We start from the raw sequence: 56,715 nt of genomic DNA on the forward strand, positions 1-56,715 counted from the left end.
TCGGACTTGCCACGCTTGAGATACCGGATGCTCATGCGCTCTCTCCCTTCGCTGCTGCGGGTTCGGGACGGGGCGGCGTCTTCTCGCCGCGGTCGAAGGCCTCCCAGCCTTCGCCGCCGAAGACGTCGTGGCCGAGCTGGGCCAGCACGTGCGGAAAGTCGACCATCACCCAGTTGTCGGTGACGCGCCCGTCCTCGACCTTCCAGAAATCCATGTAGCGGATCTCGACCCGCTTGCCGGTGGGGGCGAGCCCCATGAACGGGCCGGAATGGGTGGCCTCCTGCCGGCCGAAGGCGGCGGCCCATTCGCCCATGAAAAGCCGCGCCTCGTCGATGCAGACCTTGTCCGAGAACGCCGCCTGGAACGGCCGCTGCCAGTTCTCCTGGAACTCGGCCAGGCCGTGCTTGGTGCCGCAACCCTGGTTGCCCAGCCAGCGGAACCCCGGCGCGAAATACTCGCCGATGTCGTCGATGCGGTGGTCGTTCAGGCCGTCGACCATGCCCTCGATCACCCGGCGGGTGTCCTCGGTCCGGGTCATGTCGGTGTCGCGGGTGAGAACGGCCTGTTCGGGACGGGCTCCAGGCATGTCAGCCTCCTTGATCCAGAGTGAGCTTCGGCAGGCCGGGCGCCAGGCCCGGCGGGACGACGCCCGCGGGGGTGCGACGCATCGTGATGTCGGGCACGGCTCTCATCCCTTCACCGCCCCCGCGGTCAGGCCGCTGACGATCTGGCGCTGGAACACCATGACGAGGATGAAGAGCGGCGCGGTGATCGAGACCGCGGCGGCGATCGCCTCGACCTGGTCGGTCGTCGTGGTCTCGCGGTTGAAGTAGCTCGCGATGGCCGGGACCATGGTCTGGTTCTGGGCGTCGAGCAGCAGCGAGGTGACGAGGAAGTCGTTGTAGGCCAGCAGGAAGCTGAACAGGCCCGTGGTGATGACCCCCGGCCACATCACCGGCATGATCACCTGCCGGAAGGCCTGGAAATGGGTGCAGCCGTCGACGCGCGCGGCCTCGTCGAGTTCGGTCGGGATGTTCTGGAAGAACGACCGCAGCATCCAGATGGTGAAGGGCTGGTTGATCGCGACCAGCACGGCGATCACCGCATAGGGCTTGCCGTAGAGCGTGGGCGCCGCCTCGCCGAAGATCGGCGCCAGCCAGTCCGACGAGTTGATGAAGACCGGCAGGTACCCCGCGACCAGGACCGAATGCGGCAGCGCCCGGAAGATCAGCGCCGCGATCAGCAGCCAGAAGGCGAGGTTCGAGGGTGAGCGCGCGAGCGCGTAGCCCGCGAGCGTGCCGACGAAGAGCGACACGGTGACGACGCCTGCCGTCACGATCAGCGAGTTGACGAAGTTGCGCCAGAACGCGTTCTCGACCCAGACGGCGTAGTAATGTTCGAAGGTGGCGCCGATCACCGGCACGCCGAGCGGCCCGGCCACCGCGTCGAGCGCGTCGAGGAGCTGCGGCAGCACCCCCAGCACCACGAGGCCGAAGAGCGCGAGGTAGAGCAGCGCCGCCACGATCCAGCCGAGCGCGATCCAGCCCGCGGGCGTGGCGCGCCGCACGATGCCCGGAAGGCCGGTGAAGGCCCAGCGTGTCAGCGCGATCACCACCGCGCCGCCGAGCACGAGGTCGAGGACCGACAGCCCCTGCCCGCCCGCGCGGGTCGCCGGCCCCGTCAGCACCGCCACGAAGCTGCCGGCGAAGGCGTCGACCGGCGTCTTGATGGACATGACCGCGATCCAGGCGATGGGGAAGATCGCCAGCAGGCACCAGACCGCGAGGAACGTGCCCGAGGCGAGGCGCAGCGACAGCGGCTGGCGCAGGGTGTTCGTGGCCATCAGCGCACTCCCTTGTGTTCGCGCCATGCCCGGCGCACCGGCGCGATCAGCAGGATCACGATCCCGATCATGGTCAGCATCGCCGACGCGGATGCCCGCGAGATCGCACGGTTGCCGGCGTCGTCGGGCTGCAGGAAGTCGTAGGTCAGCCATTGCAGCGAGATGACGTGGCTCTGCGAGGAAAAGCCCACGATCTCCTCGAACACCCGGTAGGCGTCCATCAGGTGGATGAGGGCGACGAAGGTGATGAGCGGCCCGAGATGCGGGATCACCACGAATTTCAGCCGCTGCCAGCGGTTCGCGCCGTCCACGATCGCCGATTCGAGGGTGTCCTGGTTCACCGTCTGCAGACCCGCGTAGAAGATGACGAAGGCGAAGGGCGCGACGTGCCAGACGCGGTAGAAGTACATCATCAGCTCGATCGTCCAGCCTTGGGCGAACATGGCGATGTCGCGGTCGAGCAGCTGCTCGAGCGCCACGGTCAGGATGCCGTCCCCGATGAAGAGCCAGCGGATCGACAGCGCGCCGATCACGGGCGTGATGATGAACGGCAGGAGCGACATGAAGATCACCGGGCCGCGGATCGCCTTGACCGCGTTGTTGACGGCAAGCGCGATGGTCAGGCCGAGGACAAGCACGATGGGCAGCGTGATCAGCGTGAACATCAGGGTGAAGCGCAGGGCGGCCCAGAAGTCGACGTTCAGGATCGCGCCCCAGTCGCCGGAGGCGAGGTAGCCGCCCACCCGGTCGAGCTGCAGCAGGTTGCGATAGCTGTCGAGCCCGACGAAGATGGTCCGCGTCTCGATGCGGCCCTCCGCGTCGAAGACCGGCTGGCTCTTCGTCTCGGTCACGCAGTTCGCGGTGGGAAAGCCCGGCGTGCAGGTTTCGACCTCCACCTGCTCGTAGACCGGCTGCGTGACGTAGAAGCTCTGTCCGAAGACCGAAACGAGCGGCGCGGCGATGAAGATCAGCATCATCAGGAGGGACGGCGCCACGAAGGCGGCGAAGACACGGGGCTTCATGCGTGCGGTCTCCTGTGCGCTGCGGACGGGGAACGGGCGGCGCGTGGCGCCGCCCCGGGAGCTACGGTCGCTCAGCCGTCGACGAGGCCGGCCTCTCGGGCGGCGGTCAGGTACTCGGCCTCGATGTCCTCGAGCGTCTGCTCGGCGGTCTTGTCGCCGGTCAGGAACGCCGCGACGCCGTTGCCGAGCGCGGTGTGCATGAGCCCCATCGCGGTCGTCGAGGGATAGGCGCGTGCGTTCGGCTGGGCCTGCAGGGTGGCGATGGCACCCTGGGCGAGCCGCGTCGGCTCGTAGCCCGGGATCAGCCAGACCGCGGCATCGTTGTTGTTCTCGACCATCTCCTGGTCGAGACCCTCCATCGCGACGCGGAACGCGGCCTCGGCGGTCTCGTCCGGGATGTTCTGAGCCACGACGACGCCGTCCCACCAGATCGTGGTGGCGGGCGGACCGTCTTCCGTGGCCTTCGGCGCCGCGGCGCTCTCGACAAGGCCCACCACGTCCGATTCCGCCTCGTTGTCCATGGCGCCGGCGCGGCTGCCCCAGAGGTTGGCCATGGCGATCCGGCCCTGCTGGAACTGCTGCTGCACGTAGGTCGAGTCGGACACCAGGTATTCGGGATCCATGAACTCGGTCATCGCCTTCATCATCTGGAGCGCGTTGACCCCGGCCTCGCTGTTCAGCGTCGGCATGTTCTGCGCGTCGACGAATTCTCCGCCGAAGCCGTAGAACATGTTCACGAAGTCCTGGCCCAGGTTCCAACCGGTCTGCATCGTGGCGCCGAGCGGGTAGTCGACGACGCCCGCCTCCCGGATCGCCGCAGCGGCCTCGAGCACCTCGTCCCAAGTCTCGGGAACCTCGAGGCCCAGGTCCTCGAAGATGTCGGCCCGGTACATCAGGTGCTGCGTGTTCACCATCATGCCGATGGCCATGACCTGGCCGTCGATGCGGATCAGCTGGTTCTCGTTCAGGTGCTGGCCGTGTTCGGCCACGAGATCGTCGAGCGGCCGGATCGTGCCCTCGTTGACGAGCGGCGTGATCGTGCCGTTCGCGACGCCGCCGAGCGCGTAGAGCGACGGATTGGCGGCGAAGGCCGCAGGCTGCTTGGTGCGGAACTCCTGGTCGAGCTCGGCCTGGAAGTTGCCGCACTCGGCCATGGCGTCCGACACCGCCTTCCACGCCTCGAACCCGGCGGACAGGAGGCTGACGGGGGTGTCGTTCTCGAAACTGCATTCGGCATGGGCCGCGCTTCCCAGAAGCGAGACCGCGCCGGCGGCGGCAAGGGCCGTGATCCTGATCATGGAGGGTTTCCCTGTCTCTGTGTCGGGCCGACTGTCCCGGCGACCCGGTCTGAAGCTTGCGTCGGAGCGGTGGGCCGGGACTTCTGCGGCCCCGGTCGTCATCACGTCAGCGTCCATCGAGGCGTGCCTCGGTGGTCGCGTCGAAAAGGTGGCAGATCGCCGGCGGTACCACGAAGGACACCCGGTCGCCGATCTCGGCGCGGACATCCTTCGGCGCCTTGACCGACACGAGCCCGCCGCCGGCCCGGACCGTCAGCATGGTCGCGTCGCCCAGCAGCTCGATCGTGTAGAGCGGCGCCGTGATCTGCCCGGTCTCGCCAGGCTGCGCGAGCCGCGCGTCCTCGGCCCGGAAGCCCAGCGTCACCCGGCCGGACGGCGCCTCGACACCGTCGATGTGCACGTTGTCGCAGGTGAAGCTGCTGCCGGAGACCTGCCCCTCGAGCAGGTTCATGCCCGGCGAGCCGATGAAGCCCGCGACGAACACATTGGCAGGCCGGTCGTAGATCTCCGTGGGCGTGCCGACCTGCTGCACGACGCCCTGCTTCATCACGACGACGCGGTCGGCGAGCGTCATCGCCTCGATCTGGTCGTGCGTGACGTAGACCGTCGTGACCTGCAGCTCGTGGGACAGGTTCTTGATCTGCGCCCGCGTGGAGACGCGCAGCTTGGCGTCGAGGTTCGACAGCGGCTCGTCCATCAGGAAGACGTTGGGCTGCCGCACGATGGCGCGCGCGAGCGCCACGCGCTGGCGCTGCCCGCCCGACAGTTCGGCGGGCTTGCGGTGCAGGAACGGCTCGAGCTCGACCATGCGCGCGGCGCGCATCACCCGTTCCTCGTGCACCGCCTCGTCGATCTTGCGGACCTTGAGCGGAAAACGGATGTTCTCGTAGACGTTCAGGTGCGGATAGAGCCCGTAGGACTGGAACACCATCGCCACGTCGCGGTCCTTGGGATCGAGGTCGTTCACGACCTTGCCGCCGATGCGGATCTCGCCTTCCGACGCGTCCTCGAGCCCGGCGATCATGCGCATCGTCGTGGTCTTGCCGCAGCCCGAAGGGCCGAGCAGGACCAGGAACTCGCGGTCGGCGATCGTCAGGTCGAACCTGTCGACGCCGACGAAGCTTCCCCATCGCTTCGAGACGTTGCGCAGCTCGATTTCGGCCATCAGCCTCTCCCTGTGGCGGCACGGGCGGTGGCCCTGTTGCACACGATTGCAAAGAGGCTAGACAGACCGCTCCCCGCGTGGCAAGAGTTTTTTGCAATCGTGTGCAAAAAAGCCGAGACCGCCTTTCATGACCCTGTCCCCTGCCCGCGACGTCCTCCATTCCAGCCTTTGCGGCCTCTTCCGTGCCCCCGAGGACGCGCTCGAGGCGCAGGCCCGGGCATTGCTTTCCGAGGGGTGCCGCTTCCACCTTTCCGCGCCGTTCGAGACGCTTGAGGGCCGCGACGCGGTGCTCGACGGGTTCGTGCGACCGCTGCGCGCAGCGCTGTCGCACGTGCACCGGCGCGACGAGATCTTCATCGGCGGCGCCAACCGGCGCGACACCGGCGGCGACTGGGTGGCGAGCGTCACGCACTATGTCGGCAACTTCCACGGACCGCTCGCCGGGCTGCGGCCGTCGGGCCACCTGGCATTCCTGAGAGCGGGCGAGTTCTACCGGGTCGAGGACGGACGAATCGTCGAGGCGCGCATCATCCTCGACCTGCCGGACCTGATGCGGCAGGCGGGCCGCATGCCCCTGCCGCGCGAGCTCGGCACCGAGATGCTGTTCCCCGGCCCCGCCACGCATGACGGCGTGTGCCCGACGCAGGGCGACGGCGCCGCGAGCCTCGACGTGGTGGAACGGATGCTGTCGGCGCTGCACGCCTTCGATCCCGGCACCTTCGCCAGCGCCGACCAGACCGGGGCGACCGGCACCTGGGCCGAGGACATGCTGTGGTACGGCCCCGGCGGGATCGGATCGAACTACCGCTGGTCCGGCTTCGTGCAGGACCACCGCGCGGCGTTCCTCACCGCGTTTCCCGACCGCAAGGGCGGCAACCACTATTGCCGCATCGGCGACGGGAACTACGCGGCGGTGTCCGGCTGGCCCTCCATGACCATGACCCATCGCGGCCCCTATCTGGGCGTCGCTCCGACCGCCCGCGCGCTGACGCTGCGGGTGATGGATTTCTACCGCTGCGCCGAGGGGCGGATCGCCGAGAACTGGGTGCTGCTCGACTACATGGACCTCTTCGCCCAGATGGGAGTGGACCTGATCGCGGAAGCGAACGCCCTGCCCTGACGCGGCATCGCTCGGCTCGCGGTCCGGGCACCTTGCCAAGCGCGGGACCGCGATCCATATATGTCACCCAGCCGGACCGGGCGTCGGGCGCGTGCCCTTGAGGCCGCGCGCCGCCCGGCAGCCATTCCATCCGAGGTGTCGATCCGGAGCGCTGCGCGTGCGCTATCGCCATGATTTCGAAGGTGTGACCGAGAAGATCCGCAGCATCGGGCCGGTGCGGTGGCACCAGTTCGACACCGTCCTGCCCGCCTACTGGGAGGCTGCAGGGGCGACCGGCGGACGCGGCTCCTACGTTTCGGCCAATCCCCGGATCAGCGTGTTCTTCGACGACGTGAGCTCGATCCGGGTGCTCGAGGGGACGGCGTCGCGCCCGCTGCCGCGGGCGATCTTCGTGCCGGCCGGAATGGCATTGCAGACCATGTTCACCCGGCCGCTCGTCTTCTCGCATCTCGACGTTCACATGGATGCCGGCTGGGCGGTGGATGTCCTGTCGGGCGCGATGTCCCGCGCCGCGGCGCTCCGGCTTCTCGCGCAGCCTGCGGAGCGGCACGACACCGGGCCCCTCGAGGTGATCGCGCGGCTGCTGGTGGACGAGCTTGACGCGGCCTCCTGTCCCGACCTCTACGCGCAGAGCCTCGCGGGCAGCCTTGTCGCCGCGATCCTCGACATCGGCGCGGAAGGGCAGGAGGCGCGGCGCGCGCGGCTGACGGCGGCGCAGATGCGCAAGGTGTGCCAGCGGTTCGACGCGGGCGGAGGGCGCGGGTTGCCCGTGGCGCACCTCGCCGCGGCGGTGAACCTCTCGGAAAGCTGGTTCTCGCAGGTCTTCAAGAACACCACGGGCATGACCCCGCACCAGTGGCAGCGGGCCCGCAGGATCGAGCACGCCCGGGCGCTCCTCTCGGACACCTCGCTCGGCGTCGCGGACGTGGCCGACAGGCTCGGCTTCTCGGATCAGGCCCATCTCACCCGGACGTTCCGGCAGGTGGTGGGCGAAACCCCGGCGGCGTGGCGCCGCCGCCGGGGCTGAGCCCCGCCCGTCACCAGGTGCGCCGCAGCGCCACGCTCACCGTGCGGCCGGTGTTGTAGTAGTCGGCGGTTCCGCGGCCCACGACGTATTGCCGGTCGAGCAGGTTGCTCACGTTGACCTGCAGCTGCGTGTCCTCGGCGATTTCGTAGGTCATCGCGGCGTCGAGATAGGTCTGCTCGGGGCTGCGACCGGTGTCGTTGTAGGCCCCGTATTCATAGGATCCCACATAGCGGGCGCCCAGGGCGAGATCGAGGTCGCCGCGCGCGCCGGCGCCCGGAACGCCGTAGGTGAGCCACAACGAGGCCAGGTGGTTCGGCACCGTCGCGAACTCGTTGCCGTCGACCGTCATGCCGCGGACGCTGCCGCGCACGAACTCCGAATCCTGGTAGGCATAGGACCCGATGAGCGTGAGGTTCTCGGTGAGCTCCGCCTTGGCCTCGAACTCGAGCCCGCGCACGCGCGACTCGCCGATGGTCTGCCGCTCGATCACGCCGCTCGGCAGGACCACCGGCACCACGATGTTCTTCTTGGTCAGGTCGTAGATCGATGCGGTGAAGAGCGCGTTGCGGCCCGCGGGCTGATATTTCAGGCCGACCTCGTACTGCTCGCCGCGCTCGGGTTCGGTGCCGATCGAGGGCGGCGCCACCGATTGCACGAAGCTCGCATAGGCCGAGGCCTCGTCGGTGATCTTGTAGGTCAGCGCGGCGCGGTAGGACGTCTCGGCAAAGTCGCCGTCGCTGGTGACCGCGGTGCCGGTGGACCGGTCCACGTTCTCGATCTCGAGCCAGTCGCGGCGGATGCCCGCGGTCGCCACGATCCGGTCCGAGAACGACAGGTTCTGCTGCGCGAAGAGCGACCGCGTCGTGTAGTCGGTCTCCTGCACGCTGTAGGGCGCGTAGCCGGTGGGCGGTCCGCTATAGGTCGGATCCTCCACGTCGATCGGCGTGTAGGCGCCGTAGAAGCTGGAACTGGTGGTCGAGGCGGTGCGGAACTCGATCCCGGCCAGCGTGCTGCTGTCGATCTCGCCGAAGCTCGTGTCGTATTGCAGGATGGCGTTGCCGATCCATTCCTCGGCCGTGCTGTCGCCGCCGAAATAGAAGCGGTCGACCAGAGATCCGGTGCGCGCCGCGTTGTCGGACAGGTAGACGTAGCCGAAATCGTCGGTGAGGTCGCTGTAGCGCAGGTTCGCGCGCAGCTTCAGGCCGTTCTCGAACTCGTGGCGGAACTCGGTCGAGAGGGTGAGCCGTTCCACGTCCTGATAGTTGAAGCTCGGCTCGCCGAAGAACTCGTCACGGTCGTAGGTCCGGTCCAGCGGATAGCCCCCGCTGTTGGGCGTGCCGTCGCGCTTGAGGTAGTCGGCGCTGAAGGTCAGCTCGGTATAGGCAGTGGGAGCCCAGGTGACCGCGCCGAGGAAGAACTGCGAATCGTCGCGGGAATGCGGATACTCCAGCTCTCCGTCCTGCACCTTGCCCACCACGCGGTAAGCGAGCGTCTCGCTCTCGTTCAGGATGTCGCCGAAATCGAAGCCGATCTCGGCCTGCTCGTTCGTGCCATAGCTGCCGTAGAGCTCGCCGAACCTCTCGAAGCGCGGGGACTTGCTGACGAAGTTCACGGTCCCGCCCGGATCGGACGTGCCGAACAGCGTCGAGTTGCCGCCCTTGATGACCTCGAGCCGCTCGTAGGCGTAGGGCTCCTCCCGCACGCCGCGCATGGTGCCGAGCGTCAGCCCGTCGCGGTAGGTCGACGCCTGGAAGCCGCGCACGAGGTAGTAGTCGTTCCGGTCGTCTGTGCCGTAATAGTCGGTGATGATGCCCGACGTGTATTCGAGCACGTCCTCGACCTTGTCCGCGTTGCGCTGCTCGATCTCCTTCTGCGTCACCACCGACACCGAGGCGGGCGTGTCGAGGATGCTGGTCGCGACCTTTCCGCCAGTCCAGAGTTCGCTCGCGACCACCGAGTTCGCGTCGTCGTCCGCCTCGGCGCCCGCGTCGATGATGATCGGCGACAGCCGGTAGGCGCCGGTCTCGTCCAGCGTGCCCTCCTGCGCGACGACGGCCGCGGGCAGGAAGACGAGCGCGCTGCAGCCGAGGAGCCGGGTGCGGAGACCGCGCGGCACTGAGGGCCGATCGTGGTGCGACATGGCGTGATATTTCATCCTTCGTTCCCCAGGGTCTCTTCTTGCTTCTTGTGCTGGCTGGTGCCGGCACGGTCCGTGCGGTCGGGCACGCGGACCGTGCGCGGCGCGTCCCTGCCGGGCCGCCGCTGCCCGCGCTCTGGCACAGGTCGGGCGCGGCCGTATTGAAGGATCCGCCGGTTTTTGTCGGATTCTCTGGAAACCTGACAAAAACACATGGAAATGCGGCGCCGTTGTCTTGACCGGCGCCGGGAGAGGTGGAAAGCCAAGCCGCACCACGTCTTCGGAGCCGGATATCAGGAGCCGCCACCATGTCGCGCGTCGCATTCCTCGGGGCCGTCGCGGCCCTTCTCGCCCTGGTTTCGCCGACCCGCCCGGCGGCCGAAGGTTTTCCGGTCACTGTCGAGCATTCCTTCGGGACGACCACGATCGAGCGGCAGCCCGACCGCGTCGCGACGGTGGCCTGGGCGAACCACGAGGTGCCGCTCGCGCTCGGCATCGTCCCGGTCGGCTTCGCGCGGGCCAATTTCGGCGACGATGACGGCGACGGAGTACTGCCGTGGGTGGCGGAGCGGCTCGCGGAGCTCGGCGCGCCCGCGCCGCAGCTCTTCGACGAGGGGGACGGGATCGATTTCGAGGCGGTCGCCGCCAGCCGCCCGGACGTCATTCTCGCGGCCTATTCCGGTCTCAGCCGGCAGGACTACGACATCCTGAGCCGGATCGCGCCGGTCATTCCGCACGCGGACGGCGCCTGGGCGACCGGCTGGCGCGAGATGATCCGGCTCAACGCCGCGGGGCTCGGCCGGGCCGAGGACGGCGCAGCGCTGATCGACCGGATCGAGGCGCGCATCGCCGAGGTCACCGCCGCGCACCCGGCGCTCGCGGACAAGACGGCCATGTTCGTGACCCACCTCGACGCGCGCGACCTGAGCGTGATCCGCTTCTACTCCGCCAACGACACCCGCACCCGGTTTCTCGCGGATCTCGGGCTCGACCTGCCCCGGAGCGTCCGGGACGCCAGCGAACCGGGACGGTTCTCGGGCGAGATCAGCGCCGAGCGGATCGACGATTTCGCGGATGTCGACATCCTCGTGACCTACGGCGGCCCCGACCTTCTCGCGCGGATCCGGGAGAATCCGCTGACGTCGCGGATGCAGGCGGTCGCGGGTGGCGGCGTCGTGCTGCTCGGCAACGATCCCGCGGGCACCGCCGCGACACCCACGCCGCTGTCGATCGAATGGGTGCTCGAGGAATACGTGGCCCGGCTGGCGGACGCGGCGCGCACGGCGGAATGAGCGGGGCACTCGCACCCGGATCCCCGCAGGCGGGGCTTCGCGGCGTGCGGCACGCCCGCATGGCCTGGCTCTTCGTGGTGATCTGCGCGCTCGCGGCGGCATGTCTCCTGTCGGTCGGCATCGGCACGCGCTCCGTCGGATGGGCCGAGATCGCGGGCGGTCTGCGGGGTCATACCGACACGCTCGGGCACTCCGTGGTGGCGGTCCGCGTGCCGCGAACGGTCATGGCCGTGCTGGCGGGCGCCGCTCTGGGCCTGGCCGGCGCGGTGATGCAGGGCGTCACGCGCAACCCGCTCGCCGATCCGGGCATCCTCGGCGTGAACGCCGGCGCGGCGATGGCCGTGGTGCTCGGCATGGCGTGGTTCGGCATGGCGCGGCTCGAGGCGTTCCTCTGGACCGCGATCCTCGGCGCCGGTCTCGCCGCGTGTTTCGTCTACGCCGTGGGATCGCTGGGCCGCGGCGGCGCGACCCCGCTGAAGCTCGCGCTCGCCGGTGCCGCGACGAGCATCGCCGCCTCGTCCCTGACCGTCGCGGTCATGCTGCCGCGCAACGACATCGCGGGCGGCGTGCGGTCGTGGCAGGTGGGCGGTGTCGGCGGCGCGACCTACGACGCGATCCTGCCCTGCCTTCCGTTCCTTGCGGCCGGCCTGATGCTCTGCCTCGCCTCGGCCCGCAGCCTGAACCTGCTCGCCCTCGGCGACGAGGCCGCGGCGGGCCTCGGCGCGCGCGTGGACCGGGCACGGGCCGGCGCGGCGCTCGGCGCGGTGCTGCTCTGCGGCGCCACGACGGCCATCTGTGGGCCGATCGGCTTTGTCGGGCTGGTAGTGCCGCATCTGTGCCGGCTTCTCGTCGGCGTCGATCATCGCTGGCTCCTGCCGTTCTCGGCGCTGACGGGGGCGATCCTTCTCCTCTGCGCCGACGTCCTCGGTCGCGTCGTGGCCCGCCCGTCCGAGATGGACGTGGGCATCGTCACGGCCTTTGTCGGCGCCCCGGTGTTCATCTGGATCGTGCGGCAGCGGCGGGTGCGGGACCTGTGAGCCTCACCGCCCCTGCCCCGCTCGCGGCTCGCGTCGCGTCCCTCCGCCGCGCCCGGTCCCGCGGGCGATGCCGGATCGCGGCGCTGATCGGCGGGCTCCTCGCGGTCGGCATCACCCTCACCCTGAGCGTCGGGCACTCGGTCACGCCGCCCCTCGACGTGGTCCGCGCGCTGACCGGCGGCGACGTGCCGGGCGCGGGCTTTTCCGTCCGCGAGCTGCGGCTGCCGCGGGCCGTGCTCGCGACGCTTGCGGGGATGAGCTTCGGCCTTGGCGGGGTGGTGTTCCAGACCCTGCTGCGCAATCCGCTTGCCAGCCCCGACATCATCGGGATCAGCTCGGGGGCGAGCGCCGCCGCGGTGGTCGCCATCGTGCTTCTGGGATGGACCGGGGCGGCGGTCTCGGTCGCCGCAGTGCTCGCCGGGCTCGCGGTCGCGCTCCTGATCTACCTCCTCGCCTGGCGCGACCGGGTCTCGGGTGCGCGGCTGATCCTGATCGGCATCGGCATCTCCGCGATGCTCGAGAGCATCATCGCCTGGGTCCTGTCGCGCGCGCCCGCCTGGACCCTGCAGGAGGCGCTGCGCTGGCTGACCGGCAGCGTGAACGGCGCGACGGTCGACCAGGCACTGCCCGTCCTGCTGTCGCTCGGGCTCTTCGGCGGCCTGCTTCTGGGCCTGCGCCGCGAGATCGGGGCGATGCGCCTCAGCGACGACACAGCCGCGGCGCTCGGCGTCCCTCTCCTGCGGGACAAGGCGCTGGTGATCCTCGCCGCGGTCGGGCTGATCGCGGTCGCAACCGCCGTCACCGGGCCCATCGCCTTCGTCGCCTTCCTGTCCGGGCCCGTCGCCGCCCGCGTGACCGGCCCCGGCCGCGCGCCGCTCGGCACGGCCGCGCTGATCGGCGCGCTCCTGGTGCTGATCGGCGATTTCGTCGGTCAGCACCTGCTGCCGGCGCGCTATCCCGTGGGCGTCGTGACCGGCGCCATCGGCGCGCCCTATCTCCTCTACCTGATCGTCCGCGCCAACCGGCAGGGAGGCCACGCATGACCGCTCCGACGCTGCAGGCGCTCGGCCTGCGCGCCGGCTACGGCGCGACCCCCATCCTGAAGGACCTGACCCTCGCGCTGCCGCCGGGCGGCATCAGCGCGATCGTCGGGGCCAATGCGTGCGGCAAGTCCACGCTCCTGCGCTGCCTGTCGCGGCTCCTGCGCCCCGAGCGCGGGCAGGTCGTGCTCGACGGCCGGTCGGTCCGGGACATGCCCACCCGGGACCTCGCGCGGAGGCTCGGGCTGTTGCCGCAGGCGCCGATCGCGCCCGACGGCATCACCGTCGCCGACCTCGTGAGCCACGGGAGGCATCCGCACCAGGGCCTCCTGTCGCGCTGGACCCGCGCCGACGACGCGGCCGTGGCCGATGCGCTCGCGGCGACGCGCACCGCCGAGCTCGCCGAGCGTGCCGTGGACGAGCTGTCGGGCGGCCAGCGGCAGCGCGTCTGGATCGCCATGGCGCTGGCGCAGGAGACCGACATCCTGCTCCTCGACGAGCCCACGACCTTTCTCGACATCGCCCACCAGGTGGAGGTGCTGGACCTGCTCGTGGACCTGAACCGCGGCCGCGGAACCACGGTCGTCATGGTCCTGCACGACCTCAACCTGGCCGCGCGCTACGCCGATCACCTGATCGCCCTGCGCGACGGGCAGATCCGGGCCGCGGGCACCCCCGCGGAGGTGCTGACCGAGGAGATCGTGCAGCAGGTGTTCGGCCTGTCCTGCGTCGTGATCGAGGACCCGACGTCGGGGCGGCCGATGATGCTGCCCCGCGGGCGCCACCGGATGACCCAGGCACATCGCGCGCCGGGCCGCGATCCCGAGCCGGACGGCACGCCGCCCTAGCGTTCGCGCCTCGGCCGCCGCACCGCCTGCCCGAGACCCGGCGCCTGCCATCGAAGGAGCCCGGCTGCACGCGGAAATTCGGACTAGCCAAACCTGTATGCTCCTGTCTAGTCTGAACCAGACAGGAGCATACATGACCAAACCCGCCGCCCAGTCGAAGTCGGAACGCATCGCCAGCCTGCTCGAGGCCGAGATCCGGTCCGGGCAGCTGCAGGACGGCTCCGCGCTGTCGAGCGAGAACTGTCTTGTCAGCCGTTTCGCCGTCTCGCGCACCACCGTGCGCAAGAGCCTGGGCATCCTGGCCGAAAAGGGCCTGATCCGGACCAAGATGGGCATCGGATCCTTCGTGACCTATGCGGGGAACGTGATCGACAGCGGGCCGGGCTGGTCGCTGGCGCTGTCGTCGGCGGGCATCCGCATGGAGACCCGGATCCTCCGCATCGCGCGTCTCGGGATGGATCTCGAGGTTCCCGTGCCGCTCGCGGGCGAGATGCTCGCCGTCGACCGCCTGCGCTTTCGCACGGAAACCGGCAGAGGCATGTCGCTCGAGCGCGCGCGCGTGCCGTGGCGCGCGGAGTTCGCGGCCCTGCTCGAGGACGGCCTCGACGGCGGATCCCTGAACCGCACGCTCGCGGCGCGCGGCCTCGTGCCCGCCTCGGGCGAGGAATGGGCGAACGTGCTGCCGTCTCTCGGCGCCGAGGACGCCGCGCTTCTGGGACTTCCCGAAGCCACGCCGATGCTCCGCCTGCGCCGTCTGACCCGCGATACCGCGGGCCAGCCCGTCGAATTCGTCGAAAGCCTCCTCGACCCGGAGCTGTTCGGCCTTCACATGCGGTTCTGAAAGGAAAGTCCATGAACGCCACGGCGCTGGCCCGTGCACGGAACTGCCTCCTCGGACTGGCCGCGGGCGACGCGCTGGGAATGCCTGCGCAGACGCTGTCGCGCGGCGCCATCGCGCGGCATTACGGACGGATCACCGGCTTCGTCGCGCCGTTCGACGGGCACCCCGTCTCGCACGGTCTGTCGGCGGGACAGGTCACCGACGACACCGAGCAGACGCTGCTGCTGTCGCGGCGCCTCCTGCGCGATCCCGACGGGTTCGACGCGCAGGGCTGGGCGCAGGACCTGCTCGACTGGGAGGCCGGCATCCGGGCCAAGGGCCTCGCGGATCTCCTCGGCCCCTCCTCGAAGGCGGCCATCGCCGCGCTTCTCGACGGCGTGCCGCCGGAGGAGACCGGCGTCAACGGCACGACGAACGGCGCCGCCATGCGCATCGCTCCGGTGGGCCTGTCGGTGGCGCCCGAGGTCGAACCGCTGGTGGCCCGCGTGGTCGAGACGTGCCGCGTGACCCACAATACCGGAGAGGCCATCGCGGCGGCCTCGGCCGTCGCCATGACGGTCAGCTGCGGCGTCGCGGGCTCGGGCTTCGACGCGGCGCTGCCCCGCGCGCTGGATGCCGCCCGCCACGGGCAGCGCGTCGGCCGCCCCCGGGGCGATCCGGACATGGCGGGACGGATCCTCCGGGCCGTCGAGCTTGCGCGGGACGGCGAGCAGGCCCTCGTCTCGGGGATCGGCACCTCGGTCGCCAGCCGAGAAAGTGTCGCCTGCGCCTTCGGTCTGCTCAGCATGGGCCTGCCGCTGTGGGAAACGCTCTGCGTCGCGGCCAATATCGGTGACGACACCGACACAATCGGCGCGATCACCGGGGCGATGGGCGGCGCGCTCGGCATGACCCTGCCCGGCGACGCCGTCGCCGCGCTGCGCGCGGCCAACGCGCTCGACCTCGACGGACATGCCGCCGACCTGCTGGCGCTGCGCAAGGTCGCCGCCTGATGGGGGCGCTGATGCAGATGTCGGCCCCGGTGGTCGATCTCGTCTACAGCGTGGCGGCGTTGCCCGCGCGCGGCCAGGAGGCCCACGTGACGGACTTCGCCATGCTGACCGGCGGTGGCTACAACGCGATGGCGGCGGCCCGCGCCGCGGGGCAGCGCGTGGTGCTCGGCGGCTCGCTTGGGACCGGACCCATGGCCGACCGCGTGGCCGCCGACCTTGCGCGGCTCGGGATCGGTCTTGCCCGGCCGCGCCTTGGGGACCGGGACCAGGGCTGCTGCACGGTGCTGCTGGAACCCGACGGCGAGAGGACCTTCGTCGCCGCGCCCGGTGCCGAGGGCCATGTCCCGGCCGGGGCGCTCGCAGGGCTTTCCCTCGACGGCATCTCGCATGTGCTCCTGTCCGGCTACTCGCTGCATTACCCGGGGGCGGCCGGCGCCCTGACGGCATGGGTCGAAGCCCTGCCCGCCGAGATCGCGGTCGTCTTCGATCCCTCCCCGGTCGTGCACCTGCTGCCCGAAGAGCTTCTGGCGCGGGCCGTGAAACGGGCCGACTGGATCAGCGCCAACGCCGCGGAGGCGGCGGTCCTGAGCGCGATCGACGACCCGGGCCTCGCGGCGGTGGCCCTCTCGAAGGATCGTGAGGGCGCGCTGGTCCGCCTGGGGGCCGATGGCTGCCTCATGGCCCGGGGCGGGCAGGTCGCACATCTCGTCCCGCACCCCGTCGCTGCCGTCGATACGAACGGTGCGGGGGACACCCATATCGGCAGCTTCATCGCCGAGCTCGCCCGACATGGCGACGCGCTCCGGGCCGCCCGCTATGCCAACGTCGCGGCGGCATTGTCGACCCTGCACAAGGGTCCCGCCACGCCCCCCGACCGCGCCTCGGTCACGGCGATCCTCGACCCCAACCACAAGGCCGGCCAACGGCCAAACCTCAACAGGGAGACCTGAGATGAAGACCCTTCTTCTGACCTCTGCCGTCGCGCTTGCCGCCAGTGGCGCCGTTGCCGACGAGATCCGCGTGCTGAACTGGCAGGGCTACGGCACCGACCTCGACTGGGCGGTCGATGCCTTTGCCGAGGCGACCGGCCACACGGTCGTGCACGAGTACTTCAACTCCGAACAGGAGATGCTGACCAAGCTGCGCACCAATCCCGGCGCCTACGACGTGGTCATGATCAATGCGGCCTTCACGCCGCAGGCGATCTCGGAAGAGCTGATCAGCCCGATCGACACCGCGACGCTCGAGAACTTCGCGGGCATTCCGGCAAGCTTTGCCGAGGACCCCAAGCTCAACGCCGACGGCCAGACTTACGGTGTGCCGTGGACCTGGGGCCTCACCTCCTTCGCGATCAACACCGAGGCGTGGGACGACACGCCGACCTCGATCCTCGCGCTCTGGGACGAGGCACATGCAGGGCGCGTGTCGATCCGCGACGACGCGGTCGAGGCGATGCAGCTCGGTGCCCTGGCCACCGGGCAGGACATCAACGACATCCGGGATCTCGACGCCGCCGCGGCAAAGATCGCGGAGCTGCTGCCGAACCTGCGCACCTTCTGGAGCAGCGAGAACGACTGGAACCAGTTCATGGCCGCAGGCGAACTCGATGCCGCGACCTACTGGTCGGGCTCGGCCAGCCGCTCCGCCGCGCTGGGACTGCCGGTGCAGTTCGTGATCCCCGAGGAAGGCGCCGTGGGCTGGCTCGACGGCCTGTCGATCCCCGCCACGTCCGAACACAAGGACGCCGCGCTCCAGTTCATCGACCACATGATCGACCCGGACTTCTACGTGAAGTGGGATGCCGAAGGCGCGCCCGCCTCGGCCAATGCCGAGGCCGCCGACGCCCTACCGGACGACGCCTTCAACAAGGCGGTTCTGGGCGATCCGGAGGTCGCGGCCCGCGTGCACTTCCAGGCGCCGATCGATGACGAGACGCGCGAAAAGTATCTCGAGGTCTGGCAGGGTCTGAAGGCGTCCCAGTAACGCACGCCGGAGATCCCGAAAGCATGATGTCGGGCCCGCCGCGCGCGGGCCCCTCCGAGGGAGGCACCCATGGCCGAGATCACCGCGCCCGAGGACAGGCGGCGCCTCGTCACGCTTCTGAGCCCGGCCTACCTGTGGCTGACGCTCGCGGTCTTTCTGCCGCTGTCGGCGATGCTGTTCTTCAGCTTCCTCACCGACCTGCCGCAGGACGCGCCCGACTGGGGCTTCACGCTCGAGAACTACCTGAGCTTCGGCGAAAGCGAGGTCTACGCCACCCTCCTGTGGAAGTCGCTCAAGCTCGGGGTCACCGTCACCTTCTTCTGCATCCTGATCGGCTATCCCTGCGCGCTCGTCCTCGCCCGCACCATCAAGGGCCGCGCGCGCGAAACGCTGTTCCTGCTGGTCATCCTGCCCTTCTGGTCGAATTCGCTGGTGCGCATCTTCTCGTGGGCGATCGTGCTGCGGGGCAACGGCGTGCTGGAGCGCGGGCTCGAGGCGGTGCTGCCGTGGGACATCCGCCTGAACCTGATGTTCACCACGCATGCGGTGGTGATCGGCCTCGTGCACAGCTACCTGCCCTACGTCATCCTGACCTCGTATCTCGCGCTGCAGGCCATCGACGACGACATCGTCGACGCCGCGCGGTCGATGGGCGCCAGCACGCTCACCATCCTGCGCCGGCTGCTGCTGCCCCTGTCGCTGCCGGGGCTCCTGGCGGGCGCGGTGCTGGTCTTCGTGCCGGTCGTGGGCTCGTTCATGGAGCCGCGGATCCTCGGCGGGCGCCACGGGACCTATTACGGCACGGTGATCGAGGACCAGTTCGTCGCGGTCTACAACTGGCCGCTCGGCGCGGCGCTGAGCTTCGTGCTCCTCGCGGTCGTATTGCTGATCCTCGGCCTCTCGACCCCGATCCTGCGGCGGGCCCGGACATGAGGAGAGCCCGCATGCGACGCCCCCTGCTCCCGCTCCTCGGTCGCGCCTGGCTGGCGCTGATCCTCGTCTTTCTCTACGCGCCGATCCTCGTCATGGCGGCGATGAGCTTCAACGCCTCGCCGTTCTACCAGTTGCCGTTCGAGTTCTCGACGCGCTGGTACGCGGACATGGCGATGAATCCGCAGATCATCGAGGCGAGCCTGCGGTCGGTCGGCATCGCGCTTGCGACCATGGTCATTGCCACGGCGCTCGGCACGGCCGCGTCGATCGCGCTCTTCCGCTACGACTTTCCCGGCAAGAGGGTGCTGCAGGTCCTGCTCTTTCCGCCGATCGCCATCCCCTGGCTCATCACCGGAACCGCGATGCTGATCTTCTTCTTCGCCATCGGCATTGGGCGCGGCACGCCGGCGGTGCTGATCGGCCACGTGGCGCTGGCGCTGCCCTACGTCATCGTCACCGTCAGCGCGCGGCTCAGCAGCTTCGACGTCACGCTGGAAGAGGCCGCGCGCGCCCTCGGTGCCGACGCCTGGACCGTGCTGCGGCGGGTGACCCTGCCCTGGATCGCCCCCGGCATCGTGGCCGGCGCGCTCTTCGCCTTCGCCGTCAGCTTCGACCAGTTCGTGGTGAGCTACTTCCTCGCCGAACCGGGCGACAGCACGCTGCCCGTGCTGATCTACACGGCGATCCGCAAGGGCTTCACCCCGGAGATCAATGCCATCTCCACCATCATCATCACGGTATCCATGGGGATCATGTTTCTCGCCACCCGCAAATCCAGCTTCGGAGGCAGCCGCTGATGTCATCGGTCGAGGTTCGCAACATCACCAAGTCCTTCGGACGGGCCCGCGCGCTGGACGACGTGTCGATCACCTTCGAGGATGGCGGCTTCTTCGCGCTGCTCGGGCCCTCGGGATCGGGCAAGACCACGCTCCTGCGGACCATCGCGGGGTTCTCGTTCCCGGACACGGGCACCATCCGCATCGGCGCGCGCAACGTCGAGGCCGTCCCGGTCGAGAAGCGCGACATCGGCATGATGTTCCAGAGCTACGCGCTCTTCCCGAACATGTCCGTGGCAGACAACGTGGGATTCGGGCTGCGCGTGCGCCGGGTGGGCGCGGCCGAGGAACGCCGCCGCGTGGCCGAGGCCCTCGACCTCGTGCAGCTCGGCGACAAGGGGGGTCGCATGCCGCACCAGCTGTCGGGCGGACAGCGGCAGCGCGTGGCGCTGGCCCGGGCCATCGTGACGCAGCCCAAGGTCCTGTTGCTCGACGAGCCCTTGTCGGCACTGGACAAGACCCTGCGGGTCGACATGCAGATCGAGCTCAAGCGCATCCAGCGCGAGGTCGGCATCACCACGATCTTCGTCACCCACGACCAGGAGGAAGCGCTGACGCTCTCCGACCGCATCGGCATCCTGCGGGACGGACGGATCGTTCAGGCGGGCACTCCGCGCGAGGTTTACGACCACCCGAACAGCGCCTTTGCCGCCACCTTCCTCGGCGAGGCGAACTGGCTGCCGGACGCGGCGCTCGAGGGCCTGCAGCTGCCCGGCGACCGAACCCGCCACCGCTTTGCCGTGCGCCCCGAGGCGCTGACGCTCACCGACGGGCGCCCAGCCACGGGCAACGCCCTGTCCGCGAGGCTCGAGCAGCGCGTGTTCGCGGGCGCCATGGCGACCTGCCTCGTGCGGGTCGACGGAGAGCCGTGGAAGCTCGTCGCACGGGATCGCGACCTGCCCGAGATGGCCCCCGGCTCGGAGGTCTGGGTGTCCTGGACCCCCGAGGATACCCTGGCCGTGCCCCGCGAGGCCGCCACGTGACCTGACGCGCGCCGCGGGCGGGACTGCCGGCACCCTGGGAGCGGACCGCGCGGGCGCGGTCCGCTCCTGGGGCACGAGGCCTCAGGCGGCGGCTGCCGCCTTTGCATGCCGGTAGACGGCGGTCTCGAAGTCGAGGAAGCCGGTGAAGGAGACCGGGTCGCCGAAGGGCAGGATCTGCGTGGCCCAGAACCCGCCATGCCCGTTCTTGCGGTCGATCCAGTAGAACAGGTTGGCGAGCCCGGCCCAGCCGATGGCGCCCGCCGGACGGCCGGTCGGCGCCTCCTCCTCGTTGACCATGAAGGTGTAGGACCAGCTCTTCTTCAACCCCGGGAAGAATTCCGCGTCGTTCGAGAGCGACGGGATCACGCCCGGAAGCATGACGACCTGCTGGTGCTTCCGAAGGCCGTTCCTGACGGCGGCCTCGACAGTCTCGGGCCGGAGCACGCGGCCGTGGGGGCCCATCCCGTCGTTCAGCCACATGCGGATGAACTTCATGTATTCGCCGATCGACGCGTAGAGCCCGTGTCCCGCCATGTCGACTTCGGGGTCGTCGGGCAGGGCGAAGGTGTCCATCGGCGCGAGCCCGCCGTCGGCACCGCGGGCATGCGTGGTCGCCGTGCGCGCCTTCATGTCGTCGGTCCGCGTGAACGCCATGTCGGTGATGCCGAGAGGCGCGAACACGCGCTCCTTCAGCACCTCCGACAGCCGCTTGCCGCGGATGCCCTCGACGACCCGGCCGGCCCAGTCGATGTTCGAGCCGTATTCCCATTTCTCGCCCGGATCGAAAAGCAGCGGCGTCCTGATGGCGGCCTTGGTTCCCGTGACCACCGAGGGCTGGCAATGGTCCCGCGCCAGCCGGGCATAGTTCTCGTTGAAGAAGTCGTAGCCGAAGCCCGCGGTGTGGAGCATGAGCATCCGCGTCGTGACATCGGTCTTGGGTGGCCGCAGCTTCGGGTTCCCGGCGTCGTCGAAGCCCTCGATCACCTGCAGTTCGCCGATCTCGGGCGCATATTCCTTGGCGGGCGCGTCGAGATCGAGAAGCCCCTCCTCGACGCATTGCATCACGGCGGTGCCGCCGATGGCCTTGGTGGTCGAGAAGATGGCGAACACGGTGTCGGTCGTCATCGGTTCGCCGGACCCCATGTGGCGCACGCCGGCCGCGCCCTCGTAAGTGTTCGTGGCGGTGTCGGTGATCATCGCGACGACGCCGGGCACACGTTCGGCGGGCTCGCCGGATGTGACGCGCTGCAGGATCTTGTCGGCCGCATTGGTGATTTCGGAATTCATGGTACTCCTCCCTTTCTCATGATTTCTCGATCGTCGCGCTGGTAGGCTCGTCCGGTTCAGTGCATCGCGAAGCCGTCGTATCCATTCGCGGCAACCTCGGCGCACTTCGCCCGGTAGGTTCCGACACCGCCGGTATAGGACAGGACCCGGCGGGGCTTTCCGGGGACGTTGCTGCCAAGATACCACGAGTCGGTCTTCGAGATCAGGGTGGCGTTCGCCGTGGCGTCGTGATGCCGGACCCAGGCCTCTTCGGCCTCGGCCGTCGGCTCGATCACCCTCGCGCCCTTCGCGCGGACATGTGCGATGCAGTCGCTGATCCACTCGGTCTGCTGCTGCAGGCACGTCGTCATGTTGCAGAGCGCCGCGGACGGGGCGAGCGGTACCGCCGTGGTGAAGAGGTTGGGGTAGCCATGGATCTGGAGCCCCATCATGGTGCGGATGTCCCGGCCCCACTCCTCTTTCAGGGACCGGCCGTCCCGACCGCGGATGTCGATGCGTGTCAGCGCCCCGGTTCCCGCGTCGAAGCCCGTCGCCAGGATGATGACGTCGAGAGCGTAGGACGTCCCGTCGCGCAGCTCGATTCCGTCCGGGGTGACCCGCGTGATGGGGGTCTCGCGAACGTTGACGAGCTCGACATTGTCGCGGTGGTAGACCTCGAGATAGTTGGTCTCGAGCGGCACCCGGTGGGTCCCGAACCCGTAATCCTTCGGGATCAGGATGTCCGCGAGGCGGTCGTCCTTCAGGCGCATCCGCATCTTCCCGCGCACGAACTCCGACACCTCCTCGCTGACCGCCGGGTCGAAGAAGATTTCTGCGAAGGACGCGAGCCAGAGCTTCAGCGAGCCGTCGGCATGGATGTCCTCCAGCCGCTGCCGACGGTCGTCCGGCGACAACTCGGCCCAGGTCGGGCCGAAATCGTATTCGAAGCCGGTGAAGGTCCGCGGCAGGACCTCGCGGAATTCCTGAAACCGCGCCTTGTAGGAGGCGCCGCCGTTCTCGAACGCGGGGTTCTTCATCGGCAGGACGTATTGCGGCGTGCGCGCAAAGACGGTCAGGTGACCGACCTGGTCCGCGATGGTCTGGATGACCTGGATGCCGGTGGCCCCGATGCCGACGACACCGACGCGCCGGCCCGCGAGGTCGACGCCCTCGTGCGGCCAGCGCGAGGTGTGGAAGATCTGGCCGTTGAACGCCTGGTGGCCCGGAAAGACGTCCTCGAGCGGGGCCGACAGCATGCCGCAGCACGTGATCAGGAACTGGGTGTCGATCACCTCGCCCCTGTCGGTTCTCACGGTCCAGCGCCGGGCATCCTCGTTCCAGTGCGCGCTGACGATGGTCGTCTCGAACTGGATGTCCCTCCTGAGGTCGAGCGCGTCCGCGACGTAGTTGAGCCAGCGTTCGATCTCGGGCTGACCCGGGAAACGCTCGCTCCACGTCCAGTTCCGGTAGAGGTCCTCGTCGAAAAGGTACTGGTAGATGTAGCTTTCGGAGTCGAACTTCGCCCCGGGATACCTGTTCCAGAACCACGTGCCGCCGGGGCCCGACGCGTTGTCGTAGGCGCGCACGTCGAGGCCCTGCCGACGCAGCTGGTGAAGCTGGTAGAGGCCCGCGACGCCGGCGCCGATGACCAGCGCGTCGAGTTTCGTTTCCGTCTCGTGCGTGCCGTTGCCCGACCCGTTCTCGGTCTTGGTCGCCATCCTGATTTCCTCCCACAAGAAGAACCCGCCCGGCGAGGATGCTCGCCTCTTCCGGGAGGCCGAGTATCGGCAGACAGGACCGTGGCTGTCTTGAACGATCGGTGCCGGATGCTTGAACGATCCCGACAATCTTTGATTGAAGACAGATCATCTCCTGATTGCTGGAAGTCTTTCTCGCGGATAGTCTTCGGGCCAGAGGGCGGAGTGGAGGCCGCCCGAGGGAGGAAGGTCGTGGCGGAGCTTGTCGCCCCCGAGGACCTGCCGAAATTCGTTCCGGGCCGGATCATCGCGCAGAGTGACGGTCTGAACTGGAATGGCGTCGGCCTGCGGTCCTACGCCTATCACGGACAGGATGTGGAAGTTCCCGCGATGCGGGACTTCATGCTCGTCCGCTATCGGTCGGGCGTGACCCCGATGGAGCGGCGTTTCGCGGGGAACTGGACGAGGACCACCTGCGGGCCCGGCGTGGTGTCGCTGCTGACCCGGTCGCAGATCTCCCACTGGCACTGGACCGAGGACGTGGAGGTCACGCATGTCTATCTGCAGCCGGGGCTCGTCTCGCGTATCGCCGAGGACGTGACCGGACGACGGATCGAGGACATCGCGCTCGCCGACATCCTGCGCGCGGAGGATCCGGTTCTTAACGCGTGCATCGACGCCATTCACCTCGAAACGACCGGCGGATCGGTCGGCACGACCCTCTACGTCGATGCCGTCGCGCAGCAGCTGGTCATCCACCTGTTGCGGCGCTACGCGAACGTGGTCGTGCGGGAGGAGCGGCCACGCGGCGAGTTCAGCCTTGCCGAACGCAGGTGCCTGCAAGCCTTCATCGCGGAGAACCTGTCCCGCACCCTGACCCTCGACGACATGGCTCGGACGATGAAGATGTCGCCGCGGACCTTCGCGCGCTATTTCCACCGCACCTTCGGTGTCGCGCCCTATGCATATGTGCAGGGGGTGCGGCTGGCACAGGCCCGCGATCTCCTGAAAGGCGCGGAGAGCCTCAAGGAGATCGCCCACCGATGCGGCTTCTCCGACCAGGCCCACATGACGCGGCAGTTCGGCCGCGCCTTCGGATGCACGCCCGCGGCCCTGCGTCCCGGCAGCCGGACCGACCCTCCGACCTCGAGTGCGGTCCCGCGGACATCCGGCGGCCCGGTGGCCGGCGCACTGCCGCGGCTCTAGCGACCGGCGGCCACTTCCGGCCACCGACCGTCTCACGACACCGACGGGACGCCGGCATATCGATCGCGCTTCAGGAGCCGCGCCGCATGGACGGCATGGGCGGACGCCGTCTTCAGGGTCGAGCGCAACGCCTCAGGCGGCTCCGCGAGGTCCACGTAATTCCTCGGCTGCATCGCCTCGCCGACCCAGTAGACCCCGGCATTGGCCGGGATGGTGAAGCCCACGTCGTTCAGCGCCTGGAAACAGGCGGCGTGACAGGCATGGGCGCCGTCCTCGTTGCCGACCACCGCGACGAGCGCGACCTTGCCGGCGGGCGGCATGCGGTTCCTGTCATCGGCCTCGGACAGGAACCCGTCCATCCGTTCGAGGACGCGACGGGCGACGCTCGACGGGTTTCCGAGCCAGATCGGGGTTCCGAGGATGAAGATGTCCGCGTCGAGGACACGCCGGCGCAAGGCCGGCCAGCCGTCCCCGGGCCCCATGTCCGACAGGACGCCGGGGACAAGATCGTGGTCGACCGCCCGCGCCACGCTGCCCTCGACGCCATGCGGCCGAAGCTCGGCGAGCAGGTCGGCGATCATCCGGTCGGTGGAACTCGGCTCCTCCGACCCGCTCCCGCGGAGCGAGCAGTTGAGGGCGAAGGCGGTGAGATCGGCGCTGTCGGGCATGTCTGCGGGTCCCTTCGGCTGTCGTGACCGTTGCGGATCGGGCGCATATCGGGTTCGATCCCGGCAACAGCGCCTTCCGGCGAATGTTCCGGGTACGGGCGACGAGCGCGCGCGGCCTGCAACACCGGAGCGCCCGCGCGGCGGCCCGGGCGGCGGAACATTGCGTCCACCCTCCTGTTGGACGGGAAACGGCCCGCGGACACGGACCGCGCGGCCAGATCGGAGCCAGGGAATGCACTCAGAACCAGCCGCAGGCGCCACCGAGCCCCGCCCCCGCATGTCCGACGTCGTCGTGATCGGGGCCGGATTTGCCGGACTCGAGGTCGCGAAGGGCCTCGGCCGCGCAGGCATCGCGACCACGGTCATCGACCGGCACAACCATCACCTGTTCCAGCCGCTGCTCTACCAGGTTGCGACCGCGGCCCTGTCCGCGACCGACGTGGCCGAGCCGATCCGGAAGATCCTGCGCCGGCAGAAATCGGTCAGCGTGCTCTTCGGCGAGGTGGCGCGGATCGACACCGCGGCGCGACAGGTGCACATGACCTGCGGCGAGCGCGTGAGCTACCGTCACCTCGTGCTGGCAAGCGGGGCGGAGCACGGCTATTTCGGACACGACGAATGGGCCCAGTGGGCGCCGGGCCTCAAGACGATCGAGGATGCGCGGCACATCCGCTCGCAGCTCCTGCTGACCTTCGAGCGCGCCGAGCGGACGACGGACGAGGCGGAACGCCGGCGCCTTCTCAGCATCGCGATCGTGGGCGGCGGCCCGACCGGGGTCGAGCTCGCCGGCTCGATCGCCGAACTCAGCCGCTACACGCTCGCGAGCGATTTCCGCAGCATCGAACCCACCGCCACCCGCATCACGCTGGTTGAGGCAGGGCCACGGCTCCTGTCGGGCTTCTCGACGGACATGTCCGACTACGCGCGCGCGCGGCTCGAGCGCCTCGGCGTCGAGGTGCGCACGAACGAGGCGGTCGAGGACGTGGGGCCGACCTCGGTCCGCATCGCCGGCGAGGATGTTCCGACCGGGCTGGTGATCTGGGCGGCGGGCGTCGCGGCATCGCCGCTCGCCCGGCAGCTCGGTCCGACCGATCGCGCCGGCCGCATCACGGTCGACGAGACGCTCGCGGTGCCGGGCACGGACGGCCTCTATGCCCTGGGCGATGTCGCGCATCTCGCGGACGCGGACGGGCGCCCCCTGCCCGGCCTCGCGCAGGTCGCCAAGCAGCAGGGCGTGCATCTCGGCCGGTCGCTGGCCGCGCACATCACGACGGGCGCGGCACCGACGCCCTTCCGCTACAATGGCCGCGGGAACACGGCGATCGTCGGCCGTCATGCGGCGGTCTTCGAACAGGGCCGTCTGAAGGTGAAGGGCTGGATCGCCTGGTTCGCCTGGGCGGTCATCCACGTCTATCTGCTGGTGGGTTTCCAGCACCGGTTCCTCGTGTCGATGCAGTGGCTCTGGCGCTACCTGACCTACGACCGCGGCGCACGGCTGATCGCCGGCGACTACGTCGAGACACCCGACCCGGCGGCACCGCCCGCACCGCGCGACCGGCAGCGCACGCCCACGCCCCCCGGCGTCGCGCGCTGAACTCCGACCAGCCGCCGCGGGAACATCGCCGGGGGGCGCCTGTTGCGGGGCCGGGCGGTCGCGGGGGCGCGCCGGGACCGCCTGCCGCGACTGCCGGTTGCGGCCGATGGACCAGCGCCAGGGAGGCAGACATGGTCAGGACACCGCAGCCGGGCACGCACAGCAGCACCGACCACGACCCCGACACCCCGCAATACGAGGCCGGCGCGGGCGGCTGGGGCTCGCTGAGGGGGGTCGCACGGATCTTCGCCGAGGCACGCAGCTCGCCCGAGGCGCTGCGCATCCTCGCGGGCCAGAACAAGCCCAAGGGCATGATGTGCACCTCCTGCGCCTGGGCGAAGCCCGCGAAACCGCACACCTTCGAGTTCTGCGAGAACGGCGCCAAGGCCACGCTCTGGGAGCTCGACCAGCGGCGCGCAGACGCGGAGTTCTGGCAGTCGCACACCCTTTCGGAGCTGCGCAGGCTGCACGACCACGACCTCGAGAAGGCCGGGCGGCTGACCGATCCCCTGCGCTACGATCCCGAAAGCGACCGTTACCTGCCGGTGAGCTGGGACGAGGCCTATGACGAGATCGGGCGCGAGCTCCGCGCGCTCGATCCGACCGAGGCGGTCTTTTACTCCTGCGGCCATGCGGGGCTCGAGGCCGCGTTCCTCTTCGCGCTTTTCGCCCGCGCGATGGGACACCAGAACCTGCCGCAATCCTCGAACATGTGCCACGAGACGACGTCGGTGAACCTGCTGAAATATCTCGGCAGCCCGGTCGGAACCTGCACGCTCGAGGATTTCGACCATTGCGACGCGATCTTCTTCTTCGGGCAGAACACCGGCAGCAGCAGCCCGCGGTTCCTGCACGTGCTGAAGGACGTGGTCGACCGCGGCGGCCGCATCGTGACCTTCAACCCCCTGCGCGAGCGCGGTCTGGTGGAATTCGTCGACCCGCAGAACCTTTCCCAGATGGCCACCGGCCGCTCCACCCCGATCTCCGAGGAGTATTACCAGGTGCGGCCCGGCGGCGACGTGGCGGTGATGGCGGGGCTGATGAAATGCGTGCTCGCGGCCGAGGACGCCGGACCCGGGACGGTGCTCGACCACGACTTCATCGCGACCGAGACCACGGGTTACGCCGAGGCCGAAGCGGCGGTGCGCGCCATGGACTGGGCCGACATCGAGCACCATTCCGGCCTGACGCGCGAGATGATCGAGCAGGCCGGCCGCATCTACCTGTCCTCGAACCGCGTCATCGGCATCTACGGCATGGGCCTGACCCAGCACGTGAACGGCTGGCTGAACCTCGGGATGCTGTGCAACCTGTTGCTCATGCGGGGCAATGTGGGCAAGCTCGGGGCCGGCGTGTCGCCGGTGCGGGGGCATTCCAACGTCCAGGGCCAGCGCACCGTCGGCGTGGGCGAGAAGTCGGCGCACATGCCGGCCGACAAGCTGCGCGAACTCTTCGGCATCGAGCCGCCGACCGACGACGGGCTCAACGCGGTGCACGCCTGCGAGGCGCTGCTCGAGGGCCGGATGAAGGCGCTGGTGACGCTCGGCGGAAACCTCGTGCGCGCCCTGCCCGACCGCACGCGGATGGAGGCCGCCTGGCCGCGGCTCCGCCTGACCGTGAACATCGCGACGAAGCCCAACCGCTCGCACCTCGTCCCCGGGCAGGTGGCGTATCTCCTGCCCTGCCTCGGGCGCACCGACCGCGACGTCCAGGAGACCGGCGCGCAAGCGGTGTCGATGGAGGATTCGCTGTCGAACATCTACGGCTCGATCGGGCCCGCGAAACCGCCGGGCGACAACGTGCGCTCCGAGGTGGCGATCGTGGCCGGGATCGCCAAGGCGACGCTGCCGCGGAACCCGAACCTGCGCTGGGACGACTGGACTGCCGATTATGGCCGGATCCGCGACCTGATCGCCGAGATGTTTCCCGACGATTTCGCGGATTTCAACGCGCGCATGTTCCAGCCCGGCGGCTTCTACAGGGGCAACAGCGCGCGCGACCGGGTCTGGAAGACCGAAAGCGGCAGGGCGGAGTTCACGACGCCCACGACCCTGACGGCGCTCGGCGAGACGCCGGACGGCCAGGACGTGATGACGCTGATCACGCTGCGCTCGAACGACCAGTTCAACACGACCATCTACGGTTTCTCCGACCGCCTGCGCGGGCTCGAGGGCGACCGCGACATCCTGCTGATCAACCGCGACGAGATGAGCCGGCTGGGTCTCGACGAGGGCCAGCCGGTCAGCCTCGTCTGCGCGATCGACGACGGCCACGAGCGCCGCGTGGACGACCTCAAGGTCACGCCCTACGACATCCCCGCGGGCTGCGTCGGGGGCTACTACCCCGAGCTGAACCCGCTGGTCCCGCTCGGCTACCACGAGAGGAACTCGCAGACACCCGCCTACCGCGGAACCCCGGTGCGGGTGGTACCCTGACCCTGACCCTGACCCTGCGCGCCGCGGCAGCGGTGAACCCCATGAGTATCAGGAGACCGTTGCCGAAAAGCAGCGCCAACCCGGATATCGCGATCACGGCCGGGTCGGCGATCGGCACCCGGCCGCCATGCGCCTTCCGCGCCTCCCTCGTGATCCATAGGCGCGCCTCCGCTCGGCGCTGGACGCCGCGGGACCACCGGGTTCTCGGCCGGCGCAAGACAACGCTGCCGGGCCCGGTGCCGGATCAGCCGAGGCGACGGATCGGCGCGCCGGCGCGCCACGCACGGACCGCTTCGGCCATCTGCGTATAGAACAGCCGGAAAGTCTGCTCGCTGGCGTAGCCCAGGTGCGGCGTCAGGAGGAGCCGTCCCTGCGCCATGAGCTCCGCGTCGCGCAGCGGGGCATTCGCAGGCAGCGGTTCGGTGTCGTAAACGTCGATCGCGGCGGCGTGGGGCCGGCCTGACCGCAACCCGTCGAGGAGCGCGCCGCAGTCGACGATGGGTCCGCGCGAGGTGTTGATGAAAGCGGCGCCCTCCTTCATCGCGGAGAAGTCGGACGCCCCGACGAGGCCCCGGGTCCGGTCGGACAGGACGAGGTGCAGCGAGACCACGTCCGACACGCTCATGAGTTCCTCGAGGCTCGCGCACCGGCGTGCGCCGTGTCCCGCCGCGTGTTCTTGCGTCAGATTCTCGGACCACGCGCAGAGCGTCATGCCGAAGGGCCGTGCCAGCGCGGCAACGCGCTGGCCGACCTTGCCGAGCCCGACGAGACCGAGCGTCAGCCCGTGCAGGTCGCGTCCGAACCCGGTCTGCCAGCCGCCGGCGGCCATGTTGCCAGCCTCGGGCACGATGCGGCGGCTGAGCGTCAGGATGGTCGCCATGACGAATTCGGCTGTCGTGGTGTTCCGCATCTCGGTCCCGCAGACGGTGATCCCGCGCGCCTCCGCGGTCTCGAGGTCGATGGAGAGATTGCGGTTGCCCGAGGTCACGATCAGCCTGAGATTGGGCAGTGCCCGCAGCACTTCGCCCGGCAGCGGCGTGCGCTCGCGCATCACGCAGAGCACCTCGAACGGTTCGAGCCGCGCGACAAGCGCGTCGCGGTCGGCAATCGTGTCACCGAAGACGGTCACCTCGCCCAGCCCCGACCAGTCGGCCCAGTCGGTGGCGACGCCGGCATAGTCGTCGAGGATCGCGATCCTGCCGCTCATTCCGGCGCCTCGCCGTCCCAGTCGACCGGGCCGTCGACGTAGCGAAGCCCTTTCGCCGCGAGCTTGTCCCGCAGGTTCAGAAAGTCGAGTGTGCGGCCGCCACGGGCGAGTTCGGCGCGCATGGCGTCCTCCTTCTCGACCCGCGCGCGGGAAGCGGCGAGCGTATCCGCCGCCCTGGACCGCGGAACCACGACGACGCCGTCGTCATCGCCCACGACCACGTCGCCCGGTACGATGCGCTGGCCGCAGCAGACCACCGGCACGTTCACCGCGCCAACCGTCTCCTTTACCGTGCCCTGCGCCGAGACCTCGCGCGCCCACGTCGGAAATCCCTGTTGCCGCAGAACCGACACGTCGCGCACGCCGCAATCGAGAATCACGCCCGCTCCGCCCCTGCGCCGCACGTATTCGGCAAGGATATCGCCGAAGAAGCCGTCATGGCTTTCGGACGTGGTGGCGACGACCAGCATGTCGCCCGGCTGCATGAGCTCGATCGCCACGTGCAGCATCCAGTTGTCGCCCGGCGCGCAGAGCGCGGTGACGGCAGAACCCGCCACCTGCGCGCCTGGCACCACGGCGCGCATCCTCGGGCCGAGCGCCCCGGTGCGGCCCTGTGCCTCGTGCACGGTCGCAGTGCCGGCGTCGCGCAGCCCGTCGATGACCTCTGCACTGGCGCGGCGGATCTCGCGGACGGCCACTCCCATCATTTCATGCTCTCCCTCATGGATTTGCTTGTCGTGGTCTCGTCCGCGGGCCGCTGCGGCCGTACGACTCCCCAGAGCACCCAGGCCAGCATCAGGACCGAGAGCCCGAGGAACGTCGCGCTGACGGGGCGTTCGAGAAAAATCATCGGATCGCCCCGGCTGAGCAGGAGCGAGCGGCGCAGGTTCTCCTCGAGCATGGGGCCGAGGATGAAGCCGAGCAGCAGCGGCGCGGCCTCAAAGCCGAGGCGCATGAGGACAAAGCCCACCGCCGACATGCCGGCCACCAGCAGGACGTCGAAGACCGACCGTTCGAGGCTGTAGACGCCCACGCAGATCAGCAGGATGATCGCCGGAAACAGAAGGCGGTAGGGGATCTGGAGGATCCGCACCCAGAGCTGGATCAGCGGAATGTTCAGGATCAGGAGCATCAGGTTCCCGATCAGGAAACTGACGACAAGGCCCCAGAAGAGATCCGGGCTTTCCGTGACGACGCGCGGTCCCGGCGCGATGCCGTGGATGAGGAGCGCGCCGAGCATCAGCGCCATGATCGCGTCGCCCGGGATCCCGAGCGTGAGCGTCGGGATGAAGGCCGACTGCGCCGCGGCGTTGTTCGCGCTCTCGGGCGCGGTGATTCCCGCGACATTGCCGGTGCCGAAGGTCTCGGGCCGACGCGACGCCCGTTTCTCGACCGCGTAGGCCATGAAGGACGCCATGGATCCGCCGCCCGTGCCGGGCAGGAGCCCGACGCCGGTGCCGACCGCCGCGCCCCGTACCAGCGGCCACGGCGTCTGCCGCCACTCGTCGCGCGTGGGCATCAGCGTGCCCCAGGTCACGGTCGTGCTCTTGCCGCCCGCCCCGAAGCCGTTGCCGACCGAGGCGATGACCTCGGTCACGCCGAAGAGCGCCATGGCGATCACGATGATGCTGACGCCGTCCATGAGTTCCGGCATCCCAAAGGTGAGGCGCATGGCGCCCGAGTTCACGTCGATGCCGACAAGCCCGATGATGAGGCCGAGCAGCATGCTCGCGAGCCCCATCGCCGGCTTGCCCTGGCTGATGGAGCCTGCCGCGACGAGGCCAAGCACCATCATCGAGAAGTAGTCGGCCGACTGGAAGTTCATGGCGATGCGTGCCAGCGGCGGCGCGAGAAAGATCAGGACGATGATCGCGACGCAGGAGCCGAAGAACGAGGCGATGGTGGTGATCATCAGGGCCGAGCCCGCCCGGCCCTTTTGCGCCATCGGGTAGCCGTCGAGGCAGATCACCGCCGAGGAGGCGGTACCGGGCAAGTTCAGCAGGATCGACGCGATCGATCCGCCGTATTGCGCGCCGTAGTAGATGCCCGCGAGCATCACCAGTGCGGCGGTGGCCGGCACGTGGAAGGTCAGCGGCATCAGGAGGGAGATCGCGGCAAGGTGGCCGATTCCCGGCAGCACGCCGACGATCATCCCGACGGACACGCCGACGAAGCAGTAGAAGAGGTTCTCGAGGGTGAGCGCCGTGACGAGGCCGAGCTCGAGGCTTTCGATCAGACCCATCAGAAGGTCCACGCGATGAACGGAACGGGCACGCCAAGAAGCCGCGCAAACAGCAGCCACACTGCCGGCACGAGCAGGGCGGCGAGGAGCCAGAGGCTGACGCCCGGCCGACCGCGCTGCGCCATTCCCGCAAGCAGGACGGTCACGACGCCCGCGGGACCGAGCCCCGTGCGTGGCAGGAGGAGGGCGAAGGCCAGGATCGCGAGCGGCATCACAACGAGAGGCCGCCACGGCACGTCCGGAAGCGCCTCGCGGTCCCGCAAGGCACCGAACAGGATGAGCACGCCCACGAACGCCATGAGGCCGCCGAGGACCACGGGGAAGAAGCCGGGTCCCATCTGGCGCGGGGTCCCCATGCCGTAATCCGAGGCCGCAATCGCGACACCTGCGCCGATGGCCATGGTCACGAGACCGGCAACGGCATCCTTCGAGCCCAGATAGCTTGTCATCGCGGTCCTCCCTCCCTGCCGCGGTTCCCGCCGGGGCGCAGGTTGCGCGCGCGCCCCGGCGGCGACGTCATTCGGCGGTGATGCCGGCGGCGTCGATGATGGTCGCGAATTGGCCGCGCAGGGTGTCGAGCATGGCCGCGAAGTCCTCCTGCGCCATGGGCGACACGATCGCGCCTCGCGCGCCGAAGGTCTCGGCCGCCTCGTCGGATTCGAGGAACGCCACCACGTCGGTGTGGATCTTCCCGACCACGTCCTCCGGCGTTCCGGTGGGCGCGAAAAGCCCGGCCCACTGGCCCGCGGCAACGTTCGGCACACCGCTCTCGATCAGCGTGGGAACGTCGGGATTCGACTCCACCCGCTCCTCGCGGGCGACGCCCAGGATGCGGATGTCGCCACTGTCGACGAACGGCCCCACCGAAGACAGCGCGAGCACGCCCACCTCGACCTCACCCGACGCGACCGCGGTCGCGGCCGGTGCGCCGCCGCGATAGGGAATGTGCACGACCTCGAGATCCATCTCGTAGCTGATCCATTCCGGCACGATGTGGTTGAGCGATCCGATGCCCGCGGAGCCGAAGCTCAGTTCGCCCGGCGCCGCCCGCGCCGCCTCGAAATAGTCGCCCACCGTCTCGAACGGGGTGCCGGAATGGGCGGCCAGCACCAGCGGCGTATCGGAGATCATGGTGATCGGGATGAAGTCCGCGGCAGGATCGTAAGGCACCTCGTCGAAAAGCGACGGGTTGATGACGTTGACGCCCATGTCGGCCACGAACAGGGTGTGGCCGTCGGGCTCGGCCTGCGCGACCGCAGTGGCGGCGATGAAGCCCGCACCGCCGGTGCGGTTGTCGACGATCACCTCCTGGCCCCATTCCTGTGTCATCGCCTCGGCCACGGTGCGCGCCGCGATGTCGGCAATGCCGCCCGGCGCGTAGGGCACGATGATGGTGACGGTCTGGCTCGGCCAGTCCTGGGCAAAGGCCGGCGTGGCCAGGCAGGCCGCGCCGACGGCGGCGGCGGAAAGCAGCTTGTTCATGTGATCCTCCCTAGATCTGTCGCCGATCTGCCCGCGGAGCCGGGTCCCGGGCTGACCCACGGAACATTGGTGCGACCAATCAGTGCAATTGGTCAAGATAATTCTTGTCCGCTCCGTCGATCGTCGGTATCGAGGATGGCAGATCAACCAACCAGCACGAACCCATGCCCCCGCACCACGCCGCCCTCGTCCAGCTCCGCGCGTTCCTCGCGCAGCCGCACATGACGCCGAACACCAAGCTGCCGCCGGAACGTGATCTCGCCGAACAAATCGGGGTCTCGCGCGGCGAGCTGCGCAAGGCGCTGTCGATCCTCGAGGGCGAAGGGCTCCTGTGGCGTCACGTCGGCAAGGGCACCTTCGTCGGCAGCGCGCAACCCTTCGAGATGGTCAGCCTCGGGGAGGTCGCGCGGATCTCGAGCCCGGCCGAGGTCATGCGCGCCCGCCTGGTCATCGAGCCGGCCCTCTGTTCCGAGGCGGCAGTGCACGCAAGGATGAGCGATGTCAGCGCCTTACGGAAGTGCGCGGCGGACAGCCGGGCGGCCCAGACCTGGCGGGAATACGAGGCCTGCGACAATCGCCTGCACAAGATCGTGGCGGACGCCGCGAACAACCCGATCACCTCCGCGCTCTACGACATGCTGGCGGGGATACGCCGGACCGTCGTCTGGGGCCGCCTGCGCCGCGACCGCGACTGCCCCGGCCCCGAACACCATTCCTTTGCCGAGCACGACGCCATCATCGACGCGATCGAACACCGCGATCCGGCCCTCGCCCATGCCGCAATGCTGCGGCACCTGGGATCGGTGGAGCGTCACCTCTTCGCCGCCGTCTACCGCGAGGGAGCGGAGCGGTCCTGACCTCGGGGTGGCGTGTGTCCGTCTCTTTAACCAATCATACCAATTTGCCGCAGGGAGAAAATGCATGTCGGATGCCCCCAGTCTGGAAGCCGAGGTTCTCGACCGCTACCGCCGCATCGGGACGTCGACGATCTCGGACGCGCTCGACCGGCTCGGCCTCAAAGGGGCCGTGGAAGGCCTGTCTCCCCTGCAGCCCCATTCGGACATCGCCGGCCAAGCCTTCACCGTGTCCTACCTGCCGGCCGGACCCGGCGGCGGCACGGTCGGCGATTTCCTCGACAGGCTCGGGCCGGGATCGGTGGTCGTGATCGACAACCGCGGGCGCACCGACTGCACCGTCTGGGGCAACATCATGACCGAGGTGGCCAAGGCGCAGGGCGTCGAGGGCACCGTGATCGACGGCGTGAACCGCGACCTGCGCGAGAGCCGCGAGGTCGACTACGCGATCTGGTCGCGGCGCGGCCACATGCGTACCGGCAAGGACCGCGTGGTGCTGAACGCGACCGGTGTGCCCGTCTGCCTCGACCGCGTGCGGGTCGATCCGGGCGACGTGATCCGCGCGGACGCGAACGGAGTCGTGGTCGTGCCGCTGGCGCGCGCCATGGACGTGCTCGCCGCCGCCGAGGAGATCGAGGCCAAGGAGGACGCCATCCTCACAGCGGTCCGCGACGGCATGCCGCTCGGCGAGGCGCGGCGGAAACATGGATACCACGCGCTGCAGACCCGCAGCACCTGAGACAAGAGAGGCAGGAGACCCAGATGAACGACACCGCAGCCTATGTCATACCCGCCCCCGAGGTGGCCAGCCTGCCGATCCGCGGCACCGACCGGCGCTTTCCCCTGCACCGTATCTACTGCGTCGGGCGCAACTACGCGGCGCATGCCGTCGAGATGGGGCACGACCCGGACAAGGAGCCGCCCTTCTTCTTCCAGAAAAGCCCGACATGCCTCGTCACAGACGGCGCGCCGATCCCCTACCCGACCGAAACCGCCGACTTCCACCACGAGATCGAGCTGGTCGTGGCCCTGTCCGAGGGTGGCAAGGATATCCCGGTCGAGAGCGCGCTCGACCACGTCTACGGCTACGGCGTGGGCCTCGACATGACGCGGCGCGACATCCAGTCCGAGCTCAAGAAGGCGAGCCGCCCCTGGTGCGCCGCGAAATCTTTCGAGGGCGCGGCCCCCTGCGGCGAAATCGTGCCCGCAGCCGAGATCGGTCATCCGGACCACGGCGCGATCTGGCTCGAGGTGAACGGCACCCGGCGGCAGGAAGGCGGCCTCGAGCAGATGATCTGGAAGATACCCGAGGTCATCGCATCGCTGTCGCGGCTCTTCGAACTGCGCCCGGGGGACCTGATCATGACCGGCACGCCCGCGGGCGTGGGGTCGCTGGTGTGCGGTGACGAGGTCCACGGCCACGTGGACAGCGTCGGGGACCTGACACTCAAGGTCGTCTGACAGACGCCGCGTGTCCACGCGCGCACCGGAACAGGACACTCACGGACTTGGAACTTTCCCCGGACCTTTTCGTGCTCGCGGCGATCCTCCTCGCCGCGGGCGCCCTGACCGGCATTCTGGCCGGTCTCTTCGGCGTGGGCGGCGGGGCGCTCATGGTGCCGGTGCTGTTTCAGGTGTTCGGCGCCCACGGCGTCGAGGACGAAGTGCGCATGCCGCTCGCGGTCGGAACCTCGCTCGCCGTGATCATCCCCACATCCCTGCGGTCGTGGCGCGGCCATCTCGGCAAGGGGGCGGTCGACACCGCGCTCCTGCGACGCTGGGCCGTGCCGATCGTCCTCGGCGTGATCGTCGGAGCGGCCATCGCGAGGTACGCGGACCCCGTCGTGATGATGTGCGTCTTCGTGCTGGTCGCGGGCGTCAACGCGGTCAAGCTGCTGAGCGGCTCGTCGCGCTGGAACGTCGCCGACGACCTGCCGTCGGGCTGGCTACTGCGGAGCTACGGCGCATTGATCGGGCTTGCCTCGTCGCTGATGGGGATCGGGGGCGGGCAGGTCGCCAATATCCTCATGTCGCTGCACGGGCGCACCATGCACCAGGCAGTCGCGACCTCGGCAGGCATCGGCGTGCTCGTCTCTGTACCGGGAGCGGCGGGCTACGTCCTGGCCGGCCTCGGCCGCGACGGGCTGCCGGCGGACGCGATCGGGTTCGTCTCCCTCCTCGGGGTCGCGCTCTTCGCGCCGACGACGGTCCTGACGGCGGGGCTCGGGGTGCGGCTTGCGCACCGCCTGTCCCGGCGACGGCTCGAGATCGCGTTCGGCCTTTTCCTGATCCTCGTCAGCGCGCGCTTCGTGTGGGAGATCGTCGCCTAGGGGCGCGGCCTCACCCTGCCTGGCCGTTGGCGATCAGCCATTCGCGGACGGTCTCGAGCTTGTTCTGCAGGTGCCGGCGCAGGATCGCGGCAAGTCCCGGGCCGTCGCGCGCCTCGAGCGTTGCCATGATCTCGGCATGCTCGTCCGTCGCCTGCTGCCAGCGTGCGTCGGTCATGTTGGCGACGAAGCGCGCGCGGCGGACCTGCGTGGCGAGCGAGCGGTACTGCACGGTCAGCGTCTCGTTGCGCGCGGCGGCAAGGATCGCCTCGTGGATCCGCTGGTTCAGGTCGAAATACTCGGCCAGGCGCCGGGCCTCGAAATGGCCCACCATCTCCTCGTGCAGGACGCGGATCGCGGCGAGCTCGGCATCGGTGATCTTGGCGCAGGCCAGTTCGCCCGACAGCGCCTCGAGCGCGCCCATGACCGGGAACACCTCCTCGAGATCGGCGACGGTGATCCGGCTCACCCAGGCGCCGCGGTTCGGCTCGAGCACAACGAGCCGGTCGAGCGCCAGCACCTTGAGCGCCTCGCGCAGCGGCGTGCGCGAGACGCCGAACATCTCGCAGAGCTCGCGTTCCGGCACCTTGGTGCCCTGCGGCAGCTCCCCGCTCACGATCAGCTCGCGCACCTTGTCCGCCAGTTCCTGGTGCAGGGACGTGCGGCGCAGGGCGGGGACGCCCTTGGTCTGTACGTTCATGCCGCGCCCTCCTTCGCTAGCGCCATGTCGAGCAGGCGGGCGACGTGGATCGCCTCGCGCGCCGTGCCGTCGGCGATCTGGTGCCGGCACGACGTGCCGTCCGCCACCACATAGGTTCCGGGCGCCGCCTTGCGAACGGCCGGAAAGAGGCTGAGCTCGCCCATCTCGCGCGACACCTTCTCGGTCTGCCTAGCATAGCCGAAGGATCCCGCCATGCCGCAACAACTCGATTCGATGGTCCGCACCTCGGTGTCGGGCAGCAGCGCCAGCGTCCGCTGAATCGCGGGCATGACGTCGTGCGCCTTCTGGTGGCAATGCCCGTGCAGCAGGATGCCCTCGGGCACCGGTCCGAGCGGCAGCGCCAGCGTGCCGGCGTCGGTCGCCTCGGCGATGAATTCCTCGAGCATCTTCGCGCGCTCGGCGACGCGGTCGGCGGCCTCGCCGGGGATCAGCGCCGGGATCTCGTCGCGCAGCGTCAGGAGGCACGAGGGCTCGAGCCCGACGATGGTGCGCCCCGCCTCCACATGCGGCAGGAGCGCGTCGAGCAGCCGCCGGCCGGTGGCGCGGGCGCGGTCGACGAGGCCGGTGGCGAGGTAGGTGCGCCCGCTGTCGAGCGGCCGCCGCTGCCCGTCCGAGGCCACCGCGACCCGCGCGCCGCCGGCGCGCAGGACGCGCACCGCCGCGCGCAGGTTCTCGGGCTCGAAATAGCGGTTGAAGATGTCGGCGAAGAGGATGACGTCGGGGTCCGCATCCTGCGCCTCGTCGTCGCGGAAGGGATTAGAGGACCAGTGCGGCAGCGGACGCGACGCGGCGAAGCCCGTCGGGCCTTCCATGAGCCGCGCGAGGACCGGCAGCCGGTTGCGCAGGTTCATGGCCCAGGACAGCCTCGAGGCCACGGGCGCGTAGTCCGGCATGTGCGCCACCAGCCGCTGGTGCAGCGACAGGCCCGTCTTCTGCGCCCGCGCGGCGAGCACCTCGATCTTCATCTTGGCCATGTCGACGCCGGTCGGGCATTCGCGCTTGCAGGCCTTGCACGAGACGCAGAGGCTCAGCGTCTCCATCATGGCGTCCGAGGTCAGCGCGTCCTGCCCCAGTTGCCCCGAGAGGGCGAGGCGCAGGGTGTTCGCCCGGCCGCGGGTCACGTCGCGCTCGTTGCGGGTGGCGCGGTAGGACGGGCACATGGCCCCGCCGGCGAGCTTGCGGCACGCGCCGTTGTTGTTGCACATCTCGACCGCGCCCTGGAATCCGCCGCCCGCGCCCGGATAGGCCGACCAGTCGAAGGCGGTCTTGAGCGGCGCGACGCTGTAATCCGGCGGGTAGCGGAAGAGCGTACGGTCGTCCATGCGCGGCGCCTCGACGATCTTGCCGGGGTTCAGGAGCCGGCCGGGATCGAAACTGTCCTTCACCTTGAGGAAGGCGGTCGTGATCTCGGTCCCGAACATCCGGTCGTGGAATTCCGACCGCACGATGCCGTCGCCGTGTTCGCCCGAATGCGACCCCTTGTAGCGCGCGACGAGGTCGAAGGCCTCCTCAGCGATGGCGCGCATCTTCTTCACGTCGGTGTCGAGCTTGAGGTTCAGCACTGGCCGCACGTGCAGGCAGCCCACCGAGGCATGGGCGTACCACGTGCCCCTGGTGCCGTGCTTCTCGAAGATCTCGGTCAGACCGGCGGTGTAGTCGGCGAGGTGCGGCAGGTCGACCGCGCAATCCTCGACGAAGGACACGGGCTTTCCCTCCTGCTTCATCGACATCATGATGTTGAGTCCGGACTTCCGCACCTCGGCGATCTGCGCCTGCAGCCGCTGGTCGGTCACCGGGACGACGCCGCCCCAGCCGCGGCCCTCGTGCGCCCAGTCGAACCCGAGTTCGGCCATCCGGTCCTCGAGCGCCGAAAGCCGCGCGGCGTTCGCCTCGGCGCTGCCCTCGTCGAACTCGACGAGCAGGAGCGCCGCGGGCTCGCCCCGGACGGCCCGCTCGATGGTCGGGCGGAACAGCGGGATCTGCCGCGAGAGCCCGATCATCGTGGCATCCACCAGCTCGACCGACAGCGGGTTCAGCGCCACGAGGTGCTGCGTGGCGTCCATCGCCTGGTAGAAGGTCGGGAAATGGCAGATGCCGAGTTGCTTTTCCCCGACGAGCGGCCAGAGCCGCAGCTCGATCGCGGTGAAATAGGCCAGCGTGCCCTCGGAACCCACGAGAAGGTGGGCGAGGTTCGGCAGCGCATGGGCCGGCGTGAGCGCGTCGAGGTTGTAGCCCCCGACGCGGCGGGTGAGCTTCGGGAACCGCGCCTCGATGAGGTCGGCATGCGCGTCCCCGAGCGCCAGCATGTCCGCGGCGGTCCGGGCGAAGGAATCGTTGCCGCGCAGCCCGTCGCGCGACACCGGCCCGAAATGCGCCGCCGTGCCGTCCGCGAGGATCGCGTCGATCGACAGCACGTTGTCGCGCATGGTGCCGTAGCGCAGCGACCGGCCGCCGCAGGAATTGTTCGCCGCCATGCCGCCGATGGTCGCCCGCGACGCGGTCGAGACGTCGACGGGAAACCAGAGCCCGTGCGGCTTCAGCGCGCGGTTCAGCTCGTCGAGCACGACGCCGGGCTCGACCACGCAGCGGCGGTTCTCCACGTCGATCTCGAGGATGCCGTTGAAATGGCGGGAATTGTCGAGGATGAGGCCGCTGTTCACCGTCTGGCCGCATTGCGACGTGCCGCCGCCCCGCCCCGTCACCGGCACGCCTGCCGCGCGCGCCGCCGCGAGCGCGACCTGGATGTCCTCGGCGGTGCGCGGCGCGGCCACGCCCGCCGGCATGATCTGGTAGAACGATGCGTCCGTCGAATACCGCCCGCGCGAGGCGGCGTCGAACAGGATGTCCCCCGAGAAGCCGTCCCTGAGCGCCTGTTCCAGCATTTCCGTTCCTCCTCGCGACTTCACTGTTGACTTACCGTTACTCGTTCGTAATACATAATTCAAAATAAATTATGCAAGTTGCCGGGCGACGCGGTGTCGCAAGACGGCGAGGAGGAGGAACAGATGTCCCGCAGGGCTGGCCGCCACTTTCTTCAGATCCCCGGGCCGAGCGCCGTTCCGGACCGCGTGCTGCGCGCCATCTCGGCGCAGACCATCGACCATCGCGGACCCGACTTCGCCGAGGTCGGCCGCACCGCGCTCGAAGGCATGAAGGGCATCTTCAAGACCTCGCAGCACGTGTTCATCTACCCCGCCTCGGGCACCGGCGCGTGGGAGGCGGCGCTGGCGAACACGCTGTCCGAAGGTGACCGCGTCCTCATGTACGAGACAGGCCATTTCGCGACGCTCTGGATGAAGATGGCCCGCCGGCTGGGGCTCGAACCCGAGTTCATCGAGGGCGACTGGCGCGGCGGCGCGGACCCGGACGCCATCGCCGAGCGACTGCGGCAGGACAAGGCCCACGAGATCAAGGCGGTCTGCGTCGTGCACAACGAGACGTCGACCGGGTCGGTGTCGCCGGTGGCCGACGTGCGCCGTGCCATCGACGACGCGGGGCACCCCGCGCTGCTGATGGTCGACACGATCTCGGGCCTCGCCTCCATCGACTTCCGCTTCGACGAATGGGGCGTCGACGTCGCGGTGTCGGGCTCACAGAAGGGCCTGATGCTGCCGCCGGGGCTGTCCTTCAACGCGGTCAGCGAGCGGGCGATGGAGGTGTCGAAGGCCGGCGGCATGCGGCGATCCTACTGGGACTGGCAGGACATGAGCGGGCCGAACGGCACGGGCTACTTCCCCTACACGCCGGGCACCAACCTGCTCTACGGCCTCAACGAGGCGATCGCGATGCTGCACGAGGAAGGGCTCGACCGGGTGTTCGCCCGGCACCAGCGGCACGCGGCGGCCACGCGCGCCGCAGTGCGCGCCTGGGGGCTCGAGGTGCTCTGCGCCCGCCAGGGACAGGAAAGCGGCGTGCTGACCGCGGTCATGATGCCAGAGGGGCACAGCGCGGACGCGTTCCGCGCCACCACGCTCGAACATTTCGACATCTCGCTCGGCAACGGGCTGTCCAAGGTCGCCGACAAGGTGTTCCGCATCGGTCATCTCGGGGACTTCAACGACGCGATGCTCATGGGCACGCTCGGCGGGGTCGAGCTCGGCCTGCGCAAGGCGGGCGTCCCGCACCAGAAGGACGGCGTGCGCGCCGCCATGGATGTCCTCGACGAGATGCCGTCCCCCGCCATCGCGGCGGAGTGACGCCGAAGACCCGCGCGCGTGCCCCGGACGGGAGGTCGGGGCACGCCATCCGCGCCGACAGGCGCATTGCGTTCCAAAGGGAGGAGACGATGATGAAGATCACGACGTTCCATTCGGCCGCCAGGGCCGCGACGCTTGCCGGGGTGGCAGCGCTTGTCGCGCCGGTCGCGCAGGCGCAGGACTATCCCTCGCGCACGATCGAGGTGATCCACGAATACGGGCCCGGCGGCGGCACCGACCGCTTCATCCGCGCCGTGGCGCAACCGCTGTCCGAGATCACCGGCGAACAGATGGTGCCGATCTCGGTGCAGGGCGGTGGCGGCGTGCCCGCCTACACGAACTTCATCCAGCGTCCCGCCGACGGCCATTCGCTGCTGGGCCTCGGGCCCGCGCAGGTCATCGGCCACATCCAGGGACGGATGGACCTCGACGAGCTCATGCCGCTCGCCCGCGTTCAGTACGACCAGGCGCTGCTCTGGGTTCCGGCGGACAGCCCGCACGAGACCCTCGACGACTTCCTCGCCGCGGCCAAGGAGAACCCCGGTCGCGTCACCGTGGGCGTGACCGGCGCCGCCGGCTTCGACGACGTGGTGGTGGGCCTGCTCGGGCTCGAGAGCGACACGATGCTGACCACCGTGCCGTTCAGCTCGTCCGAGATGGTGTCGAACACGCTAGGCGGACAGGTCACCGCGATGTTCGAGGAATACGGCCCCGCCCGCGGCCTCGCCGAATCCGGCGACATGCGCGCGCTCGCGGTCTTTTCCGAGGAACGGCTCGACGCACTGCCGGACGTGCCGACCGCGGCGGAACTCGGCTACGACGTGACGCTCGGCCGTTGGCGCGCCTTCGCCATGCACGCCGACGACGACGCGGCGCAGGCGCAAACCCTCTACGACGCGATCGAGGAGGCCGTGGCCGCCGAGAGCTACAAGGAGTTCGAGGCGCAGAACGCGCTGCAGTACCGCTCCGAGCTCATCGGCCTCGAGGAATTCCAGGCCTTCGTGGACTCCGAGGTCGAGACCTACACCACGGTCCTGCGCGAACTGGGCTACATCGAGTAATCCCGCCCTGCGGACAGGGCGCGCGCGGGGTCACGCCCGCCGCGCCCGCTCATCCCCCCAGACGACGTTCCAGGAGCGGACCATGTCCCGACGCATTCTCGACGCGGTGTTCTCCGGCGCGCTGTTCGCGCTGTCCATCTGGTTCTGGCTGATCGCCAACGCCTTTCCGACTTCGCCGCGCTACGCCCTCATCGACACCGATTTCTGGCCCAAGATCATCTTCGGGCTGATGGCGCTGATCACCGGGCTCATCACCGTGCAGAACGTGCGGACGCTCCTGCGCGAACGTGCGGCGGCCGGGTCGGACGCACCCGGGCCCGACTGGGCCGCGATCGGCCGCATGGCCGCGATGGGTCTCCTCGTCGTCGCCTATTTCGTCGCGTTCGGCCGGATCGGCTTCCTGCTGTCGACGCTCGCCTTCCTCTGGATCGCGGCATTCATGCTGCCGTCGGGACCGAGATGGCTCAAGATCGTCTTCTCGCCGGTCTTCACCGTGCTCCTGACGGTCGTCTTCGCCTACGTCCTGGGCCTGCCGCTGCCGCGGGGCACGGGCGTCTTCTACGACCTCAGCCTCATGCTCTACTGACCCCACGGGAGATCGCGCAATGTCGGCCTACATGGACGCGCTGACCTACATCGTGGGCAGCCCCGTCAACCTCTTCTTCATCCTCTTCAGCGTCGTCTGGGGGATCGTGTTCGGCTCGGTCCCGGGCCTGACCGGCATCGTCGGCGTGGCGCTGCTCATCCCGTTCACCTACGCCTTCGAATCCGAGCAGAGCCTCCTGCTCCTCGGCGGGGTCTATGTGGGCGCGACCTTCGGCGGGTCGATCTCGGCCATCCTGTTCAACACGCCGGGCTCGCCCGAGGCCGCATGCACCGCGCTCGACGGCTATCCCATGGCCAAGAAGGGCCAGGCGGGCCGCGCGCTCGGGATCGCGCTGGCGTCCTCGGCGCTCGGCGGCATCTTCGGCACGCTGGTGCTGATGCTCCTCGCACCGCCCATGGCGCAGTTCGCGCTGCAGTTCGGACCGCCCGAATATTTCGCGCTGGCGATCCTCGGGATCACGGCCATCGCCTCGATCGGGGGCGGGTCGATCCTCAAGGGGCTGGCGGCCGGGTTCATCGGGCTCGCGGTGGCGACGGTCGGGCTCGACCCGATCACCGGCGTCGGGCGCTACACCTTCGGCAACAACATGCTGCTGACGGGCATCAGCTTCGTGCCGGTCATCATCGGCACCTTCGCCCTGGCCGAGGTGCTGACCCGCGTCGGCGAGGGCCGCAACAGCAAGGAGGCGATCACCGACGTCTCGACCAAGCTGCCGTCGCTGAAGGAACTGGGCAGCATGAAGGGCACGCTCGGCCGGTCGTCCGTGCTGGGCGCCATCATCGGCGCGCTGCCGGGCGTCGGCGCCACCACCGCGTCCTTCATCAGCTATTCCGAGGCGGTGCGCTGGTCGCGGCATCCCGAACGGTTCGGCACCGGCGAGCCCGAGGGCATCGCCGCGCCCGAATCCGCCAACAACTCCGCGGTCGGCGGCTCGATGATCCCGCTCCTCGCGCTCGGCATCCCGGGCAGCGCCACCACCGCCGTCATGCTGGGCGGGCTCACCATCCACGGCATCGTGCCCGGGCCGCTCCTGATGGAGCAGAACACCCGGCTCGTCTATTCCGTCTTCATCTCGATGATGCTGGCGAACGTGCTGATGCTGTTCTTCGGCGTACGCGCCGCCCGCTACTTCGCGCTCGTGCTGACGGTGCCCTACGCGGTCGTGGGCCCGGCCATCGTCGTGATGTGCATGACCGGGGTCTACGGGCTGAACGGCAACATGGTCGACATCGCGGTGATGCTGTCCTTCGGCGTCGTGGGCGTGGTGCTGAAGGCCATGCGCTATCCGGTGGCGTCCTTCATCATCGGCCTCGTGCTCGGCCCCATCGCCGAGACGAGCCTGCGGCAGGGCCTCATGATCTCGGGATACAGCTATGCAGAGTTCGCGAGCCGCCCGATCACCGCGCTCCTCCTGGGGCTGAGCCTCGTGTCGCTGATCTACGGCTTCTGGGGCCGCTGGAAGGCCGCGCGCGCAGACCGCGAGGCAGAGGCCGCCGCCCGCGCCGCCGAGTAGGCAACACACCTGGGGGGCCGCGTCCGGTCCCCCACCTCCCGGCGCCGGCGGAACAATGGCTCCGGCCGGCTGTTTGCCTCCTGCACGATCAAGGAGCGCAGCGATGGCGGACACCGAAACCGAGATCCTCGAGGACGGCGACATCTTCTTCTTCTTCCGTCCGAAGGTCGAGGAGGACGATCCCGAAGGGCGCGACGACGTGCAGCGCTTCGGCTTCGTGCTGCGCCCGAGGGGCGGCGGCACGGTCCGGATGATGATGGTCGGGGGCAAGCGCCTGCCCAGGCTCTCGGCGCACGAGCGCCTCTGGGGCTTCGTCGAGACGGTGGCGAACCGCGCCGCCGACATCGAGAAGGACCTTCGCGGCGAGGATTACGACACCAAGACGCGCGGCAGGCGGCACCTGCCCGCGGCACGGCCCGCGGGCGAAGGCGTATACGTGGTCTCGCTCGAGGACGGGCAGATGCACCTCTCCTACGAGCTCGAACTGCCCGACGCGCCGGGCGAGGTGCAGGCCGAGCTGAACATCGCGCCCAAGGCGAGCTTTGCCCTTTCGATCAAGAACCCCGAGAAGGGGGCGCCCCGCAACGCGGGCCTGTCGGACGACGAACAGGCCGACTACCCCCGGAAACTGCAGGAGGAGTTCCGCGGCCGCCGCTTCGCCAGCGAGGACGTGCGGCTTCTCGATGCCGAGGGCGGCGAGTTCGTGCTGGTCGGCGCGCGCGACGATCCCGAACGCGCCTACGGGATCGACATGCAGACCGAGGACGAGGATTACGGCTCGTCCGAGGCCATCCGCCGCCTGCGCATGGTCAAGTCGCGTCACCCGGTCGAGCCGCTCTTCGAGGGGGACTGGGACTAGGCCCGGGACGCGGCACCGCGACGTCGCCGATGGCCCGGCTACTCTACTATCCGGACGACCGGCCCGGGATCACGCGCCGCCGCCGCGGGCGCGGCTTCAGCTATTATGCCCCGGGCGGTGCGCTGATCCGCGACGCGGACGAACGTGCCCGGATCGACAGCCTCGCCGTGCCGCCCGCCTATGCCGATGTCTGGATCTCGCCCAAGCCCCATGGGCACTTGCAGGCGACGGGCCGCGACGCGCGCGGGCGCAAGCAGTACCGCTACCACGCCGACTGGCTCGCGCAGCGCGACCGCCGCAAGTTCGAGGGCCTCGCCGCGTTCGGCCGGACCCTGCCGCGGATCCGCGCCCGCATCGCGCGCGGCCTTGCTGCCGAGGCGGGATCGCGCGACCTCGCGCTGTCGGCGGTGCTGGCGCTCATCGACCGATCGGCGATCCGGATCGGCGCGCCGGGATACGTGCGGGAGAACGACAGCTACGGCGCGACCACGCTGCGCGACGAGCACGTGAGCTTCGACGAGAACGGGGTCGAGATCGCCTTTCCCGGAAAGCGCGGCACGCCGGTGACCTGCCGTCTGCGGGGCCGGCGGCTTGAACGGGCACTGCAGCAGGTGCACGACCTGCCGGGCGGCGACCTGATGTCGTGGCAGGACGACGACGGCGCGGTGCACACCGTCCGGTCCGAGGAGGTCAACGCGCTTCTGCACGACTGCTGCGGCGAGGACATGACCGCCAAGACCTTCCGCACATGGAACGGCACGCTCGCCGCCTTCGCCGAGGCGATGCGCCCGGGCCCCCTGCGCATCGCGGACATGACCGGGGCCGCCGCGGCGCGGCTGCACAACACGCCGGCCATCGCGCGCAAGAGCTACGTGCACCCTGCCGTGATCGCGCTGGCCGAGCTGCCCGAGGGCGAGCGGGCGGAGCTGCTCGCAGCGCTCGATCCCGCCGATCCGGGGCCGCTCCGCGCGCACGAGGGCGCGCTCATCACCTTCCTCGAACGGCATGCAGGGCTCGGCGCCACCTGAACGGCGCCGTCGGTACGAGCGGATGGAACACCGGCCGGGTTGGCATGTTCACCCGGAAGAAGGAGATCACATGACAGATTCACTCATCTCTCGGATGGGCGCGGCGCTGCTGACGGTTGCCGCCCTCGTCGGGCTGATCGCCGCGCTCTACGAGTACCTGACCCCGTTGACGGGCGTCACCGGCACGCTCGGCGCGCTCATCGTCGTCGTCGCCTGCGGGCTTCTCGCGCTCGCGGGCCTCATCCTCATGGTGGCCTCGTCCGGCCGCGGGTTCTGGCGGACGCTGACCGTCCTCGGCATCGTCGGCACCTTCACCGCCGCGCTGTTCCTGCACGCCTGGATCGTGGCGGGGACGATGGTCGCGGCGCTGGTGGGCGTGCTGCTCGACATGGGTCTCGCCCGTTTCCGCGACCACGACCGGCACCAGTCAGGAGCACTCCCCTCATGAGACGTCTCGCCGCCTTCGCAATGTGCACCTGCGTCGCCTTCCCGCTCCATGCCCAGGACGACGCCCCGACCGACCCCGATGCCCCGGCGCAGGACGCGAGCCCCGCTCCCGCGGACCAGCCGCAGGAGCCCGCGCCGCGCTCGGCCCGCGCGCCGGTGCCTCTCGTGCCTGAGGGCGCGACCTGGGACAGCTTCCACGGCCAGCTCAGCGCGCAGAAATATTCGCCGCTGACCGAGATCACTGCCGAGAACGTGGGCCGGCTCGAGAAGGTTTGGGAAGTCCACACCGGCGACGTCTCGGACGGCTCGGGCGACCTTCCGACCTCTGTCTGGTCGGCGACGCCGGTCTACGCCAACGAGACGCTCTATCTGGGGACGCCGTTCTACCGCATCTTCGCCCTCGATCCCGCCACGGGCGAGGAGCGGTGGACCTACGATTCCGGCACCCCGCTCGAGGCCATGACCCAGCCCGCGCTCAAGAATCGCGGCGTGGCCTACTGGGAAGCGGAGGAGCCCGCCGAGGGCGAGCCCTGCCAGAAGATCGTCTATCTCGGAACCATGAACGCGCAGCTGCACGCGGTCGATGCCGACACCGGCGCGCTCTGCGAGGAGTTCGGCGATGGCGGCGTGCTCGACGTCAACCAGTGGAACGACACCAACGACCGCTGGCCGCTGTCGCTGCTGCAGCCGCCGACCGTGACCGGCGACCAGCTGATCATCGGCTGGGCCGGCAAGGACTGGGCCTCGGCCGAGGCACCGCCGGGCACCGTGTTCTCGGTCGACGCGCGCACCGGCGAACTCGGCTGGACCGTGAACTTCATCCCCGAGGAGATGCGCCCGCAGACCGGCACCGCGAACGTCTGGACCGCCATGTCGGTGGACGAGGAACTGGGCCTCGCCTACCTGCCCGTGTCCTCGCCCTCGCCAAACTACTGGGGCGGCAACCGCAAGGAGGAGATTCCCCTCGCCACCTCCGTCACCGCGGTCGACCTGCAGACCGGCGAGGTGGAATGGTCCTACCAGATCGTGCACCACGACATCTGGGACTACGACACGAACTCCGCGCCGACGCTCATGGACATCACCGTGGACGGCGAGGAAATCCCGGCGCTCATGCAGGCGTCGAAGATGGGCTTCCTCTTCGTGCTGAACCGCGAGACGGGCGAACCGGTCTGGCCGATCGAGGAACGCGAGGTTCCGGCGGGCGACATCGCCAGCGAATACTACGCGCCGACCCAGCCCTTCCCGACGCGGCCCGCGCCGCTGCTCGACCAGTCCGAGAAGCCGGGCGTCTGGTGGGCGGCCGACCTCGTCAGCCTCGGCGGCTGCTCGCGCCTCGTGGAGGACGGCACCTATCGCGGCATGTACACGCCGCCCACCACCGACGCGCCCGGCACGCTTGCCTTTCCCGACAGCGCGGGCGGCGTGCAATGGGGCGGCGTGGCCTTCGATCCCGAGAGCCAGACCGCGATCATGAACACCTCGCGGATCCTGCAGGTGATCCAGCTCGTGCCGCGCGGCGAATACGAGGAGGTCGCGACCGGGTCGGGCAACAAGACCGGCTTCAGCCCGCAGGAAGGCGCGCCCTACGGCATGCAGCTCTTCACCGCGCTGAATTGGCTCGGCATGCCCTGCTGGGAGCCGCCCTACGGCGAACTCGTGGCGATCGACATGACGACGGGCGAGCAGAAATGGCGCCGCCCCATCGGCGCGTCGCAGAAATTCGGCTTCTACATGCCCGAAAGCATGGGGTCGCCCACCATCGGCGGACCTGCCGTGACGGCCGGCGGCGTGATCTTCATCGGCAGCACGATGGACGCCAAGGTGCGCGCCTACGACCTCGAGACCGGCGAGGAGCTGTGGGAGGACACGGTGATGGCCCCCGCGGTGGCGAACCCCGCCGTCTACGAACACGAGGGCCGGCAATACGTGGCCTTCGTCGCGGGCGGCAACACCATCATCAAGGACCAGCTGGGCGACCAGGTGGCCGTCTACGCCCTGCCCGAGGACGACTGACGCAAACGGCCGGGGCGGACCGACCCGCGCGCCCCGGCCGCCTCTCCCTTCGAGGGGGGGCGGCTGCGCGTTCAGGCGGGCGCGGGCACCAGGATCGCCACGGCGAAAAGCCCGCCCTCGTCGGTCGGCATGTCCGCGACCCGCCAGCCTGCCGCGCCCGCGAGGTCGCCCAGGGTCTGCCGCGTGTACTTGTGGCTGCACTCGGTTCGCACGCTCTCGCCGGGGGCGAAGCACACGGTCTCGCCGCCGATCCGCACCTTTTGCGGCGCGCGCGCGACGAGGTGCATCTCGATCCGCGCATGATCGTCGTTCCAGCGCGCCTCGTGGTCGAATCTCGCGACGTCGAAATCCGCCCCCGCCTCGCGGTTCAGGCGATGCAGCATGTTGCGGTTGAAGGCCGCCGTTATCCCCTGCCGGTCGTCGTAGGCGCGGACCAGCGTGTCGCGGTCCTTGACGAGGTCCACGCCCAGCACGAAGGCCGCGACGTACGGCCAGTCCCGCGCCCGCCGCAAGAGCGCACGGGCCTCCGCGGGGTCGAGGTTGCCGATGGTCGAGCCGGGAAAGAAACCCACCTTCCGGCGCCGCCGCGCGGGCTCGGGCAGGGGCAGGTCCTGCATGATGTCACCCGCGACCGGCGCCACGACCAGGTCCGGATAGTGGCGGTCGAGATCGGCCGCCACCCCGGCGAGGAAGTCGCGCGAGATGTCGACGGGCACGTAGACCGCGATCTGCCGCAGGGCATCCAGCAGGATTCGCGTCTTGGTGCTGGCCCCGCTGCCGAGCTCGATCAGCGCCGCGTCCTCGGGCACGTGGCGCGCCAGGGCGTCCACGTGGGCGCGCAGGATCCCCACCTCGGTGCGTGTGGGATAATATTCAGGCAACTCGGTGATCCGTTCGAAGAGCGCGCTGCCGGCGCTGTCGTAGAACCATTTCGGGTGCAGCACCTTCGGATCCGACCGCAGGCCGTCCAGCGCCTCCGCCACGAGGGCGGCGTTCACGGTCATCGGCCGGTTCATGGCCGGGCGTCCCGGGCAAGGCGCAGGCCTAGCATCTGCCAGCGCTGGTGCGGATAGAAGAACGTCCGGTAGGTCGGGCGGATCTGTGCCAAGGGAGTCGCGCAGGACCCGCCGCGCAGCACCATCTGATTCACCATGAACTTGCCATTGTATTCGCCGATCGCGCCCTCGGGCGGGCGGAAACTCGGATAGGGCGTGAACGGGCTTTGCGTCCATTCCCAGACATCGCCCCAGGGACCGCCGCCCGGCATCGGCCGGAGCTGCCCCTCGTCGAGGAAATTGCCCGCGACGGGGCGGTCGCGGAACGCGACCTCCCACTCGGCCTCGGTCGGCAGGCGCGCCCCGGCCCAGCGGGCATAGGCGTCGGCCTCGTAATAGCTCACGTGGCAGACCGGCGCGTCGAGGTTCACGGGCTGCGGGCCGCGCAGCGTGTAGGTCCACCAGCACCCATCCTGCCGCCACCAGTAGAGCGGGCTGTCCCAATCCTCCTGGCCGCGCCGCGCCCAGCCGTCGCTCAGCCAGAGCGTCGCGTCGGCGTAGCCGCCCGCCTCCATGAAGGCGATCCAGTCGCGGTTGGTGACGGGCCGGTCGGCGATCTCGAACGGGTCGAGCCACGTGCGGTGTCGCGGCCCCTCGCAATCGTAGGCGAAGCCGCCGCCATCATGGCCGATCTCGACAAGCCCGCCCGCGTGGCCGGTAAAGCCCAGGGGCACCTCCTCGGTCACCGGCATCGGCTCGGGGTCGCGGTAGGAAGGCAGCAGCGGATTGTGCGAGAGACCGTGCAGGAGGTCGGTCACCAGAAGTTCCTGGTGCTGCATCTCGTGGTGGCAGCCGAGCTCCACCAGCGCCGCGATCCCGGGATCGCCGCCCCGGCCGAGAAGGTCGTCGAGCGCTGCGTCCACGTGGGCGCGGTAGTCGCGCACCGCCGGGAGCCCCGGCCGCGAGATCAGCCCACGCCGGTCGCGGGCGTGCCGCGGGCCGGCCTGAACGTAGTAGGAATTGAAGAGGAAGGCGAAACGGTCGTCGGGCGAGCGGTACCCGGCATGGCGCGGGCGCAGGATGAACTCCTCGAAGAACCACGTGGTGTGCGCGAGGTGCCACTTGGCGGGGCTCGCGTCCTCCATCGACTGGAGCATCGTGTCCTCGGGCGCGAGCGGCGCGACCAGCGCCTCGGTCCGGGCCCGCACGTCGCGGAAGAGCGACAGCGCTTCCTCCGGACGGGGGGCGGCAACGGCTGGACTCATGGGGAAACCTCCTCCTTCAACCTGCGGGGGTTCGTGGCGGCGGCCCGGGCGCCTCCTGCATCGCTCCCGACCGCGCGGCGGTCAGAGCATGGACGGGATGTCCGACCCCGAGGTGGGATAGGCGAACATCACGTCGCGCAGTTCGGACACCGTCATGCCCGCGCGGATCGCCACCGCGAAAAGGTTGATCATCTCGTCCGCATGCGGCCCCACGAGATGCGCGCCGAGGATCCGGCCCGTCGCCGCATCGGACAGCGTCTTGTAGGCAAGGACCGGCGCCGCCACGTGGCGGGCCGAGAACCAGTCCGTGGCGTCGGCGCCCCGCACCTCCACGTCGTCGCCGGCGTCCGCCTCGTGCAGGCCGACCGAGGCGATCGGCGGAATGGTGAAGGCGACGCTCGGCACCGCGCCGTAATCGGGGCACCTCGCCTCGCCGCGCAGGTTCGCGACGATCACGTCGGCATCGTGGCTCGCCACGGGTGTCAGCGGCGGGCCGACCTGCGCCGCATCGCCACCGGCCAGCACCGTCTCGTTCGACACGCTGCGCAGGCGGTCGTCGAGGACGAGCCTTCCGCCCTCCGTATCGACGGCCCCGGCGGCAAGGTCGAGCGCGTCGAGGTCGGGCACCCGGCCCGCGGCATGCACCACGCAGTCGGCCTCGACCTCGGCCTGTCGCCCGTCGATCCTGTGGCGCACCACGAAGACGCCGCCCTGACGCTCGATCGACGTGACCTCGGCGCCCGTGGCCACCGTCAGCCCGGGCGGCAGGGCGCCCGAGACATGCGCCACCATGTCGGGATCGAACGGGGCCAGCAGGCGGTCGCCCCGCTGCAGCACCGTGACCTCGGCGCCCGCGCGGGCGGCGAGCGAGGCGAACTCGGCGGCGATGTAGCCGCCGCCGACGAACACGATCCGTCCGGGCAGCGCGGGCAGCTCCATGAACGCCTCGTGGTCGATCAGGCATTCCGCGCCCGGCACGTCCATCGGCCGCGGGCGTGCGCCGACGCCCAGGACCACGTGGCGCGCGGTCACCGTCTCGCCGTCCACGTCGAGTTCGTTCGGCCCGGTGAAGCGCGCGGTGCCATGCATCACCTCGATGCCCGCGTCGCGGTACATTCCCTCCTGCTGCGCGGGCACGTTGTCGGTGAAGCCGCGCTTGAACGCCATGAGGTCGGGCCAGTGCACCACCGGCGTGCCGGCAAGGCCCTTCCCCTGCATCCGCGCCGCGCGGTCGACGACGGCCGCGGCATCGCGCAGCACCTTCTTGGGGTCGCAGCCCCGCAGGACGCAGGTGCCGGCCGGCGGCTTGCGGTCGATCACAGCGACCGACCAGCCGTCCCCTGCCATGGCCGTGGCCACGGACCGGGCGACGACGCCCGAGCCGATCACCGCGAGATCCATCTGCCGTGCCATGCCTCGCCCTCTCGCCCGGTCGCTTCAGCCGCGGGTGGAGTTGCGCTCCATCCAGTCCTTGTGGCGACGCTCGTCCGCCAGCGCGCTCTCGACCATCGGCCGCATCGCCGCGGGCAGGTTGTCGTTGGCCACGGCGTGCTCGTAGGCCGACACGGTGTCCGCCTCGTTCGTGGTCATGGCCCGAAGGATGGTGCCGTCATCGCCGACGAAATCGGCGAGCTTGATCTTGCCGGTGGTCATCATCTCCTTGGCATCGCCGCTCTCGGGCACCGCCACGCCATGCTCGCCCGCGATGGCCTTGAGCGCGTCGAGATGCGACAGGTGGTCGTCGCGGAAGTCGCGCAGGCGCGCGCGGAACTCGGTGCTCTCCAACCGGTCGATGACCGTCTCGTAGGCGGCGATCGCGTCGTGCTCGAGCAGGATGCAGTTCTCGATGAGCTTCTCGGTCGAGTTCTCGGTTCCTACGGTGGTTACCATGGGGGTCGCTCCTCTGGTCGGGTCGGACCCGCAAACAGGGGGCGGCGGCAATTGTTCCCCGCGGCTCAGCCTCCGCCGAACAGCAGCCAGAGGCTGCCCGTCATCGCCGCCGCCAGCGCCGTGCCCGCGACCAGCATCAGAAGCCCGTCGCGGAAGAGGATCGCGAGGCCGAAGAGCGAGGTCACCACCATCGGCGCCGAGGTGGCGAAGGGCACGACCTCGAGCGGCGGGACCGTCAGGAGGACGCAGAGGATGGCGATGCCGGCGACGCGGCGCCCGACCGGCCCGGCGAGCCGCACCAGCCGTTCGTGCAGCTGCGCGTCGATGCGGCCCGCCACGGGTTTCAGCCAGGCCAGCGAGGCCTCGGCCCTGCGGGCATCGAGCGTACGGCGGTTGATCCAGCCCGGAGCCCAGAGATGCTCGTAGCCGAGCAGCATCCGCACGGTGATGATGGCGATCGTCACCGCGAGGAGGGTGGGAAAGCCCGGGATGCCGCCGACCGGCGTCAGCTCGAGCAGCGGCAGCACGGCCAGCGCCGCGCCGTAGCCGCGTTCGTCGAGCGCGCCGATGAGGTCGCCGACGGACACCCTGCCCGCCCGGCAGCCGCCGGTGGCATGGCGCATCTCCTCGATCACGTCGCTCAGCGCTCCTTCGCGCTTGCGCATCCGGCGCTCCTGTCTGTCCCGTCCTGCGCCAGATCTGCGCCGTTACAGCCCGCAGGGCAAGGGTGTCACGCCCCACGGGCGCTGTCCCCTGCGGCAGAGCCAGACATCCTCGGCCGGCCGCTCGAGGATGTCGAAGCCGCTCGCGCCCAGAAGAGCCGCGCTGGCCGAGGCATTGGGAATGAACCAGTTCGTGGGATCGTCGGCATACCGCCGCTCGACCACGTGCAGCTTCGGCCAGTCGGGACGGTCGAAAACCTCGGTCTCATCGAAGGGCAGGTTCTCGGCCGGGCGGAACACGCCAGGCGCGCCCCGCTGCAGCGACTGGAACAGCATCCGGTCGCCCACCGCGTGCTGGTACAGCAGGTCGAGCGCCAGCAGCGGGTGGCGCAGGTGGTAGAGCACGCCCATGAAGATCACGAGATCGAACCGCCGCTCCAGCCGGCCGACCTCGTAGACGTCGAGCCGGCGGAACGTCAGGCGGTCCTCGCCGATGCCCTTGACCTCGGCCGCGAGCCGCGCCTGGTCGAGGTAGCGCGAGTCGGTGTCGATGCCCACGACTTCTCCCGCGTTGCGCGCGAGCGCCTCGAAGCCGAAGAAGCCCGCGTTGCAGCCGATGTCGAGGACGCTCGCCCCCTGAAGGTCGTCCGGCAGGACATGCGCGAAGCCTTCCCATTTCGCCCTCGGATGATCGCCGAGCGGATGGTCCGGCGCGGTCTCGATCCCGTCGAGCCGCAGGTTCTGGAACCACGGTCCGAGTTCCGCGATGCGGTCGGCGAGCGGGCGGTGATGCCGGGCTGCGACGCTCATTCCGCGGCATCCACCGGCCGGCGGGCGGCAGGTGCCGCGCCCAGTTCGCGCGCCAGCCACCGCGCCGTGCGCAGCAACCCGTCGTCGAGCGGCACGACGGGCCGCCAGCCGAGATGGGTGCGCGCGCGCGAGATGTCGGGACAGCGGCATCTCGGGTCGTCCTCCGGCAGCGGCCGGAACGCGAGACGGCTTTTCGACCCGGTCAGCGCGATCACGCACTCGGCGAGCTCGCGCACGCTCCGCTCGTCGGAATTGCCGAGGTTCACAGGCCCCTCCGGGGCCGTGTCGACCTCCATCAGCCGCACGAGCCCCTCGACCAGGTCGTCGACATAGCAGAAGCTGCGCGTTTGCTCGCCGCTGCCGAAGACGGTGATCGGCTCGCCCCGCAAGGCCTGCACGAGAAAGGTGGTGACGATGCGGCCGTCATCCGCGCGCATGCCCGGCCCGTAGGTGTTGAAGATGCGCGCGACCCGGACGTCGATGCCGGCGACGCGCACGTGGTCGAAGCACAGCGCCTCGGCCGCGCGCTTGCCCTCGTCGTAGCAGGCGCGCGGGCCGGTGCAGTTCACCCGGCCGAGATAGTCCTCGCTCTGGGGATGGCGGTCGGGGTCGCCGTAGACCTCGCTGGTCGACGCCTGCACGTAGCGCGCGCCGTGCGCCCGCGCGAGCGCCAGAAGGTTGCCGGTGCCCAGCACGTTGGTCATCAGCGTGCGCACCGGGTCGCGCTGGTAGTGCGGCGGGGATGCGGGGCTCGCGAGGTTGAAGATCCGCACGATCCGCCCCGGCAGCTCGGCCAGCTCGGAGATGTCGCGGGCCAGCACCGAGAACCGTCCGTCCGGCCGCAGATCCGCGATGTTGACCTCGCGCCCGGTGTCGAAATTGTCGATGCAGAGCACGTGCGCGCCCCGGTCCAGAAGCTTTCGGCAGAGATGGGCGCCGATGAAACCGGCGCCTCCCGCGACCACGGTGATGGGATGTTCGTGCAGGCTCATGACGTCGCTGCCTCTCTTGCGTCGCCGCCGCGGGATGCGACGGCCCCTTCCAACAGGGCCCGGGCCAGTTCGCGTGCCCGCGCCCGTCCGGTATGCGCCTCGAGGACCCGCGCCCGGGCCGCCCGCGCGATGCGGTCGCGGCGCGTGTCGTCGGTGTCGTCGAGGATGCGCAGCATGTCCGCGGTCTCTGCCGCGGTCAGGATCGCCTGGCCCTCGGGCAGCAGCTCCCCAAGTCCCGGCCAGGTGTCCGACACGACCGGCACGCCGCAAGCCGCCGC

General features: G+C 69.7%; 52 protein-coding genes (1 of these 52 only partly in view). 28 read left to right on the forward strand and 24 right to left on the reverse strand.

From position 1 onward, the window contains the following. Positions 1-31 precede the first annotated feature (31 nt). From RISW2_RS09835 to RISW2_RS09855, 5 genes are all read right to left on the reverse strand, one after another. A complete protein-coding gene (locus tag RISW2_RS09835; protein WP_043769871.1) occupies positions 32-586 on the reverse strand; it encodes an ester cyclase in 555 nt (184 codons plus the stop codon). Between the two features lie 102 nt (positions 587-688). Beyond that, a complete protein-coding gene (locus RISW2_RS09840) occupies positions 689-1,843 on the reverse strand; it encodes a carbohydrate ABC transporter permease (RefSeq protein WP_043769875.1) in 1,155 nt (384 codons plus the stop codon). After that, positions 1,843-2,865, reverse strand: a complete 1,023-nt coding sequence (locus RISW2_RS09845) for a carbohydrate ABC transporter permease (protein ID WP_043769878.1) — start codon at positions 2,863-2,865, stop codon at positions 1,843-1,845. The genes RISW2_RS09840 and RISW2_RS09845 overlap by 1 nt, the downstream gene beginning before the upstream one ends. 71 nt (positions 2,866-2,936) lie before the next feature. Further along, a complete protein-coding gene (locus RISW2_RS09850) occupies positions 2,937-4,163 on the reverse strand; it encodes an ABC transporter substrate-binding protein (RefSeq protein WP_244437541.1) in 1,227 nt (408 codons plus the stop codon). Between the two features lie 106 nt (positions 4,164-4,269). Beyond that, positions 4,270-5,328, reverse strand: coding sequence for an ABC transporter ATP-binding protein (locus tag RISW2_RS09855; protein ID WP_043769883.1), 1,059 nt, complete (start codon positions 5,326-5,328; stop codon positions 4,270-4,272). Positions 5,329-5,455: 127 nt separating this feature from the next. On the opposite strand from RISW2_RS09855, the gene RISW2_RS09860 reads away from it, so the two are divergent. Further along, the gene (locus RISW2_RS09860; RefSeq protein ID WP_051491911.1) at positions 5,456-6,448 is read left to right on the forward strand and encodes an ester cyclase; all 993 of its coding nucleotides are present in this window, start codon (positions 5,456-5,458) and stop codon (positions 6,446-6,448) included. 157 nt (positions 6,449-6,605) lie between these two features. After that, entirely contained in the window at positions 6,606-7,475 is an 870-nt protein-coding gene (locus RISW2_RS09865; RefSeq protein WP_043769887.1) for a helix-turn-helix transcriptional regulator, read from the forward strand. Positions 7,476-7,485: 10 nt separating this feature from the next. Here the strand turns inward: RISW2_RS09865 and RISW2_RS09870 are convergent, their stop codons facing one another. Further along, positions 7,486-9,630, reverse strand: coding sequence for a TonB-dependent siderophore receptor (locus tag RISW2_RS09870; RefSeq protein WP_162164317.1), 2,145 nt, complete (start codon positions 9,628-9,630; stop codon positions 7,486-7,488). A 290-nt stretch (positions 9,631-9,920) separates the two neighbouring features. Here RISW2_RS09870 and RISW2_RS09875 point away from each other — a divergent pair, with 290 nt between their 5' ends. The 11 genes from RISW2_RS09875 to RISW2_RS09925 all read left to right on the forward strand — a co-directional run bounded on the left by RISW2_RS09875 (position 9,921) and on the right by RISW2_RS09925 (position 20,397). Then, positions 9,921-10,904 (forward strand): iron-siderophore ABC transporter substrate-binding protein, encoded by a 984-nt coding sequence (locus RISW2_RS09875; protein WP_043769891.1) that lies wholly within the window; start codon positions 9,921-9,923, stop codon positions 10,902-10,904. Between the two features lie 59 nt (positions 10,905-10,963). After that, entirely contained in the window at positions 10,964-11,941 is a 978-nt protein-coding gene (locus tag RISW2_RS09880; RefSeq protein WP_051491913.1) for a FecCD family ABC transporter permease, read from the forward strand. Continuing rightward, the gene (locus tag RISW2_RS09885; RefSeq protein WP_043769894.1) at positions 11,938-12,984 is read left to right on the forward strand and encodes a FecCD family ABC transporter permease; all 1,047 of its coding nucleotides are present in this window, start codon (positions 11,938-11,940) and stop codon (positions 12,982-12,984) included. Before RISW2_RS09880 ends, RISW2_RS09885 begins: the two co-directional genes overlap by 4 nt. Next, positions 12,981-13,829, forward strand: a complete 849-nt coding sequence (locus RISW2_RS09890; protein ID WP_043769897.1) for an ABC transporter ATP-binding protein — start codon at positions 12,981-12,983, stop codon at positions 13,827-13,829. Before RISW2_RS09885 ends, RISW2_RS09890 begins: the two co-directional genes overlap by 4 nt. A 133-nt stretch (positions 13,830-13,962) precedes the next feature. Beyond that, entirely contained in the window at positions 13,963-14,670 is a 708-nt protein-coding gene (locus RISW2_RS09895; protein ID WP_043769899.1) for a GntR family transcriptional regulator, read from the forward strand. Between the two features lie 11 nt (positions 14,671-14,681). Continuing rightward, positions 14,682-15,662: an ADP-ribosylglycohydrolase family protein gene (locus RISW2_RS09900; RefSeq protein WP_043769903.1), complete on the forward strand. Its 981-nt coding sequence runs from the start codon at positions 14,682-14,684 to the stop codon at positions 15,660-15,662. Beyond that, on the forward strand, positions 15,662-16,612 hold the full coding sequence (locus RISW2_RS09905) for a PfkB family carbohydrate kinase (protein WP_051491914.1): 951 nt from the start codon (positions 15,662-15,664) through the stop codon (positions 16,610-16,612). The genes RISW2_RS09900 and RISW2_RS09905 overlap by 1 nt, the downstream gene beginning before the upstream one ends. 1 nt (position 16,613) lies before the next feature. After that, complete coding sequence (locus RISW2_RS09910) at positions 16,614-17,645, forward strand: ABC transporter substrate-binding protein (protein WP_043769909.1); 1,032 nt, start codon at positions 16,614-16,616, stop codon at positions 17,643-17,645. A 69-nt stretch (positions 17,646-17,714) separates the two neighbouring features. After that, positions 17,715-18,578: an ABC transporter permease gene (locus tag RISW2_RS09915; protein ID WP_043769913.1), complete on the forward strand. Its 864-nt coding sequence runs from the start codon at positions 17,715-17,717 to the stop codon at positions 18,576-18,578. Between the two features lie 11 nt (positions 18,579-18,589). Continuing rightward, positions 18,590-19,375, forward strand: a complete 786-nt coding sequence (locus tag RISW2_RS09920; RefSeq protein ID WP_043769915.1) for an ABC transporter permease — start codon at positions 18,590-18,592, stop codon at positions 19,373-19,375. Beyond that, positions 19,375-20,397 (forward strand): ABC transporter ATP-binding protein, encoded by a 1,023-nt coding sequence (locus tag RISW2_RS09925; protein WP_043769919.1) that lies wholly within the window; start codon positions 19,375-19,377, stop codon positions 20,395-20,397. The genes RISW2_RS09920 and RISW2_RS09925 overlap by 1 nt, the downstream gene beginning before the upstream one ends. An 81-nt stretch (positions 20,398-20,478) precedes the next feature. Here the strand turns inward: RISW2_RS09925 and acmB are convergent, their stop codons facing one another. Both acmB and RISW2_RS09935 read right to left on the reverse strand, forming a co-directional pair. Continuing rightward, on the reverse strand, positions 20,479-21,684 hold the full coding sequence (gene acmB, locus RISW2_RS09930; protein WP_043769922.1) for a methyl acetate hydrolase AcmB: 1,206 nt from the start codon (positions 21,682-21,684) through the stop codon (positions 20,479-20,481). Positions 21,685-21,740: 56 nt separating this feature from the next. Beyond that, on the reverse strand, positions 21,741-23,381 hold the full coding sequence (locus tag RISW2_RS09935; protein ID WP_051491915.1) for a flavin-containing monooxygenase: 1,641 nt from the start codon (positions 23,379-23,381) through the stop codon (positions 21,741-21,743). Between the two features lie 231 nt (positions 23,382-23,612). Here RISW2_RS09935 and RISW2_RS09940 point away from each other — a divergent pair, with 231 nt between their 5' ends. Further along, entirely contained in the window at positions 23,613-24,566 is a 954-nt protein-coding gene (locus RISW2_RS09940) for a helix-turn-helix domain-containing protein (RefSeq protein ID WP_084615322.1), read from the forward strand. A 32-nt stretch (positions 24,567-24,598) separates the two neighbouring features. Here RISW2_RS09940 and RISW2_RS09945 read toward each other — a convergent pair whose 3' ends face one another. Then, positions 24,599-25,234: a flavodoxin family protein gene (locus tag RISW2_RS09945; protein ID WP_043769925.1), complete on the reverse strand. Its 636-nt coding sequence runs from the start codon at positions 25,232-25,234 to the stop codon at positions 24,599-24,601. A 232-nt stretch (positions 25,235-25,466) separates the two neighbouring features. On the opposite strand from RISW2_RS09945, the gene RISW2_RS09950 reads away from it, so the two are divergent. Then, positions 25,467-26,828: an NAD(P)/FAD-dependent oxidoreductase gene (locus tag RISW2_RS09950; protein WP_156943816.1), complete on the forward strand. Its 1,362-nt coding sequence runs from the start codon at positions 25,467-25,469 to the stop codon at positions 26,826-26,828. 131 nt (positions 26,829-26,959) lie between these two features. Continuing rightward, positions 26,960-29,263, forward strand: a complete 2,304-nt coding sequence (locus RISW2_RS09955) for an FdhF/YdeP family oxidoreductase (protein WP_043769928.1) — start codon at positions 26,960-26,962, stop codon at positions 29,261-29,263. A gap of 244 nt (positions 29,264-29,507) precedes the next feature. On the opposite strand, the gene RISW2_RS09965 is transcribed toward RISW2_RS09955, so the two are convergent. The 5 genes from RISW2_RS09965 to RISW2_RS09985 all read right to left on the reverse strand — a co-directional run bounded on the left by RISW2_RS09965 (position 29,508) and on the right by RISW2_RS09985 (position 34,194). After that, positions 29,508-30,470: a D-2-hydroxyacid dehydrogenase family protein gene (locus RISW2_RS09965; RefSeq protein WP_043769934.1), complete on the reverse strand. Its 963-nt coding sequence runs from the start codon at positions 30,468-30,470 to the stop codon at positions 29,508-29,510. Then, a complete protein-coding gene (locus RISW2_RS09970; protein WP_043769937.1) occupies positions 30,467-31,177 on the reverse strand; it encodes a 4-carboxy-4-hydroxy-2-oxoadipate aldolase/oxaloacetate decarboxylase in 711 nt (236 codons plus the stop codon). Before RISW2_RS09970 ends, RISW2_RS09965 begins: the two co-directional genes overlap by 4 nt. After that, entirely contained in the window at positions 31,174-32,712 is a 1,539-nt protein-coding gene (locus RISW2_RS09975; RefSeq protein WP_051491917.1) for a tripartite tricarboxylate transporter permease, read from the reverse strand. Before RISW2_RS09975 ends, RISW2_RS09970 begins: the two co-directional genes overlap by 4 nt. After that, positions 32,712-33,161, reverse strand: a complete 450-nt coding sequence (locus tag RISW2_RS09980) for a tripartite tricarboxylate transporter TctB family protein (protein ID WP_043769941.1) — start codon at positions 33,159-33,161, stop codon at positions 32,712-32,714. The genes RISW2_RS09975 and RISW2_RS09980 overlap by 1 nt, the downstream gene beginning before the upstream one ends. A 67-nt stretch (positions 33,162-33,228) precedes the next feature. Then, positions 33,229-34,194, reverse strand: a complete 966-nt coding sequence (locus RISW2_RS09985) for a Bug family tripartite tricarboxylate transporter substrate binding protein (protein WP_043769944.1) — start codon at positions 34,192-34,194, stop codon at positions 33,229-33,231. A 164-nt stretch (positions 34,195-34,358) separates the two neighbouring features. Here RISW2_RS09985 and RISW2_RS09990 point away from each other — a divergent pair, with 164 nt between their 5' ends. From RISW2_RS09990 to RISW2_RS10005, 4 genes are all read left to right on the forward strand, one after another. Continuing rightward, entirely contained in the window at positions 34,359-35,051 is a 693-nt protein-coding gene (locus tag RISW2_RS09990) for a FadR/GntR family transcriptional regulator (protein ID WP_043769948.1), read from the forward strand. Positions 35,052-35,115: 64 nt separating this feature from the next. Next, positions 35,116-35,787, forward strand: a complete 672-nt coding sequence (locus tag RISW2_RS09995) for an RraA family protein (RefSeq protein ID WP_043769951.1) — start codon at positions 35,116-35,118, stop codon at positions 35,785-35,787. 23 nt (positions 35,788-35,810) lie between these two features. Beyond that, a complete protein-coding gene (locus RISW2_RS10000; RefSeq protein ID WP_043769954.1) occupies positions 35,811-36,509 on the forward strand; it encodes a fumarylacetoacetate hydrolase family protein in 699 nt (232 codons plus the stop codon). A 47-nt stretch (positions 36,510-36,556) separates the two neighbouring features. After that, the gene (locus RISW2_RS10005; RefSeq protein ID WP_043769955.1) at positions 36,557-37,378 is read left to right on the forward strand and encodes a sulfite exporter TauE/SafE family protein; all 822 of its coding nucleotides are present in this window, start codon (positions 36,557-36,559) and stop codon (positions 37,376-37,378) included. 10 nt (positions 37,379-37,388) lie between these two features. Here the strand turns inward: RISW2_RS10005 and RISW2_RS10010 are convergent, their stop codons facing one another. Then, on the reverse strand, positions 37,389-38,075 hold the full coding sequence (locus RISW2_RS10010) for a GntR family transcriptional regulator (RefSeq protein WP_043769958.1): 687 nt from the start codon (positions 38,073-38,075) through the stop codon (positions 37,389-37,391). Next, positions 38,072-40,978, reverse strand: a complete 2,907-nt coding sequence (locus RISW2_RS10015) for an FAD-binding and (Fe-S)-binding domain-containing protein (protein WP_043769961.1) — start codon at positions 40,976-40,978, stop codon at positions 38,072-38,074. The genes RISW2_RS10010 and RISW2_RS10015 overlap by 4 nt, the downstream gene beginning before the upstream one ends. Before the next feature lie 123 nt (positions 40,979-41,101). Here RISW2_RS10015 and RISW2_RS10020 point away from each other — a divergent pair, with 123 nt between their 5' ends. The 8 genes from RISW2_RS10020 (at position 41,102) to RISW2_RS10055 (ending at position 49,823) form a co-directional block, all read left to right on the forward strand. Next, complete coding sequence (locus tag RISW2_RS10020) at positions 41,102-42,292, forward strand: pyridoxal-phosphate-dependent aminotransferase family protein (protein WP_043769964.1); 1,191 nt, start codon at positions 41,102-41,104, stop codon at positions 42,290-42,292. Between the two features lie 89 nt (positions 42,293-42,381). Then, positions 42,382-43,353, forward strand: a complete 972-nt coding sequence (locus tag RISW2_RS10025; RefSeq protein ID WP_043769967.1) for a Bug family tripartite tricarboxylate transporter substrate binding protein — start codon at positions 42,382-42,384, stop codon at positions 43,351-43,353. Between the two features lie 82 nt (positions 43,354-43,435). Beyond that, positions 43,436-43,939, forward strand: coding sequence for a tripartite tricarboxylate transporter TctB family protein (locus RISW2_RS10030; protein WP_051491918.1), 504 nt, complete (start codon positions 43,436-43,438; stop codon positions 43,937-43,939). Positions 43,940-43,958: 19 nt separating this feature from the next. Further along, positions 43,959-45,473 (forward strand): tripartite tricarboxylate transporter permease, encoded by a 1,515-nt coding sequence (locus RISW2_RS10035; RefSeq protein ID WP_051491919.1) that lies wholly within the window; start codon positions 43,959-43,961, stop codon positions 45,471-45,473. Between the two features lie 103 nt (positions 45,474-45,576). Continuing rightward, positions 45,577-46,332, forward strand: coding sequence for a hypothetical protein (locus RISW2_RS10040; protein WP_043769970.1), 756 nt, complete (start codon positions 45,577-45,579; stop codon positions 46,330-46,332). A gap of 29 nt (positions 46,333-46,361) precedes the next feature. Then, the gene (locus tag RISW2_RS10045; protein WP_043769973.1) at positions 46,362-47,360 is read left to right on the forward strand and encodes a DNA topoisomerase IB; all 999 of its coding nucleotides are present in this window, start codon (positions 46,362-46,364) and stop codon (positions 47,358-47,360) included. 70 nt (positions 47,361-47,430) lie between these two features. Beyond that, complete coding sequence (locus RISW2_RS10050; RefSeq protein ID WP_043769975.1) at positions 47,431-47,808, forward strand: hypothetical protein; 378 nt, start codon at positions 47,431-47,433, stop codon at positions 47,806-47,808. Next, a complete protein-coding gene (locus RISW2_RS10055) occupies positions 47,805-49,823 on the forward strand; it encodes a pyrroloquinoline quinone-dependent dehydrogenase (protein ID WP_051491920.1) in 2,019 nt (672 codons plus the stop codon). The genes RISW2_RS10050 and RISW2_RS10055 overlap by 4 nt, the downstream gene beginning before the upstream one ends. Positions 49,824-49,894: 71 nt before the next feature. Here RISW2_RS10055 and egtD read toward each other — a convergent pair whose 3' ends face one another. The 8 genes from egtD to RISW2_RS10095 all read right to left on the reverse strand — a co-directional run. Next, positions 49,895-50,839, reverse strand: coding sequence for an L-histidine N(alpha)-methyltransferase (egtD, locus tag RISW2_RS10060; protein ID WP_043769979.1), 945 nt, complete (start codon positions 50,837-50,839; stop codon positions 49,895-49,897). Next, positions 50,836-52,083: an ergothioneine biosynthesis protein EgtB gene (gene egtB / locus RISW2_RS10065; RefSeq protein ID WP_043769982.1), complete on the reverse strand. Its 1,248-nt coding sequence runs from the start codon at positions 52,081-52,083 to the stop codon at positions 50,836-50,838. Before egtB ends, egtD begins: the two co-directional genes overlap by 4 nt. Before the next feature lie 81 nt (positions 52,084-52,164). Then, positions 52,165-53,496, reverse strand: coding sequence for a dihydrolipoyl dehydrogenase family protein (locus RISW2_RS10070; protein WP_043769985.1), 1,332 nt, complete (start codon positions 53,494-53,496; stop codon positions 52,165-52,167). Between the two features lie 24 nt (positions 53,497-53,520). Next, positions 53,521-53,973, reverse strand: coding sequence for a DUF2383 domain-containing protein (locus RISW2_RS10075; protein ID WP_043769988.1), 453 nt, complete (start codon positions 53,971-53,973; stop codon positions 53,521-53,523). Positions 53,974-54,038: 65 nt separating this feature from the next. After that, a complete protein-coding gene (locus RISW2_RS10080; protein WP_043769992.1) occupies positions 54,039-54,638 on the reverse strand; it encodes an exopolysaccharide biosynthesis protein in 600 nt (199 codons plus the stop codon). Between the two features lie 42 nt (positions 54,639-54,680). Further along, positions 54,681-55,445, reverse strand: coding sequence for a TIGR04290 family methyltransferase (locus RISW2_RS10085; protein WP_043769995.1), 765 nt, complete (start codon positions 55,443-55,445; stop codon positions 54,681-54,683). Then, positions 55,442-56,437 (reverse strand): UDP-glucuronic acid decarboxylase family protein, encoded by a 996-nt coding sequence (locus RISW2_RS10090; protein ID WP_043769999.1) that lies wholly within the window; start codon positions 56,435-56,437, stop codon positions 55,442-55,444. Before RISW2_RS10090 ends, RISW2_RS10085 begins: the two co-directional genes overlap by 4 nt. Further along, a protein-coding gene (locus tag RISW2_RS10095) for a CgeB family protein (protein ID WP_043770001.1) crosses the window boundary here: on the reverse strand, positions 56,434-56,715 show its final stretch. Its footprint extends 831 nt past the window's final position; the window shows 282 of its 1,113 coding nt (coding positions 832-1,113); the start codon falls outside the window, past its right edge — the gene reads right to left on this strand; the stop codon is at positions 56,434-56,436. Before RISW2_RS10095 ends, RISW2_RS10090 begins: the two co-directional genes overlap by 4 nt.

The organism is Roseivivax isoporae LMG 25204 (genome assembly GCF_000521865.1).
Classification (GTDB): Bacteria; Pseudomonadota; Alphaproteobacteria; order Rhodobacterales; family Rhodobacteraceae; genus Roseivivax; species Roseivivax isoporae.

Coding starts and splice junctions, on each gene's coding strand:
- RISW2_RS10015 (WP_043769961.1), bottom strand. CDS start 40,978: ATGCTGGAACAGGCGCTCAGGGACGGCTTCTCGGGGGACATCCTGTTC.
- RISW2_RS10020 (WP_043769964.1), top strand. CDS start 41,102: ATGTCCCGCAGGGCTGGCCGCCACTTTCTTCAGATCCCCGGGCCGAGC.
- RISW2_RS09985 (WP_043769944.1), bottom strand. CDS start 34,194: ATGAACAAGCTGCTTTCCGCCGCCGCCGTCGGCGCGGCCTGCCTGGCC.
- RISW2_RS10070 (WP_043769985.1), bottom strand. CDS start 53,496: ATGGCACGGCAGATGGATCTCGCGGTGATCGGCTCGGGCGTCGTCGCC.
- RISW2_RS09955 (WP_043769928.1), top strand. CDS start 26,960: ATGGTCAGGACACCGCAGCCGGGCACGCACAGCAGCACCGACCACGAC.
- RISW2_RS09840 (WP_043769875.1), bottom strand. CDS start 1,843: ATGGCCACGAACACCCTGCGCCAGCCGCTGTCGCTGCGCCTCGCCTCG.
- RISW2_RS09855 (WP_043769883.1), bottom strand. CDS start 5,328: ATGGCCGAAATCGAGCTGCGCAACGTCTCGAAGCGATGGGGAAGCTTC.
- RISW2_RS10085 (WP_043769995.1), bottom strand. CDS start 55,445: ATGAGCGTCGCAGCCCGGCATCACCGCCCGCTCGCCGACCGCATCGCG.
- egtD (WP_043769979.1), bottom strand. CDS start 50,839: ATGAACCGGCCGATGACCGTGAACGCCGCCCTCGTGGCGGAGGCGCTG.
- RISW2_RS10040 (WP_043769970.1), top strand. CDS start 45,577: ATGGCGGACACCGAAACCGAGATCCTCGAGGACGGCGACATCTTCTTC.
- RISW2_RS10050 (WP_043769975.1), top strand. CDS start 47,431: ATGACAGATTCACTCATCTCTCGGATGGGCGCGGCGCTGCTGACGGTT.
- RISW2_RS09970 (WP_043769937.1), bottom strand. CDS start 31,177: ATGATGGGAGTGGCCGTCCGCGAGATCCGCCGCGCCAGTGCAGAGGTC.
- RISW2_RS09925 (WP_043769919.1), top strand. CDS start 19,375: ATGTCATCGGTCGAGGTTCGCAACATCACCAAGTCCTTCGGACGGGCC.
- RISW2_RS10055 (WP_051491920.1), top strand. CDS start 47,805: ATGAGACGTCTCGCCGCCTTCGCAATGTGCACCTGCGTCGCCTTCCCG.
- RISW2_RS09990 (WP_043769948.1), top strand. CDS start 34,359: ATGCCCCCGCACCACGCCGCCCTCGTCCAGCTCCGCGCGTTCCTCGCG.
- RISW2_RS10090 (WP_043769999.1), bottom strand. CDS start 56,437: ATGAGCCTGCACGAACATCCCATCACCGTGGTCGCGGGAGGCGCCGGT.
- RISW2_RS10080 (WP_043769992.1), bottom strand. CDS start 54,638: ATGCGCAAGCGCGAAGGAGCGCTGAGCGACGTGATCGAGGAGATGCGC.
- RISW2_RS09905 (WP_051491914.1), top strand. CDS start 15,662: ATGGGGGCGCTGATGCAGATGTCGGCCCCGGTGGTCGATCTCGTCTAC.
- RISW2_RS09910 (WP_043769909.1), top strand. CDS start 16,614: ATGAAGACCCTTCTTCTGACCTCTGCCGTCGCGCTTGCCGCCAGTGGC.
- RISW2_RS09845 (WP_043769878.1), bottom strand. CDS start 2,865: ATGAAGCCCCGTGTCTTCGCCGCCTTCGTGGCGCCGTCCCTCCTGATG.
- RISW2_RS09915 (WP_043769913.1), top strand. CDS start 17,715: ATGGCCGAGATCACCGCGCCCGAGGACAGGCGGCGCCTCGTCACGCTT.
- RISW2_RS09890 (WP_043769897.1), top strand. CDS start 12,981: ATGACCGCTCCGACGCTGCAGGCGCTCGGCCTGCGCGCCGGCTACGGC.
- RISW2_RS09950 (WP_156943816.1), top strand. CDS start 25,467: ATGCACTCAGAACCAGCCGCAGGCGCCACCGAGCCCCGCCCCCGCATG.
- RISW2_RS09900 (WP_043769903.1), top strand. CDS start 14,682: ATGAACGCCACGGCGCTGGCCCGTGCACGGAACTGCCTCCTCGGACTG.
- RISW2_RS09980 (WP_043769941.1), bottom strand. CDS start 33,161: ATGACAAGCTATCTGGGCTCGAAGGATGCCGTTGCCGGTCTCGTGACC.
- RISW2_RS09880 (WP_051491913.1), top strand. CDS start 10,964: ATGGCCTGGCTCTTCGTGGTGATCTGCGCGCTCGCGGCGGCATGTCTC.
- RISW2_RS10010 (WP_043769958.1), bottom strand. CDS start 38,075: ATGAACGTACAGACCAAGGGCGTCCCCGCCCTGCGCCGCACGTCCCTG.
- RISW2_RS09835 (WP_043769871.1), bottom strand. CDS start 586: ATGCCTGGAGCCCGTCCCGAACAGGCCGTTCTCACCCGCGACACCGAC.
- RISW2_RS09875 (WP_043769891.1), top strand. CDS start 9,921: ATGTCGCGCGTCGCATTCCTCGGGGCCGTCGCGGCCCTTCTCGCCCTG.
- RISW2_RS10000 (WP_043769954.1), top strand. CDS start 35,811: ATGAACGACACCGCAGCCTATGTCATACCCGCCCCCGAGGTGGCCAGC.
- RISW2_RS10075 (WP_043769988.1), bottom strand. CDS start 53,973: ATGGTAACCACCGTAGGAACCGAGAACTCGACCGAGAAGCTCATCGAG.
- RISW2_RS09920 (WP_043769915.1), top strand. CDS start 18,590: ATGCGACGCCCCCTGCTCCCGCTCCTCGGTCGCGCCTGGCTGGCGCTG.
- RISW2_RS09895 (WP_043769899.1), top strand. CDS start 13,963: ATGACCAAACCCGCCGCCCAGTCGAAGTCGGAACGCATCGCCAGCCTG.
- RISW2_RS09975 (WP_051491917.1), bottom strand. CDS start 32,712: ATGGGTCTGATCGAAAGCCTCGAGCTCGGCCTCGTCACGGCGCTCACC.
- RISW2_RS10025 (WP_043769967.1), top strand. CDS start 42,382: ATGATGAAGATCACGACGTTCCATTCGGCCGCCAGGGCCGCGACGCTT.
- RISW2_RS10030 (WP_051491918.1), top strand. CDS start 43,436: ATGTCCCGACGCATTCTCGACGCGGTGTTCTCCGGCGCGCTGTTCGCG.
- RISW2_RS09965 (WP_043769934.1), bottom strand. CDS start 30,470: ATGAGCGGCAGGATCGCGATCCTCGACGACTATGCCGGCGTCGCCACC.
- egtB (WP_043769982.1), bottom strand. CDS start 52,083: ATGAGTCCAGCCGTTGCCGCCCCCCGTCCGGAGGAAGCGCTGTCGCTC.
- RISW2_RS09995 (WP_043769951.1), top strand. CDS start 35,116: ATGTCGGATGCCCCCAGTCTGGAAGCCGAGGTTCTCGACCGCTACCGC.
- RISW2_RS09945 (WP_043769925.1), bottom strand. CDS start 25,234: ATGCCCGACAGCGCCGATCTCACCGCCTTCGCCCTCAACTGCTCGCTC.
- acmB (WP_043769922.1), bottom strand. CDS start 21,684: ATGAATTCCGAAATCACCAATGCGGCCGACAAGATCCTGCAGCGCGTC.
- RISW2_RS09870 (WP_162164317.1), bottom strand. CDS start 9,630: ATGAAATATCACGCCATGTCGCACCACGATCGGCCCTCAGTGCCGCGC.
- RISW2_RS09860 (WP_051491911.1), top strand. CDS start 5,456: ATGACCCTGTCCCCTGCCCGCGACGTCCTCCATTCCAGCCTTTGCGGC.
- RISW2_RS09935 (WP_051491915.1), bottom strand. CDS start 23,381: ATGGCGACCAAGACCGAGAACGGGTCGGGCAACGGCACGCACGAGACG.
- RISW2_RS10045 (WP_043769973.1), top strand. CDS start 46,362: ATGGCCCGGCTACTCTACTATCCGGACGACCGGCCCGGGATCACGCGC.
- RISW2_RS09850 (WP_244437541.1), bottom strand. CDS start 4,163: ATGATCAGGATCACGGCCCTTGCCGCCGCCGGCGCGGTCTCGCTTCTG.
- RISW2_RS10035 (WP_051491919.1), top strand. CDS start 43,959: ATGTCGGCCTACATGGACGCGCTGACCTACATCGTGGGCAGCCCCGTC.